Here is a 56,832-nt window from a genome sequence, read left to right on the forward strand (position 1 = left end):
TATACACTGCGGGCGTTCAAGGTGCTGCGTGTACCCCGCCGTCTGCTCACACCTCTTTTCGGACAGGCCGGTGCCTGCTCAATCCTCTTTTCGGACAGGCCGGTGTCTGCTCACACCTGTGTTGGGTGTGGCCGGTTTGGGGGGTGTGTTTATGTTCTTTGGGGTGTGTGGTGGTGGTTGCGTCGGGGTTTTTGGTTTGGGTCGATGTGGGGTGGGGGGATGAACCAGGGGACGCCGGTTTTCATGTCGATGCGCCATTGTTCTTTGTGGATGAGGTGGTGGTGGTGGCTGCAGAGGAGTGTGCCGTTGTCGGTGCCGGTGGTGCCGCCGTGTGACCAGTAGGTGGTGTGGTGGGCTTCGCACCAGGGTGCGGGCATGGTGCAGTCGGGAAAGGCGCAGCCACCGTCGCGGGCGGTGATGGCTTTGCGGATGTGGGGTGGGAAGATCCGGGTGGTCCGGCCGATGTCCAGGATTCGGGAGTCGCTGCCGAGCAGGACGGGGATGATGTCGGCGTCGCAGGCGATTTTCCGGATGGTGGCCGGGTGGATCGGGCCGGTGAACGTCGCCGACCCAGACCTCGACCTTGTCCCCGCCCCTATCCGAGTCCGGGTCACTGTCCCGGTACCGGTAGCGGCGTTCCCGGCGCCGGCGCCGGGAACGCCGCCACTGCCGTTGCCGTGGTTCGGGCTTGTTCCGGTGCGACTGTGTTGGTTGTGCCGGGTGTTGTCGTTGAGTTGGTTGAGGAGTTCTTGGTAGCCGATGGTGACGGTGAGTTGGGGTCGGAGTCCGCCGTTGGCGGGGAGTTTCCCGGTGGTCATCGCGACACTGCAGGCCCCGAGGAGGCCGTTGAGGTGTTTCTGGGGCCGGGTGCGCAGGTCCAGGACGGGTCCGCCTCCGGTGTCGGCGTCGGACTCGGTGTCGGTGTTGGTGGTGAGTCTGGGGTTGGTGGCGGTGTTCATGACGGTGGTGAGGGTTTCGTATTGTTCGTCGGTGGCGAAGATTTCGATGTGGTGCAGTCCGTAGCGGCGTCGGCGGCGCAGGAATGCTCCTTGGTGCTGGCGGACGGTTTCTTCGGAGGGTTCGGGGCCGTCGTGGTCGATGTGGTCGACCCAGCGTTTGGTCATTTTGGTGAGGAAGTCGGGGTCGGTCTCCACCGCAGTGGTGGTCAGGGCGTGTTCCATCCGGGTGATGGTTTCCTCGTCGGTGAGGTGCCGGACTTTGTCCAGGGCGGTGCTGATGATCGTCGCGGACCGGGAAGGCACCAACGCGGACCCGACAGCGGCGGCGAGGATTTCGCGGCGGGCCGGGATCTGTTGGCCGGTCATTCCGGTTTGGGGGAGGACGTCGGGGGCGAGGGAGAGCCGGCGCCGGGCTTCACCGATGCTGATCCGCAACCGTGCCCGAAGGAACTCCGCAGCACTCCGGTACCCGTCATCCACCACACTGCCCCTGGAGTCGTCACCACCCCTTGACCCGGCACCACCTGCGGATTGTGCCGCGCCACTCACGGAAAGTGCTGCATCAGTGGCGGGCGCCTCCACTACTGAGCCCAGTGCGCTGTTGGTTCCCGGAACTGTTGCGCCCGCGGCTGGTTCGGTCCAGCCCGTCCGCCATTCCGGTGCTGCTGACGAGGACCCCGGACCGGCTAGCTGTGCCTCTCTACGGGTCCGTTCCACAGCCTGGGCCGCGACCACCTGCAAATACTCCACCGACCGGGACATCTCCTCGACCCTGCCCGCGAAATCAGCAGCCTCAACAAACCCCAACAACCGCACCTCATCGGGGACGGACAATCGTGCGGAGTCCAAAAGTGCAGCGGCGTCTTCAAGGAGTTCGCCCAGCTCTAATCCCGAAACCGCAACGGGTTCAGGACGCAGCCCGTGCGGGCGTTGAATCCGTTGAACAGTGGCCTTGGCGCCGGTGGCTTTGGCGCCGGTGGCTTTGGCGCCGGTGGACTCTGCAGCCCGGGCGCCCTTGGCCTGGCCAATGAGCTGCTTTGCACGGTTGAGCGCGCCAGTACTGTTGAGCCGGCCGGTGCCGTCGGGAAGGGTAGTTCCGCTGAGCCGACCAACACCGTCGAGTTGCCCAGCGTCCTTGTGGCGCCTGTCGCCGCCGAACCGGCCAGCACCGTTGACCGGGCCGGTTCCGCTGACCAGTCCGGTGCCGTGGAAATGTTCAATCACGGCGACGGGCGCCGTCGAATCGGTGCGCCCAGCTTTGATCAGGTGAGGCATGCTCGCAACGGGCTGGGAGCGGACCTTGGTCAGCGCAGCGACAGCGGGGGATGCTTCCGCCCCGGATGCCATCGACTGCGCCAGTTTCTCCATGAATAAATCATTTCATTGGGGTCTGACATTTTTAGCGTGCAGCTGGGCAGGGCGTCGGATGACGACGCGAACCACGCGAAACCAAAGCCGAACCCGCGGCCGTCCGACTATCAGGCAGACGTCAGTGCAGCCAGGGCCATCTGCTCCAAGATAGGGCGGGCTGACTTCACGGCGATCTTCCTGCCGTGATGGCGCACTGAGTGGGGAGTGGAGTTAATCAGACCAAAGGCTGCGTGTGCCCGGACGCGCAACCCGGGAACGTCCGCGTCGGCGTGAATCCGTGCCAGAACGTCTACCCACGTTTCCACGTAACTACGCTGCAGGGACCTGACCTCTGTTTGGTCGGCCTCGCTGAGGCTGCCGAAATCCCGGTCCTGGACACGGATGACGTCCGGATTACTGAGGGCGAAGTCAACCTGGAACCGGATCAGCCCTGTGAGTGCGGACAGCGGGTCCGCGGAGTCCGCCACCACCTGCAAACCGCCGTCCAGCAGGTCTCGGCTGACGCTGAGCAGAAGTTCACCTAGGACTGCCTGTTTGCCGGAGAAATGCCGGTAAACGGCCGGCCCGCTGACGCCTGCCGCTGCGCCGAGGTCTTCAAGGGACACCCGGGTGAAGCCGTTCTCGGCAAAGAGTCCGGCCGCGGCGGACAACAGCGCCAGTCTGCGGAGCTCCTTCGCCTGCCCGCGTTGCGTAGCGGCGGTTGCCTGCCCGCGTTGGGCGGCTGCTCGTGTGCCGTTGATGCTTGCTTCCTGACCTCCGGTCACGTCATCCTCCTTGCGCCAGGCCTGGCCCAGCGCTTGTGGTACCACTGTGCTGGACATCACAGTTAATAAAGACTAACCTAAATTTCAGTTACATGGCACTAACCGAAATGGCCTGCGGCCGGGAATGGAACAGGGGTCAATGGAGACAATTTCCAGTCTGACGGGAGCCGCAGCCGGCTCCTTTCAGGCCAACCAGGATGCGCAGCTGGCTTTGGTGGAGGAATTGAGGGAGCGGCTCGCGACGGCGGCCCTTGGCGGACCAGCCAAGTCCCGTGAGCGGCACATTGCCCGGGGCAAGCTTCTGCCGCGGGAACGGATCGAGTACTTGCTCGATGACGGCAGCCCGTTCCTCGAGATCGCGCCCTTGGCAGCCAATGGCATGTACAACGATGATTCGCCGGGGGCCGGAGTGATTGCGGGCATCGGCCTGGTCCATGGCCGCCATGTTCTGGTGATCTCCAACGACGCCACAGTCAAGGGCGGCACCTACTATCCCCTGACCGTGAAGAAGCATCTCCGTGCCCAAGAGATCGCCTTGGAGAACAAGCTTCCCTGCATTTACCTCGTCGATTCGGGCGGAGCATTCCTGCCCAAGCAGGACGAGGTCTTCCCGGACAAGGAACACTTCGGCCGGATCTTTTTCAACCAGGCCAAAATGTCGGCGGCCAAGATCCCGCAGATCGCCTCTGTCATGGGATCGTGCACAGCCGGCGGTGCGTACGTCCCGGCCATGAGCGATGAAACGGTCATCGTCCGGAACCAGGGCACCATCTTCCTGGGCGGCCCACCGTTGGTTAAGGCAGCCATCGGTGAGATCGTCACCGCTGAGGAGCTGGGTGGCGGCGACGTCCATTCAAGGATTTCCGGGGTCACGGATCACCTGGCCGAGAACGACCACCATGCGCTTGAGATTGTGCGGGACATCGTGGCCACCTTGCCGAAGCCGGCGCAGCCGGCATGGGACGTGTCCGACGTCGTCCTGCCGCCCGTCGTCGATCCTTCAGAGATCTACGGGATAGTTCCCACGGACGTCAACGCCCAGTACGACGTCCGCGAAGTCATTGCACGGCTTGTGGACGGTTCCGAATTCCATGAGTTCAAGAAGAACTACGGCACCACACTGGTGACCGGTTTCGCGCACCTGCACGGCCACCCGGTGGGAATCGTGGCCAACAACGGTGTTCTTTTCAGCGAATCGTCCCTCAAGGGGGCCCACTTCATTGAGCTCTGCGATCAGCGCGGGATCCCCCTGATCTTCCTCCAAAACCTGTCCGGCTTCATGGTGGGCAAGGACTACGAGCAGGGCGGCATCGCCAAGAACGGCGCCAAAATGGTCACGGCTGTGGCCACAGCCCGGGTGCCCAAACTGACGGTGGTGATCGGCGGTTCCTTCGGCGCCGGCAACTACTCCATGTGTGGCAGAGCCTATTCGCCGCGGTTCCTGTGGATGTGGCCCGCCGCCCGCATCTCGGTCATGGGCGGAAACCAGGCTTCCAGCGTCCTGGCCACCGTCAAAAGGGATCAGTACGAGGCTGCGGGCCAAGAATGGTCTGCCGAGGACGAGGAAGCTTTCAAAGCTCCCATCAAGCAACAGTATGAGGATCAGGGGAGCCCTTATTACTCCACCGCAAGGCTGTGGGATGACGGCATCATCGATCCCGCTGATACCCGCCGTGTCCTGGGCATGGCCCTGGACGTCGTCTCCCGCCCGCCACTGCCCGAGACCTCCTTTGGTCTCTTGAGGATGTGACCATGACCGCGCCCATCACCATCGCCGCCCAGCCGGAGCACAGGATTCAAGCCCGAACTTTCGGTGCCGTCCTCGTCGCCAACCGCGGGGAGATCGCTTGCCGCGTCATCCGCACGCTCAAGGACATGGGTATCCGCTCCGTGGCCGTCTACTCGGACGCGGATAAGGATGCCAAGCACGTAGCCCTCGCCGATACCGCTGTTGCCATCGGTGGCACAGCACCGGCTGAGAGCTACTTGAAAATCGATGCCATCATCGAAGCATGCCGTCGCAGCGGCGCGGATGCAGTCCACCCGGGCTACGGCTTCCTGTCCGAGAATGTGGAGTTCGCCAAGGCGCTGGAAGCAGCCGGCATCACCTTCATTGGCCCCGGAATTGGTGCCATTGAGGTCATGGGAGACAAGATCCGGTCCAAGAACCACGTGATGGCCTACGGCGTCCCCTGCGTTCCGGGCATTGCACAACCTGGTCTCAGTGATGGGGAACTGATCCAGGCAGCGCCGGACGTCGGCTTTCCTTTGCTGATCAAACCGTCCGCGGGTGGTGGTGGAAAAGGCATGCATGTGGTGGAAAGGCCGGAGGACATGGCTTCCACCCTCGCCACGGCCAGGCGCGTCGCAGCGTCTGCTTTCGGTGACGACACGCTCTTCCTCGAGCGGCTGATCCGCGCTCCGCGCCACATCGAGGTCCAGGTCCTTGCAGACAACCACGGCAACGTGATCCACCTCGGCGAGCGCGAGTGTTCGCTTCAGCGGCGCCATCAGAAAGTCATTGAGGAAGCTCCGTCCGCCCTTTTTGAATCATTGCCCAACGGCGTTGAGGAGCGGGCCCGAATTGGTGAAGCGGCCTGCAATGCCGCCCGTTCGGTGAACTACAGCGGTGCCGGCACGGTGGAGTTCCTCGTTTCCGACGAACATCCCGACGAGTTCTTCTTCATGGAGATGAACACCCGGCTGCAAGTAGAGCACCCCGTCACCGAAATGGTCACAGGCATCGACCTCGTTGAATGGCAGGTGAGGATCGCCGCAGGTGAGGTGCTCACCGTGGCCCAGTCCGACGTCGTACTTAAGGGTCATGCCGTGGAGGCGCGCGTTTACGCCGAAGTGCCTGAGCGGAACTTCATGCCCTCCATGGGTCGGGTTGTGGCACTGGCAGAACAGGGCGCCGCAGATGCAGGGGTTTCGGGGGAGCTGCCGGCAAACGCAAACGTGCGGATCGACTCCGCGATGCGGCAAAACGTTGAGATCACCGGGGATTACGATCCCATGTTGGCCAAGGTCATCGCCTGGGGCGATGACAGGGCGGCGGCGCTGGAAACCCTCGATGCCGCTTTGGGCCGTTATACGTTGCTGGGCGTTGATACCAACGTGGAGTATCTGCGGTTGTTGATCAATGCCCCCGAGGTCCGGGCCGGGCACCTCGATACTGGATTGATCGAGCGCAGGCTGCCGTCCATGGCGTTCCGTCATGTTGGTCCTGCTGAGTTGATCGCTGCTGCCCTGACGCTGTGGCTTGAGCGTACAGGTGCGGCGCTCGCGGGCCACGCGTGGGAGGTTCCGGACGCTTGGCGTGTGGGGGGACGCGGCGCGTGGACAGCCACGTTCGGCGTTCCGGGCGGTGGAACAGCCACGGTGTCACTGACCGAGGTGGCATCAGTCAAGGATCGGCTCGGTACTGTGACGGCAAGCGTCGACGGCGGGGATCCGGTGATCGTCCGGGTGGCGGATCGTGGTGATAACAGGATTGTGGTGGAGTTCGACGACGGTCCGATCACCTTCGCGGTGGGCAGGTCAGAGGACTCCGCGAACAATGGACCTACCAGTGTCCGCGAGCTCTTCCTCGGCAACAATGGTTGGTCCTGCAGGCTTGAGGTCCTGAACCGCGCTGAGCGCCTGCGACGGATGCTCGCCGGGATCCAGCGCGAGGACGGGGCAGCGGACCCGGAGGTTCGTTCGCCGATGCCCGGGACCGTGGTTTCAGTATCGGTGACGGACGGCGACACCGTGGAGGCAGGCCAGGCGCTCCTTGCGGTGGAGGCCATGAAGATGGAGCACCAACTGGTGGCCACCGTGGCCGGAACCGTGCACCTGACCAGCAAACCGGGCGACCTTGTCAAAGCAGACCAGGTACTCGCCACCATTCACGTAGACACAGACAGCACCAGCACAGACGAGGAAGTCCAGCCATGAGCACGTTTGAACTAAATGAGGAGTATCAGGACCTGAGCGACTCCGTCCGCGAGTTCGCCGACGAAGTGGTGGCACCGGTCTCCGCCAAGCACGACGAAGAGCATAGTTTTCCGTACGAGGTTGTGAAGCAGATGGGGGAGATGGGGCTGTTCGGCCTGCCGTTCCCCGAGGAGTTCGGCGGGATGGGCGGGGACTACTTTGCCCTGGCCTTGGCGTTGGAGCAGTTGGGCCGTGTTGATCAGTCGGTGGCCATCACGCTGGAAGCCGGGGTGTCGCTCGGTGCGATGCCTGTGTACCGCTTCGGCACTGAGGAACAGAAACAGGAGTGGCTGCCGCAGTTGGCGTCCGGACGGTCCTTGGCCGGTTTCGGCCTGACGGAGCGCGAGGCAGGTTCGGATGCGGGCGGGACCAAGACCAACGCCCATCTGGACAACGGCGAATGGGTCATCAACGGCAACAAGGAGTTCATCACCAACTCCGGTACGGACATCACTACCTTGGTGACGGTCACGGCGGTGACGGGGCAGAAGGAAAACGCGGACGGCAGCACCAAGAAAGAGATCTCCACCATCCTTGTGCCTACGGACACGCCCGGTTTCACCGCGGAAAAGCCGTACAACAAGGTGGGCTGGAACGCCTCCGACACGCACCCGCTGACCCTGGACAATGTCCGCATTCCCGAGGCGAACCTCCTGGGCGAGCGCGGCCGTGGCTATGCGAACTTCCTGTCCATCCTTGACGAGGGCCGGATCGCGATCGCTGCCCTGGCCACAGGCGCAGCCCAGGGTTGCGTGGACCTCTCGGTGAAGTATGCCAAGGAGCGCAGCGCGTTCGGGCAGAACATCGGCAAGTACCAAGCCATTCAGTTCAAGATCGCCCGGATGCAGGCAAGGGCCCATACCGCACGCCTTGCCTACTACGACGCTGCGTCGAGGATGCTGGCAGGTAAGCCGTTCAAGACCGAAGCGGCCATCGCTAAGATGGTCGCAGGCGAGGCAGCCATGGATAACGCGCGGGACGCCACCCAGGTGTTCGGCGGCTATGGCTTCATCAACGAATTCACGGTGGCACGGCATTATCGCGACTCCAAGATCCTTGAAATCGGGGAGGGCACCACGGAGGTGCAGTTGATGCTGATCGCCCGCGAGCTGGGTCTGTAACCGCAGGGGAAGGATCAAGGATGATTGACAAGGTTGTTGCCAGCGCCGCGGAAGCGGTGAAGGACATCCCGGACGGTGCCTCGTTGGCTGTGGGAGGTTTCGGTTTATGCGGCATCCCCGTTTCCCTGATCGACGCCTTGTACCAGCAGGGAACCACGGATCTTGAGACGGTCAGCAACAACTGCGGTGTGGACGACTGGGGCCTTGGCATTCTCCTGAAGGACGGCCGGATCCGACGGACCATCAGTTCCTACGTCGGCGAGAACAAGGAATTCGCCCGGCAGTACTTGTCGGGGGAGCTGGAGGTAGTCCTCACCCCACAGGGCACCTTGGCCGAGAAGCTCCGTGCTGGAGGTGCCGGCATCCCTGCCTTCTACACCAAAGCCGGTGTGGGTACACAGGTGTCCGAAGGCGGACTTCCGCAAAAGTACGACGCCGACGGAAACGTTGCGATCGCTTCTTCCCCTAAGGAAGTGCGCACTTTCAACGACGCGGACTACGTGCTGGAAGAGTCCCTGACACCTGATTTCGGCTTGGTCCATGCCTGGAAAGGTGACCGCCACGGGAACCTCGTTTTCCACGCGACTGCCATGAACTTCAACCCCCTCTGCGCCATGGCGGCAAGGACCACCATTGCCGAAGTGGAGGAGTTGGTGGAACCCGGCGAGCTGGACCCTGAGCATATCCACACGCCCGGGATCTTCGTTCAGAGGGTGGTGCTGGCAACCTCCAGCGAGAAACGGATAGAAAAGCGGACGGTGGCGCTCAGCTCCACTATGAAAACGGGTCCCACTACGGAAACGGGCTCCACTCTGGAAACGGGTCCCACTACGGCATCAGGCCAGGCAGGAGCGGGACGATGACCGATAACTCGTACCACGACATCCCTCCCCGCCCCGAAGCCGTGCGGCACGAGTACCGTCGCGCCGACGTCGAACATCACGAGGCCAAAGGCTGGACCCGCAACGAACTTGCCGCCCGTGTTGCCCGGGAGCTGGTCAACGGGCAATACGTGAACCTTGGTATCGGCATGCCCACCCTGATCCCCAACTACATACCCGCAGGCGTTGAGGTCATTCTGCATTCCGAGAACGGGATCCTCGGCGTTGGCCCCTACCCGGCGGAGGACAAGGTGGATCCGGACCTCATCAACGCGGGCAAGGAAACAGTCACCACCAACCCCGGGGCTGCGTTCTTTGATTCGGCGGCGTCCTTCGGCATGATCCGCGGTGGGCACGTGGACGTAGCAGTTTTGGGTGCCATGGAGGTGGCCGCCAACGGTGATCTGGCCAACTGGATGATCCCGGGCAAAATGGTCAAGGGCATGGGCGGTGCGATGGACCTGGTGTTCGGTGCCAAGAAAGTCATTGTCATGATGGAACATGTGGACCGCAATGGCCGTCCCAAGATCGTCCAGGACTGCACACTACCTTTGACCGGCAAGGGGTGTGTGGACCGGATCATCACCGACCTCGCAGTGATTGATGTGGTCAAGGATGAAGGTGACCCGCGGCTGGTCCTGCGTGAGCTGGCACCCAACGTCACGCTTGAGGACGTTTTGGCCGCCACCGGTGCCGAGTTGTTCGAGGAAGACCAGGAGCTCACTGTATGACGCGGGTGGTTGAGCAGCGTGGACTCTATTTCGACGAGCTCGAAGAGGACGTGATCTATGCGCACAAACCTGGCCGTACGGTGACCGAGGCGGACAATGTCCTCTTCACCACCATGACCATGAATACCCAAGCGCTGCATTTGGACGCCGCCTGGAGTTCGGGTCAACCGTTCGGGCAACGGCTCATGAACTCAATGTTCACCCTGTCCACCATGGTGGGGCAGTCCGTGACGCAGCTGACGCAGGGGACCATCATCGCGCAGCTGGGGCTGACGGACGTGGCTTTTCCGCACCCGTTGTATCACGGCGATACCCTGTACACGGAAACAGTGATCACAGGAAAACGGTTGTCCTCTTCCCGGCCCGGCCAAGGCGTGGTGACCATGCAGCATACCGGCCGCAACCAGGACGGGGCGGTGGTGGCCCTGGCTACACGGACTTGCCTGATGTGGACCAAGGAAGCGCACGCAGCGACGTCTTGATCCCGGCTAACATCGTCTCCAGTACTTTCAGCCCCCAGCAAGCAAGGATCTCCATGCTCTCCTCCGATGTGCAGCCTTTCACCATGGGTCCGGCACTCCTGTTCTGCCCTGCGGACCGTCCGGAACGTTTCGGAAAGGCGGCTGATCGTGCGGACGCCGTCATTCTTGATCTCGAAGATGCTGTGGCCCCGGCGGCCAAGGCGGCGGCCCGCGCAGCGATTCTGGAGCAATCGGGTACAGATGCATTGGATCCGGACCGGACCATTGTCCGCGTGAATCCTGTGGATACCTCTGATTTCGACTTGGACCTTGAAGCCCTTGCCAAGTCGCCGTATCGCACAGTGATGCTGGCCAAGGCGGAGGGTGCGGAGCAGCTCAAGGCCCTGGAGGGATACCGGGTGATCGCGCTGTGCGAGACGGCCGCGGGAATCGTCAACGCCCCGGCCATTGCTGCGCAGCCCAACGTCGTTGGGTTGATGTGGGGCGCGGAGGACCTGCTGGCTTCCCTTGGCGGCCTTTCCAGCAGGGACGACGACGGCGGGTACCGGGCTGTCGCTCTTCACTCACGCTCTGCTGTGCTGCTCGCCGCCAAAGCCGCGGGCAAAGAAGCTATCGACTCCGTGTATGTGAACATCCCGGATCTTGAGGGGTTGGCGGTTGAGTCGCGGGACGCGGTGTCCAGTGGCTTCGGAGCCAAAGCTTGTATCCATCCCCAGCAGGTGGCAGTGGTGCGGGAAGCCTACGCACCCACTCAGGAAGCGGTGGCCCATGCCACTGAACTCCTGGAAGCCGCAGCATCTGCAGGCACAGGCGTGTTCCAGTTCAACGGCAAGATGATTGACGGCCCCATCCTCAAACACGCCCAATCCACACTTCGCCGGGCAGGGCTCTAAGCAACAATCCGGCCCTCGTTCGCCCCACCCACCGCAGAACGGCGTGCAGAGCAAACGAGGGCCGGATTTGCTGGCTGGCAGAGCCCTAGGTGAGTACCGACGTCGTAATTTCCGTCAGTTCAACCACAGGAGGCCGTGCGGCCGTGCTCTTGATGGCCACGGACTGCCCGCTCCTGGCCGATTCCAGCACTGATTCCATGATGTCCAAGGCGTGGAAGGCCAACTGACCGCCGGCACGTGGTTCCTGTCCGGACGGGGTGTTGGCGAGGTCCGCTATTCCAAAACCGCGGCCCGAGTCCACGTATCCGGCAGAGACGGGGAGCGTTTCCCAATCCTCGGCGCCGAGTGCGAACAGTTGCACATCGCCGTCAAAGTGATTGGGGTCCGGGACCACCAGCGAACCGGTTTCTCCGTGGATCTCAATGTTGGGGCTCTTGGTCCTGACGGCGTCGAAGCTCATGAAGAGCGTCGAGAGCGCTCCCGATGCATGGACCAGGACTCCGGTGACGTGCGAGTCGATGTTCACCGGAACCACTTGCCCTTGACGCGCGCCTGAGCCGATGGTCCGTTCGTTGCGGGTGTGGCTGGCAGCGCCCACCACTGAGACCACAGGTCCCAGCAGGGTTACCAGCGCCGAGACGTAGTACGGGCCCATGTCCAGGAGTGGTCCGCCGCCAGGCTGGTAGTAGAAATCAGGGTTCGGGTGCCAGCGCTCGTGCCCGGGCGTGGCCATAGTGGCGGTGGCCGAAATGGGCGCCCCGATCAGTCCGTCGTCAATGGCCTTGCGGGCTGTCTGGATGCCGGTTCCCAGCACGGTGTCCGGTGCGCAGCCCACAGTGACTCCGGCCGCAGCCGCCGCATCCAGCACCTGCTGAGCCTCGGCCGTGGTGGCGGCCAGGGGTTTTTCGCCGTAGACGGATTTCCCGGCTGCAATGGCCTTCAGCGCAATGTCGGCGTGGGCGGCGGGGATGGTGAGGTTCAGTACGAGGTCCACATCATCGGCGGCCAGGAGCTCGTCCACGCTCAACGCGCGGACGCCGTCGTATGAGTCTGCAACAGCCTGGGCCCTCGCCGGATCAAGGTCCGCCACGGCAACAAGGTTGATCGAATCCAGCTTGCGGAAGTTCGTCAGGTACTGGGCGATGATGGCGCCGCAGCCGATCACTCCCACATTCAGCGGCTTGCCCACAGCATGCCCCTTTCAATGATGGTGCGGACGTTTGGGTCTTGAAGGATTTCCACGCGGTGACCCGGGGTGCAGACAAAGATTTTGCCCTTGCCCCATTGGCGGGTCCATATGGCCGGCGAGGTAACTTCGCGGTTCCATGGATCCCACTGACGCACCTTTTGGGTGGTTGTAGCCAAAACGTCGATGTAGTCATCGGAGAGCACCCAGTACTGTTCGGTGACGAGGTCGAAGTCGCCGATTCCTTCGGTGATGGGGTGTCCGGAGGCAGCGGGCAGCATATTGACGGTGTAAGGGACGTAGTTATCCGACTGCTCACCGGTGCGCTCGTCAGGATGCTTGCCGGGGTGGCAGGCGAACTGGCCGCCGATCAGGTGCAAATAGTCCGAGTTGTTACGGTAGGAATCGGCGATCCCGCCATGCCAACCAGCCAGTCCGGTGCCGTTTTCAACGGCAGCGCGCAGGCCTTCGAACTCGTCCTTCTCAATGGTGGTCATGGTCATGCACTGGACGATCAGGTCCACGGTTGCCATATATTCGGGGTCGGCATAGATCTTGGGGGATTCCTCCACCCGGACCTCGTAACCGTTGTCCTTGAGGTATGGGATGAACAGCTCGGTGGCTTCCACCGGCTGGTGTCCGTCCCAGCCTCCGCGAACCACCAGTGCTGTCTTGTTGTTGCTTGTCATGGTTTCCTTAGTTTCGGGGCGTCAACATGGTCAGTCACACGTGCTGCCAGCGGCTGGCATTCTCTGCGCTCGCCTCTACCGCGGCCAGTACTTTTTGCACCTGCAAAGCGTCAGAGAACGACGGCGTGGGCTGCTCGCCGGCGCCGATTGCAGTGACGAGGTCCACCACCTGGTGGGTGAAGCCGTGCTCATAGCCGAGGCCATGGCCGGTGGGCCACCAGTTACCGGTATAGGGGTGGGAGGGCTCGGTGACCATGATTTTGCGGAAGCCTGCATCAGGTTCCAGCGCAGAATCGTAGAACTGCAGGGAATTCATGTCCTCGAAGTCAAAGGCAAGGGATCCCTTGGTGCCGTTCAGTTCCAGGCGCATGGCGTTCTTGCGTCCCAGGGCGAAACGGGTTGCTTCGAAGATGCCGATCGGCCCGGCATCGGAGCCGCCGCGTGAGCCGGCGTCAGCACCGGCGTCGTGCCCGGATTCGAAACGGGCGGTAAACAGTGCAGCGTCGTCCACAGTGACTGGCCCCCGGGGCCCCTCGGCACCGCCGTGGCCGCCCAGGCCCACAAAATCCCCGCCCACCGGGCGCTCTTTCACAAAGGTCTCCAGCAGCGCAGAAACACCGGTGATGTTCAGTCCCGTGATCCACTGGGCGGCATCGATGCTGTGCGCGCCGATGTCACCGAGCGAACCGGAGCCGGACTTGGCTTTGTCCAGCCGCCACGTCAGCGGAGCGTCTACGTCGCTGAGCCAGTCCTGAAGATACTGGGCGCGGACATGCCGGATCCGGCCCAGGCGGCCGTCCTCCACCATCCGCTTGGCCAATGCCAAAGCGGGAGTGCGCCGGTAACTGAAGCCGCACATGGAGAACACTCCGCGTTCAGCCGCAGCCTGCGCCACCAGCGTCATCTTCTCCGCTTCCTCCACCGAGTTGGCCAGCGGCTTCTCGCACAGGACATGCTTGCCGGCCTCAAGCGCCGCAATGGCTATTTCGGCGTGGGTGTTTCCCGGAGTGCAAATATCAATGAGGTCAATGTCGTCGCGTTCAATAAGGCGGCGCCAATCGGTCTCAATGGACGCCCAACCGTATTTGGCCGCCGCTGCGCGGACACCTTCCTCGCTCCGGCCCGCCACGGCGGTCAGTTCCGGAGCAAGGGGAAGGCCGAAAAAGCGTGGCGCCGTGCGCCAGGCGTGGGAGTGGGCGGCGCCCATGAAGGCATAACCCACCATGCCCACACGCAGGGGTTTGGTCCCTGTCATCGTCAAGTCCTTTCTTGTTGGTAGTGCCGCTACTTGCTGAAACCTGCGGTGAGGCCGCTGAGCAACTGCCGGCGCGCCACGACGTAGATCACCAGCAACGGAAGCGTGGCCAGTACCACTGAGGCCAGCACCGCCGGGATGTTGACGCTGAACTCACCTTGGAAGGTCCACAGGGACAGTGGCAAAACCCTGGTGTCCGGGCTTTGGGTGAGGATCAGCGGGAACAGGAATCCGTTCCATACATGCAGTGCGTTGTAGATGCCTACCGTGATGACAGCAGGCTTGGTCATGGGCAATGCCAGGCGCCACATCATGGCCCAGTCAGAACAGCCGTCCAGTCGCATCGACTCAAAGAGTTCGTTGGGAACATCCCGCATGAAGTTCGAAAGGATGAGCACCGATACCGGGATTGCGAAGGCAATGGAGGGCAGGATCAGCGCCAGCAAGGTGTCGTACATGTGGGCTTTGGTGATCATCCAGTAGATGGGGATGATGGTGGCGTGCAGGGGAATGGCCAGCCCCAGGAGGAAGACGTTGTTGGTCCAGCTGAGGAACCTGCCCTTGCCGCGGACAATGGCGTAGGCAGCCATGAAAGCGACGAAGAGCGCCGGAACCACACTGCCCACGGTGACTATAAGGCTGTTGGTGAAGTACTTGGCGAAGTCGTTCTCCAGGACAAGCTTGTAGTTGTCCAAGGTTGGCTCTGCCGGTGGGAGCATCGGGTTTGAGGTGAAGAAGCCCGCCTGGTTCTTTAGGCTGGTGATCACCACGTAGTACACCGGCACAATGATGATCGCCAGCCAGAGCCAGCCACCCAGGCCGCCCAGGAAGTTTGGCCGCGCACGGCCAAGCTTGGGAGGCCGACGGCGGGTGGTCGCCGCTTGCGGCAGCACTGCCGGTGCTGGGGGGAGTTCAGTGGTGGAAGCCATTACGCACCTTCCAATTGGCTGGCGTTGCGGTTCTTGCCGCCGAGTCGTTGCAGGAACAATGCCAGGGCCAGGCCGATGACAACGAGGATGACGCCCAGGGCGCTCGCCGCTCCCATATCGTTGGCTTTGAAGCCGGTGAGGTACATGTGCAGCGGCAGGAGCCTGGTGGAGTAGCCGGGTCCGCCGGCTGTCAGCACAAAGACCAAGTCGAAGTACGCCAGTGAACCCACCACCATGAGGGTGGAGGAGGTGATCATGGTGTATTTGAGCTGCGGCAAGGTGATGTTGAAGAACTGCTGCACACGGCCGGCGCCGTCAATTTGGGCAGCCTCGTACAGCGAGGCGGGAATCTGCCGTACGCCGCCTTGGTAGATCAGGGTGTGGAAGGGCACAAATTGCCAGGCGATCACGAAGACCACCACAAAAAGCACCAGATCAGAGTTACCCAGCCAGTCCTGCGCCAGGAACGGCAGTCCCAGGCCGGGGCCGAGCCCGAAGTTCGGATCCAGCAGGGCCTTGAAAGCGATGGCCACCGCGGCAGATGAGAGGAGCAGGGGAACGAAGTAGAGGACGGCCAAGGCTGCGCGGTACTTCTGGCTGGCAGCAGTGAAAACGCCCAGCAGGAGGCTGATGGGTGCCTGGACAATGAAGGAGAAGAACATGATCTTTGCCGTCACCAACAAGGCGTTGCCCGTGACCGGATCAGCCAAGACGGTGTTCCAGCTGGACAGGCCGTCCAGTTTGATCTCCCCGAGGCCGTCCCACTTGGTGAAACTCAGGAACAGGACTCCCAGGAGCGGAAGGATGGCGAAGAGCATGAAGAACGCCAGGGCCGGGACGGCCAGCCACCCGGACGGACCCTTTTCCAGGGTCCGCCGGGTGCCCGGAACGCGTCCGGCGCCCAACTCCCTTTGTGGAGTGGTGGTAGTTGCGGACACCGTATTACTTCCCGATCGTCGCGTTCATAGTGGAAGCGAACTGCTCAGGGGTGATCTTCTTCAGGAAGATCTGATCGAGGTTGGCCAGCATGGCGTCTCCTTGGGCCGGGCTCAGGGCCTGGTCCCAGGAAAGTGTGAAGTCCGGGGCGTCCTTGGCCATGCCGTAAACGTAGGTGAGGAAGTCCTTGTCGGGGGAGGCTGCGAGTTTGTCTTCAATGCCGGTGACTACAGGGACTGCTCCGGAGTCGATCAGGCTCTTGACGTTCTCCTCGTTGAACATTCCGTCCTTGACGTAGTCCAGCGCAGTCTTCTTCTGTTCTTCGGTGGCCTTGGAGGATACGGACCAGAAGTTGGAGGGATTTCCTACAACGTTCGCCGGATCACCCTTGCCGCCTTCAACCGTGGGGAAGGGGATGTAGCCGAGCTTGCCGCTTGAAACGAAGTCGGCCGCGTCCTTCTTCATGCCCTGGTAGATCCAGCTGCCCTGCAGGATCATGGCGGCCTTCCCGGTGTACAGCAGGGCCTGGTCTGCGTTGCTGTCAGCGGCAATGGAGGAGAAGCCGTTGATGAAACCGCCGGCATCCACCAGTTCCTGGATTTTGGTCAGCGCCTCCAGCACTGCGGGGTCGGACCAGGCGCCCGGCTTGTTGGCTGCAATGTTTGCGAAGACTTCAGGACCGCCGATCCGGTCCACAAGGTATTCAAGCCACATCAGGTCCGGCCATTTGGACTGGCCGCCCAAGGAGAAAGGTGCCACGCCGGCGTCCTTGAACTTAGGCACCAATGCCATCAACTCGTCCCAGGTTTTGGGCGGCTCTGCACCGATCTTCTCGAACACTTCCTTGTTGTAGTAGAGCACTACGGGCTGCACCTTGTTATTGGGCAGTGCGTAGGTTTTGCCGTCAATCACGCCGCTTTCAAGGATGGAGGGAAGGTAGCGGCTTTGAACGTCAGGGTTTTCTTTGAGGAATCCGGTCAGATCATCCACCTGACCGGCATCAACATAGGACTTCAGCACGCCGCCGCCCCAGCCGTAGACGAGCGTGGGTCCCTGGCCGGCGCCGACGGCGGTGCGCACCTTGGTCTTGTAGGCGTCGTTGGCGAAGAAGTCCAGCTTGATGGCGGAGTCCGGGTGCGACTTGTTCCACGAGTCCACGGATGCTTGGAACACAGGCTGGTCACCGCCGGTCAGTCCCCACATGGTTGCCGAGTCCGCTGAGGCTCCTGTTCCGGCAGGACCCGAGGAACCGCAGGCTACGAGGGAGATCGACAATGCGGCTGCAGAAACGGCCATTCCGGCGGTGCGCAACTTGAGATTATTCATGTGCAGTTTCCATTCGTCCTTCGGGCTCGACGCTGATTGCCCGGTTGTGCGTGTAAAAAGCCGCACTCCGCGGTCTGAGGATCAACTTCGATTCCCAGCCAGCAACTTTTCGAAATATTTCGGAAGTCCTTTCGGAAGTGCCAACCAAACTTAGCGGTGACCTGCGTCACCGTCAAGACTTCTGACGCAAGATATTCGTTGCATTGGCTGCTCGATTGACGCAAGGGCGGATAGACGTGCAGACTGTCAGCAACCGAAACTTTTCGAAAGCGGTAATCGTGAGTCCAGAAGAACGACCCTCCAAAATGACCCTTTCCGCCGTCGCGCGTGAGGTGGGAGTGTCAGTGCCCACCGTCTCCAAAGTGGTCAACGGCCGGGGTGACGTTGCTCAAGGAACCCGCGCCCGTGTTCTGGCGGCCCTCCAGCGAACGGGCTACCAATCACCGCTCCAGCGCAAGGGCAAGCCTGTCCAGCGGACTGTGGAAGCAGTGTTTGACTCCCTGAACTCCGCCTACAACATGGAAGTCCTCAAAGGGATCATGGAGCAGGCCAACGTCACGGACATGGAAGTGATCCTCTCGGTCACCGGCCTGCAGGCGGCGCCGCCGCTCGGCCCGGAAGAACGTGCCCAACGGATGGTCGATGAAGCTCGAAGCGGCATGATCGTGGTCACCTCGGCGTTCGGAGCAGCGCAACTCGAAGCATTCCAGAGGCGACAGATCCCCATTGTGGTAATCGACCCCCTGAACCCGCCTCCCGCTGATCTGTACAGTGTGGGCTCCAGCAACTGGGCCGGCGGCAAGGCTGCGGCCACCCACCTGTTGGAGTTGGGGCATCGACGCATTGCCTACATCGGCGGGCCTGCCACCGCCGAATGCAGCCAGGCCCGGCTCCACGGCTACATGGCCGCCCTGATGGCAGAAGGGATCACCGTGGAACACGAATACGTTTCCGCGGGTCCTTTCCGGCCTGAGACAGGAGCAGCTGCCTTCAAATCCTTGGTTGCCTTGGAAGATCCACCCACCGCAGTGTTCGCCGGAAGTGACAGCATCGCCATGGGCGTCCTTGCCGAGGCCCGCAGGCAGGACATCCGGATCCCCGAGGAAATGAGCCTTGTGGGCTTCGACGGAACATACCAGGCCGAAGAATCCACGCCACCTTTGACATCAGTGAGCCAGCCGCTTCAGGAGATAGGGCGTTCAGCGCTGAACTTCATTCTTCGCCAAATGCAGGGTGAAGAGATCGACTCCCGACGCGTTGAACTTGCCACCCACCTGGTGGTCCGCGAATCCACGGCTCCGCCCCGCGAGCCCGCTTCACCCGGCAAACCAACTTCACCCGGCAAACCCGCTTCACCCGGTAAGGCGGCGTCCCGGCTTTAGCTGCACCGGCGGGACAGCGTCGTACAGCAGCACTCGCACCCAGCGCTCGCCTGTCCTGCGGAACTCATCACGGCTGGCAAAACGGTAAAGGTAGCTGCGCGCCCTCACCCAACGGGGGCGTTCGCCGTCGAACGGGTCCTTGCGAAGCAGCCGCAGCGTAGCTTGATCAGCCTTCAAAAGCTTGTCCAGGAACGCGTAGAACCAGTCCTCATGGACCGTCCGCAGCGGCAGGAACCACATAAGCCAATCCAGGCGCAGATGATACGGCGCCCACTGACGGGGGAGCCGGCGAACATCGCCGGGCTTGCCCTTGAAGCCGTATTCCAACCATCGCTCATCCGGAGCACGTGGATCCTCATCCATGGTGCCCTCAACCACAATCTCAATGCGCTGCTTGGTCACAGTCCCAAAAGCACCGTAGGCGTTCACCAGCCGCCAGCGGTTGAAGCTGGCGTTCATCAACTGCTGCCTGGAAAACAGATTCAGGAGCGGACGGTAGCTGGACACCAGCAACAGCACGGTCACCAGTACGACGACGGCGAGCCACCACACCGGCGTATCGGCACCCTCATGCCAGTTGAGCGGAATAAACGGAAAGACGGCGTGGACCACTGAGTCGCTCACGGCCGCGAAGGCAAGAACAATTGCCGCCCAGTTCAGCCACGCGAAGTTCCCGGTGCCCACCAACCAGAGCTGGGTCACAATGATGATCCCCGCAGCGATGCTGGCCAGAGGTTGAGGGGCGAACAGGAAGAACGGCACCACCAACTGGGCGCCATGATTGCCCACCACCTCCACCTTGTGCAGCGGACGCGGAAGGAGGTGCGCTTGCCTGCTGAGGGGGCCGGGCATCGGCTGGGTCTCATGGTGATAGAACATGGCCGTCAAATCCCGCCACTCATGGCCGCCGCGGATCTTGATCATTCCGGCGCCGAACTCCAGCCGGAACACCAGCCACACAATGAGGATCAGGATGGTGGTGGGCGGAGGAGTCTGGTCCGAACCCAGGAAAGCCACCGTGAATCCGGCCTCCAAGAGAAGGATCTCCCAACCAAAGCCGTAGAACGTCTGGCCCACATTCACGATCGACATATAGAGGAACCACAAGGCAAGGAACGCCAGCATGGGAAGCCAAGGCGGGCCCATCTGGGGAAGGCCAATGACCAACAGCACGGACACTCCGATGCCCGTCCAGCAGACTGCCCTGAGCAGTGAGTCGGAATAGCGCCAGCGGAACAAGGTGGGCCGGCCCATGCGGCGTGCCATCTCCAGGAATGCCGGTACCGGCAACAGCCCGCGCTCGCCGAGGAGCGCCGGGAACTGGTTCACGGTGGAAAGGAAGGCAACCAGGTACAGCGCAGCAGTGCCACGCTGCAGCACCTGCCGGGCAAACTCGTAGTCCCGAGCATCGAACCAGGACAACCACTCCACGATTCCACGGTACGCGGATTTCACGGTACGCGCGCCAAGATGGTGGTCAAGCTGTCCCGGGTTTCCACATACGCCCCGCCCCGTTCGCGGCCTCCGGCGGTGGCAGGGATACTTAAGTAATGCAGCCGCGCAAGATCGTCATCCTCGGGTCCACCGGTTCCATCGGCACACAAGCGATTGACGTGGTCGATGCCGCGCCACACCGTTTCGAAGTGGTTGCCTTGAGCGCAGGCGGAGGAAATCTGGAACTCCTTGCGCAGCAGGCAGTGCACACCAAGGTGCAAGCTGTCGGAATTGCCAAGGGAGATCCCCAGGTCCTCAGGCGCCTGATTGACGCAGCGGCTGCAGAGGCCGGTGTACGTCACTTTGCTCCGGAAATCTTTGCCGGATCCGACGCCTCCACCCGGATAGCGGGGATCGGGTGTGATGTAGTCCTCAACGGCATCACCGGCTCCATTGGGCTGGAACCCACCCTGGCTGCCCTTGGCACCGGAGCCACCCTGGCTCTGGCCAACAAGGAATCGCTGATTGTGGGCGGTGCCTTGGTCAAAGCCGCTGCCTCACCCGGACAGATCGTTCCCGTTGACTCAGAGCACTCTGCCATTGCCCAGTGCCTGCGTTCGGGCACTGATCAAGAGGTGGAAAAGTTGATCCTGACTGCCTCCGGCGGCCCCTTCCGTGGCCGCACGCGGGAGGAGCTTCACAACGTCACGCCCCAGGAGGCACTTGCCCACCCCACCTGGGACATGGGGCTGATGGTCACCACAAACTCAGCCAGTCTCGTCAACAAGGGCCTGGAAGTGATTGAGGCACACCTGTTGTTCGATGTTCCCCTGGACAGGATCGAGGTGGTGGTCCACCCGCAATCTGTGGTGCATTCCATGGTCCAGTTCGTGGATGGTTCCATCATTGCCCAGGCATCGCCGCCGGACATGCGCCTGCCGATCGCCCTCGGACTGGGCTGGCCGGATCGCGTGCCGCGTGCCGCCCAAGCCTGCGACTGGACCCAGGCCACCAGTTGGACGTTCGAGCCCCTGGATACGGTGGCCTTCCCGGCCGTGGACCTTGCCAAGGACGCAGCCAAGCAGGGCAGCACCTTCCCGGCGGTGTTCAACGCAGCCAACGAGGAAGCGGTGGAGGCCTTCCACGCCGGACGCATCCGTTTCACTGACATTGTGGATACTGTTGAATCCGTCCTCAGCGAACATTCAGGTTCCTCGGAGCTAACGGTGGAGTCCGTGCTGGATGCTGAGAGATGGGCACGCGCCCGAACCCTTGATCGTTTAGCCAGCAGCACTCTGTAGCTCACAACCTTTACGGAAGCAGTCCCACCGGCATGAGTCCCGTCCTACTTTTCATCCTCGGAGTCGTCTTCGTCGCAATCGGCGTAGCTGTCTCCATCGCGCTGCACGAGGTGGGCCACCTGGTCCCTGCCAAACTGTTCAAAGTGCGGGTCACCAAATACATGATCGGTTTTGGGCCCACCTTGTGGTCCAGGAAAAAGGGCGAAACAGAATACGGGTTCAAGGCGCTTCCGCTGGGTGGTTACGTCTCCATGATCGGCATGTACCCGCCCAACAAGGAAGACGGCGCCGTTCGTCCCTCCAGCACAGGGATGTTCCAGACGCTCGCCACGGAGGCGCGGTCCATGGCGCACGAGGAAGTGGGGCCCGGTGATGAGAACCGGGTCTTCTACAAGCTTCCCGTCTGGAAGAAGATCGTCGTCATGCTGGGCGGGCCCGCCATGAACATGTTGATCGGGTTGATACTGCTGGCCGTCCTGCTCATGGGCTTCGGCACAGCGCAGGCAACCACCACCATTGCCGACGTTTCCAAATGCCAGGTTGCCGCAGGGGAGACCGTGGACCCCGATTCTGCCGACTGCAAACTGACCCCGGCTGCTGCTGCAGGCCTCCAGCCCAATGACACCATCACTTCTTTCGACGGAAAAGCCGTCACCAGCTGGGACGAGCTCACCAGCTGGATCCGGGCATCCGCCGGAAAAGAAGTTCCCGTCACTGTGACCCGTAACGGATCCGCCATGGAAACCACCGTGACCCCTGTACTGTCTTCGCGGCCGGTGGTTGGCGCCGACGGCAGGCCTGAACAAGACGCCAACGGGGTGCTGAAATACCAGGAGGTCGGATTCCTGGGCATCGGCCCCCAAACTGCTTTGGTTCCCCAGCCGGCGTCGGCCGTCCTGCCCATGGCGGGGGAGAACATCAAGCAGATCTCGGGTGTGATCTTCAACCTGCCGGCCAGGGTTGTGGGCGTGGCGAAAGCAGCCTTCAGCGAAGAACCCCGTGACCCCAACGGGCCCATCAGCGTAGTTGGCGTCGGCCGGGTCGCAGGCGAAGTGGCAGCCATGGAACAGGTGCCCATGCAGGCCCGGATCGGCACCTTGATCGGGTTGCTCGCCGGGTTGAACTTCGCGCTGGCTATCTTCAACCTCATCCCGCTGTTGCCCCTGGATGGCGGCCACGTGGCCGGGGCGCTCTACGAAGGCGCCCGACGCCGGGTGGCCAAGTTGTTCGGCAAACCGGACCCTGGTGCGTTCGACATCGCCAAGCTGTTGCCGGCCACCTACGTCGTGGCGGCGCTGCTGATGGCCATGGGTGCACTCCTGATCTACGCGGACATTGTGAAGCCCGTGAACATTTTTGGCTGAGCGGGGAATAATTTTTGGCAAAGCCCGGGACCGTTCCCGGCAGAGCTGTGAACATTTTTGCGCCGGCAAGAGGGATAGGCTAGCTCCATGACTGTTTTCGCTGTTGAGTACGTATACGTTGCCGACTCCGGCGCCCTCCGTGACGAAGCCCGCCCTGCACACCGTGCGTGGCTCGGTGCGTTGGCCGAGGAAGGCAAACTACTTGCCAGCGGGCCCTACGGTGACGGCGCAGGCGCTCTGCTGATCTTCAAGTCCGCTGACGAGGCTGAACTCAATGACCTCCTCAAGCAGGATCCGTTCGCTGAAGCCGGCGTCATTGCCGGCATCCGCACCACAGAATGGGCCCCCATCATCGGCGTCCTGGCTGCCCACGCGTCCTAGTCCGGACATCCTCCACCACCACCGATCCACCCCAACCCAAGGAGTCCACGTGACCTCGGTCAGCCTGGGAATGCCAGCAGCCCCACCCCCCGTCCTTGCCCCGCGCCGTAAGACGCGTCAGATCAAGGTCGGATCCGTTGGCGTAGGTTCTGACTCGCCCATCAGCGTTCAGTCCATGACCACCACCCCCACCACGGATATCAACGCAACGCTCCAGCAGATTGCTGAGCTGACCGCTTCTGGCTGCGACATCGTTCGTGTTGCCTGCCCGTCTGCCGATGACGCCGAGGCGCTGCCCATCATTGCCCGCAAGTCCCAGATTCCGGTGATCGCGGATATCCACTTCCAGCCGAAGTATGTCTTCGCCGCAATTGAAGCCGGCTGCGCGGCAGTCCGGGTGAACCCGGGCAACATCCGCAAATTCGATGACCAGGTCAAGGAAATCGCTGCGGCTGCCCGGGACCACGGAACCTCCATCCGGATCGGCGTCAACGCCGGCTCCCTTGAGCCCGGCATCATGAAGAAATACGGCAAGGCAACTCCGGAAGCCCTGGTTGAGTCCGCCGTTTGGGAAGCCTCCCTCTTTGAGGAGCACGGATTCCACGACTTCAAGATTTCCGTCAAGCACAACGACCCCGTGATCATGGTGGCCGCTTATGAGATGCTCGCTGAGAAAGGCGACTGGCCCCTGCACCTTGGTGTGACCGAGGCCGGACCGGCATTCCAGGGCACCATCAAGTCGGCCACGGCTTTCGGTGCACTGCTGTCCCGCGGCATTGGCGACACCATCCGCGTTTCCCTTTCTGCTCCTCCCGTGGAGGAAATCAAGGTGGGCAACCAGATCCTGCAGTCCCTGAACCTTCGCCCGCGCAAGCTTGAGATTGTTTCCTGCCCGTCCTGTGGCCGCGCCCAAGTGGACGTGTACACGCTGGCCGAGCAGGTCACCGCGGGGTTGGAAGGCATGGAAATTCCGTTGCGTGTGGCCGTCATGGGTTGCGTCGTCAATGGTCCCGGTGAGGCCCGTGAAGCGGATCTGGGAGTGGCCTCCGGAAACGGTAAAGGCCAGATTTTCGTGAAGGGCGAAGTCATCAAGACTGTGCCTGAGAGCGAAATTGTTGAGACACTGATCGAAGAGGCCATGCGCATCGCCGAAGAGATGGGGGAGGCCGATGGCGAAGATGCTGTCAAGGGTAGCCCCGTGGTTAGCGTCTCGTAACGAGAACGGCTTGGGAGTCAGGGTGCTCGGCAGTGCCGACACCCTGGCTCTTCGCGCGCTTGCAAGCGAGGACGTGGTGGCTAACGTCTTCATCCTGGCCCACCTGGAGAGTACTGGTTCGGCGGCGCCCACCGGCGGCGGCGCCTGTATTTTCGGAGTTTTTGAGGGACAAACGCTCCTGGGCGGGTGCCAACCTGGTCCCGGTGCAGCTCGATCCCGGCCTGGCAGGCTATGTGGCCACAGCCGCCCACGAGACAGGACGCCGTTACGCGTCCATCTTCGGACCGGCCGAAACAGTCATGGCCCTCTATTCGCGCTTCGAACAGCTGGGCCACGCTGCCCATGAAGTCCGTTCCCAGCAACCCCTGCTCACTATTTCCGGTCCACCGGTCATCGGCGGCAATCCGTCCCTGACCTTCGGCACCATGGCCGATTTCGACCGCATCCTGCCAGCCTGCGCGGCCATGTTCGAAGAAGAGGTGGGCTACTCTCCCTTCCTCGGAGGGCAGGAGTTCTACAGCAGGCGCGTGGCAGGGCTCATCCGGGAGGGCCACTCGCTGGTCCACATCGACGCCGACGGCACAGTGGTGTTCAAGGCCGAACTGGGGGCAGTTACACGGGACGTCACCCAGGTCCAAGGCGTATGGATGAATCCCGTGTTGCGAGGCCGCGGCCAAAGCGGAGGCTACATGGCCGCCGTCGTCAATCTCTCCCGTACCTTCGCCCCGGTGACGAGCCTGTACGTCAATGACTACAACACCAAAGCCCGGGCCACCTACGAGCGGGTGGGCTTTGAACAAGTGGGAACCTTCGCCACGGTCCTGTTCTAGCCCCGCTGCCCGCTGCTTGTAGTCTTGTCTCGGTTGGCGCACGCCACCAATCACTCGAACTTCCCTGGGGAACAACAAATGAATAAAAATGCGATGCGTGGTCTTGCTGTGTCAGGACTGTTGGTCATGGGCCTCACCGCATGCGGGGGTGCCGGTACCTCCACGGAAGCTGCATCCGCTCCGGCAAGCGAGACGGCGACGCCCACGCCTACGCCGGCAGCCACGTCGGAAAAGCAGTACACCCTCGCGGAACTGACCACAGTCCTCGGGCAGATCAAGGACAAGCAGGGCACCAAGCTAAGCGTCATGTCCAGTGCGGACATGTCCGGCACAATGGAGCAGACCAAAGCCATCATGGCCCAAACTGAAGTGCAGCCAGCCGCCTGCAGAGACATCGCCATGGGCTCCCTTGCCCAGCCAACAACGGGCGTGGAGGCCACGTTCGGCGTGAGCCAGGACGTTGCCTCCGGAAGCATCAGCTCGATCTCATTGAGCACAGGCTTGGAGAAGGGGGCGTTGGAAAAAGCGCAACAGAGCCTGGACCAAGTGTCCGAGTGCAGCACCATGACTGTGTCGGCCCCTACAGGCTCCAGTACTGTCACCTTGACCGACCTGGCTGGAAAAAAGCCCGCGAACGCGCTGTTTGTTTACCGGGTGGATACGGAGTTGGCGTCCGGGGAGAAAGGGTCGGTTCTCATGTCGCAGGCAGTTAAGCACGACGTGCTTGTTTCAGTCATTGCAACCGGTGGGTCTTCCGAGGACGCTGCCATGGCCAACCTGACCAGCCTTTTGGATCAAGCCGTAGAGCTCATCAAGTAATCCGTTGTGAGTTGTGGCTCCTCCCTGTCTGGGGAAGAGCCACAACTGCCACCTATGTGGGAGTGTCCAGATCCCCCGTGAGGTAACGCTGGATGTTGGGCGCAACCCAACGGACCACGTCGTCCGGATCGGCCGACGCCAACGGCTCCAGCCGGATCACGTAGCGGACCAGCATCAGCCCCACCACCTGTGTTGCCACGAGATTGCCCCGCACACGTACTTCCTCGGACGAACCGGGCAGACCTGCCATGATTTTGGACAGGATGGTGCGGTTGACCATCTCCCTCATGAGCGCCGTCTTGGCCTTGGAGCCTATGGTTCCTCTGACGAAGGCCACCATTCCGTGCTGGGCAGGGCCCTCCCATAGCCGCAGGACGGCCCTGACAATCGCTTGGGCCCTCACGGCAGGGTCCAGGGTTTCGACGCCGGCAAGTACTTCGGCGGGGTCGGCGGGCAACTCCACGCTGGCGGCAAAGAGCTCATCCTTGCCCCGGAAAAAATGGTGCACCATTGCCGGATCCACTGATGACTCGCGAGCCACCTGCCGCAGGCTCGTCCCTTCGAATCCCTGCTCAGCGAAGAGTTTCCGTGCCGTTGCGAGGATGGCCTCGCGTGAATGATCTCCTGCGCTTCGGCGGCCTCGGCGGGTTTGGGGGAGGCTCATCGGGTTTGCCGGCGAAGTGTCAGTGATGCCAGGACCAGAACTCCCACCACGATTCCACCCATGATCAGCGCGTCCTGCCACATCACCGCCGTGGCGTCGGCGTTTCGCGCGATTTCCTGCAGCGCATCCACGGAGAAGGTGAGGGGCAGAACCCCGGAGATGGCGTCCAGGACCTCGTTCATGTCCTCCCGGGCAACGAAGAGGCCGCACAGCAGGATCTGCGGAACAACCACCACGGGCATAAATTGCACCGCCTGGAACTCTGTTCGGGCAAACGCAGAGCACAGAAGTCCCAAAGCGACGCCCAGGACGGCATTGATGACAGCGATCATCACCACGAAGCCGGGGCTTCCCTCAATGTCCAGATCGAAGATCCAGTAGGCCACAGCCGTCGCCACCAAGGACTGCAGGGCGGCCATCAGCGAGAAAGCGAGAGCATAACCGAAGAGCAGGTCAGCCTTGTGGATGGGTGTGGTCAGGAGGCGCTCAAGGGTGCCGGAGGTGCGTTCCCGCAGCATGGTGATGGACGTGACCAGAAACATCACGACGAAGGGAAAGATGGCCAGCATCATCAGCCCGACGCGGTCAAAGGTTCGCGGGAATCCCGGAGGGAGAGTCTCGTTCTCGAAGAGGAAATAGACCGCCGTCAACAGCAGCGCGGGGACCACCAGAATCAGCGCGACACTGCGGTGGTCGTGCCTGAGTTGTCCCAGGACGCGGGCGGTAGTGGCAAGGGTCATGCGCAGGTTCATGATCTCACCTGGCGTTCTTGCCTGCCCTGTCCAGCCCTGTTGATGCCGGGCCCAGGGCCATTGCTGTTGGAGTCAGCGGCTTTGATGATGGTCAGGAATGCCCGCTCCAGGTCCTCGCTCCGGCCGCGTTCGGCAAGTTCGGCAGGCGTGAGTTGTGCAAGCAACCCACCGTCGCGCAGCAGCAACAGCGAGGAACAATGCGATGCTTCCTCCATGACGTGGCTGGAGACCAGCAGGGTGGTTCCGGCCGCTGCCATTGCCGCAAACCGATCCCATAATTCGGCCCTGAGTACCGGGTCCAGCCCAACGGTGGGCTCGTCCAGGACCAGCAGTTTCGGGTGGGCAACCAAGGCGCAGGCCAGGGAGACCCGGCTGAATTGTCCGCCGGACAGGTCGGCTGCTTTTTGTCCGGCGAAGTCTTCAAGTCCGACGGCGGCGATTGCCTCGGTAGCGTCTGCCGCCGTCGCGCCGTGCATGGCACCGAAGTACCGCACGTTCGCCTGCACGCTGAGGTCCGCGTACACGCTGGCTCCCTGGGTGACGTATCCGACGTCGTGCCTGAGCTGTGCGCTGCCTGCGGGCTGGCCGAGGACGGTGAGGCTACCCCGGGTGATTCTTTGAACCCCGACGATTGCCCGCATGAGGGTGGTCTTGCCGCTGCCGGAGGGACCCAGGAGACCTGTGATCCGGTCGGCGTGAACTCTGAAGTCCAGGCCTTTGAGGATTTCGCGGCGGGAGCGGTCCACGCGGAGGCCTGCTGCCTCAATGGCTGTTGGGAAGGGTGTCATTCGGGCCTCCGGGGGGCTCCAGTAATTCACCAGTTGATGAATTAAAGGTAGGGCCGGTGGGCAGGATGGTCAAGGGTCGCCACCCGACGCCGCAGCAATCCTTGAAAATGTGTCTGCGATCACATAGGTTCTTTCCAAGCCGTGTCGTTGGGGTGCGGATGGTTAAGGGGGAATCGTGACAATGACCTTGAAGGGTGCCGTGAGCGCCCGCATCATCCGCGTGTTCGGCAATAAGCAATGCTTCCCAGCCGCAGCAGATCCCGTTCCGCTGGAGGGAACGGGACTCTAGTCCCCGGACAGAGTCTGCGGCCGGCCGGCCGTTGAGCCACGCCATCGCAGGATGACCAGCCGTCAGCGGCCAGGGGCTTCCACCGCGAGGGCGTGGCTCTTCTGTGTCCGGGCTCCGGCGGATGCCGTGCGGGCCAGTTCAAGAGGCTGCGCAGTCAGCCGGTAGATTAGTAGACAGTTGTTTTTGCCACATCTGCCATAGAAACGGATACGTACCCGTGGTCCTTCGCCTTTCCCAGCTGTTCCTGCGCACCCTGCGTGAAGATCCCGTCGACGCCGAGGTAGCCAGCCACAAGCTCCTGGTCCGCGCCGGTTACATTCGCCGCGCCGCGCCCGGCATTTACACGTGGCTGCCGCTGGGGTTGAGTGTCCTGCGGAAGGTGGAGGACATCATTCGCCAGGAGATGTCCGCCATTGGAGCCCAGGAAGTCCACTTCCCGGCGTTGCTTCCCCGCGAACCCTATGAAGCCACCAACCGCTGGACCGAATACGGTGAAGGCCTCTTCCGCCTTCAGGACCGTAAGGGCGCGGACTATCTGCTGGCCCCCACACATGAGGAAATGTTCACGCTCCTGGTCAAGGACCTGTACTCCTCGTACAAGGACCTGCCGCTGAGCCTGTACCAGATCCAGAACAAGTACCGCGATGAAGCCCGTCCGCGGGCAGGGCTCCTCCGTGGCCGCGAGTTCATCATGAAGGACTCCTACTCCTTCGACATCGATGACGCCGGCCTGGATGCAAGCTACGCCGCGCACCGTGCTGCCTACCTGAAGATCTTCGAGCGCCTGGGCCTGGACGTCATCCCCGTAGCAGCCACTGCCGGTGCCATGGGCGGGTCCAAGAGCGAGGAATTCCTGTTCCCCACAGAGATCGGCGAGGATACGTTCGTCCGCTCGGCTGGTGGCTACTATGCCAACGTCGAAGCGGTGACCACCGTGGTTCCGGATGAGATCGACTTCAGCAACGCTCCGGCCGCGCAGGTCCTGGACACCCCGAACACTCCCACCATTGAGACTTTGGTGGACGCCGCCAACCAGCTGGCTCCGCGCAGTGAGTCCGACGGCGGCGCTTGGACTGCCGCGGACACGCTCAAGAACGTTGTCCTTGCCGTGACGCTGCCCACGGGTGAGCGCCAGATCGTGGTGATCGGTGTACCCGGAGACCGCGGCGTGGACCTCAAGCGCGTGGAAGCCAACATCGGTTCCCACCTGCCCATCGCCGGTGAAATCGGCCTTGAAGCTGCCAACGAAGAGGACCTCAAGAAGCTGCCGTGGCTGGTCAAGGGCTACATTGGTCCCGGCTTGTCGCTGGATGAGCCGGTGCTGGGCCTTGAAGGGTCCTCCAAAGTTCTCTTCCTCGTGGATCCCCGTGTTGTCTCGGGTACCAGTTGGGTTACCGGTGCCAATGCTGAGGGCAAGCACGTCTTCGGTTTGGTGGCAGGCCGGGACTTCGGCTGGGATGGCGTCATCGAGAGCACTGACGTCCGTGCCGGAGATCCCGCTCCGGACGGCTCCGGGCCGCTGGAAACTGCACGGGGAATCGAAATGGGCCACATTTTCCAGCTTGGACGCAAGTACGCCGAGGCCTTGGACCTGAAAGTCCTGGACCAGAACGGCAAGCAGCAGGTTGTCACCATGGGCTCTTACGGTGTGGGTGTAACGCGTGCCGTCGCAGCCCTGGCTGAAGCAAACCATGACGACCGCGGCCTCGTGTGGCCGCGCTCCGTAGCCCCGGCAGATGTCCACGTCGTTGCCGTTGGTCGCGGGGATGAGATCTTCGAGGCCGCCGAGAGGCTTTCCACGGAGCTTGAAGCTGCGGGCCTTGCCGTCATTTTCGATGACCGTCCCAAGGTCTCTCCCGGCGTGAAGTTCGGCGACGCCGAACTCGTTGGCGTGCCCACCATCCTGGCTGTTGGCCGGGGCCTGGTGGACGGCGTCGTTGAGATCAAGGACCGCCGCAGCGGTGAAGCCGAGAACGTTTCGGTGGACAAGGCCGTGGATTACGTGGTCAACGCCGTACGAACCCGGTGATTTCCGGCTTCGAATCACTCCAGCTCACCACGATCATCCTGATTGTGGTTGCTGGGTTCGCAGCCGGTTGGGTTGACGCCGTAGTAGGAGGCGGGGGGCTGATCCAGCTCCCCGCCCTGCTGCTGGTCCCGGGCATCACCCCTGTGCAGGCCCTGGCTACGAACAAGATGGGGTCGGTCTTCGGGACAACCACCAGCGCCGTTACCTACTATCGCCGTGTTGGGCCGGACCTGAAGACCGCCATTCCCATGGCGGTCATAGCTTTGGCCGGAAGTTTTGGCGGCGCAATACTTGCCGCGTCACTTCCTGCCAGCGTTTTCAAGCCGATCATTGTGGTGGCACTGATTGCTGTGGCAGTGTTCACGGCCCTTCGCCCCAGCGCCGGTGAATTGACTGCGCTCCGCCACGATGGCCATAAGCATTACGTAGTGGCGTGCCTGATCGGCGCTGTCATTGGCTTCTACGATGGCCTGATTGGCCCCGGCACCGGGTCTTTCCTGGTGATCGCGCTCGTGTCGGCCATGGGCTATGCCTTCCTTGAGGCCAGTGCCAAGGCCAAGATCGTGAACATGGCCACCAACGCCGGAGCTTTGATCTTCTTCCTCCCGCACGGCTCACTGCTGTGGGGCGTGGGGCTGGTCCTTGGGCTGGCAAATATGGCCGGCGGCTACCTTGGGGCCAGAACAGCTGTGGCAAGGGGCAGCAAGTTTGTGCGAATCGTCTTCCTGGTGGTGGTGGCGGCACTGATCATCAAACTTGGCGCCGACGTCTGGAATGAGAACTTTGCAGGGTAGAGCCGCCGCGGAAGACTTCAGATAAAGCTTCCGCTGGCGTTGGCGAGAGTCTTCAAACCGCGGACGACGGCGTGGGGCACCAAGGCGCTGGATGCCGGGTTCCCAGGGGAAGCCTCGTTGCTCACACGGATGTCAAAGGTGCCCAGGGAGGTCTCGGCCCTCACGTGGTGGGACGTTTGCTTGGCTGCCGGATCCGCGATCAGCACCGCTTGCACAACGTCCCAGTTGCCGGCAGCCAGGGCTAATGCGGAGACCACGTTGGTGGATTTGGGAAAGGCTCTGATCAACTCGGACGGACCACCGCGCAGCAGTTCCACGGCATGGGTGGCGCTGAGAAGGTCGGCCCGCGTTTGACCATCCATCCATGGCTGAATCAAAGCAGCAGGAAGTTTTCGCGATTCCACGGTGATCCGGCTAATGGTCCCGCCTGCCCCGGCAGCGGTAATCGCATCCAGTCCGCCCAAAGCCCCCGTTGTGAGGAACGTCCGGCCGGGACCGTCCTCAAGCAATGCCTTGCGCAGGGAAGCATCGCACAGGGCTCCGATGGAGGTGACCAGCAGGTCCTTTCCGGCCGCAATAAGCCGGGGACCGAACTCCTCAACTGCTGCAACGCCGGCGCATTCAACCACCACGTCGGCCAGCTCCAGTGCTGCCTCGAAACTAAAGCCGGTCCTTGTGTCACCGCGGGGAACAACACCGGTAAGTTCTGCGCCTGGGGCGGCACCGGCGTCGAGCAGTTCTGCCACCCGTGATCCAATAGCCCCGGAACCGATCAGCGCAACCTTCAAGACCATGGCCTCAGGCCGCTTCGCCGGGATCGGGGAGATCGTGTGCCCGGGGCAGGGAATCGAGGGTGTTTCCGGCCAGGGTGCTGGCCACCCAGAGGGAACGGGCGAGGTCACCGGCATGCCCGGGCTTCGCTGCGTACCACAGGGCATTCTGAACCTCCCGGGCGATGCTCCACTGCCGGGCGACGTCCGGATCCAATCCGGCGGCACGGCTGAAGTCATGGCAGCGCTCCAGCAGCGCGGCCTCCGGATCCGTCCGCGAAAGATCGTGGATGCGGTTCCACAGGATGGGGGCCACCGCGAACTCAGCCTCGCCGATCTGTGGTTGTGGATCAATTGCCAGATAGTCGCTGCGGAGGGACGGTTTCTTGGCGTCGGGGGTGGCAAGAATGTTCATGAAGTGAAGATCCGTGTGCACCAGAACATCTGTGCCGGAGCGGCGCCCTACGGCCCCACGGGTCTGGCACACCTCCAGGGCCGCTTCCAGCAACCACCGGGGGAACGGGCGGTCCAGGCGGTCCCACTCGGCAGGCAGTTCATCACTCCACCGCTCGGCGGTTGCAGCAACATGGTCAAATAACCGCCACTCTCCCCGGAGGTCCGGCTGGATGGAGAGCTTGCGCATGATGTCCCCCCACGCGTCCCTGGCTTCCTCCAGAGGGGCGTCCTGAAGCCAGCGGGAGGCATCCAGGCGTTCAAGCAGCATGGAGCAACTTGCGTCATCCGAGGCGAGGAGGCGGACCGCGCCGTGACCGTTCCACAGGGCCAGTGCGTAGCGCTCAACCAGGGCTTCTTCGTGGGGGAACGCGATCTTCAGGGCCGCGGGCTTGCCCTGCTGGGAAACGGGCACCACCAAGGCCCCATGGCCGTTCCAGGGCTCTTCCCCCGGCACCAGGTCCACTGTGAGGTCCCAACGGTCCAACGCATCGGAAATGAGCCCCGGGAGGCTGGCCAGCCAATCCCTGCCCGCCGAGTTGCGGTTGTACCGGGCGTGGAGGTCGCCCGGGATGGGAATCATTGCGTGCAGGTTCACGCCATCAGCCTAACTCCGCGTCGCCGCGCGAACCCTAGAAAACGCCGCTGGCCCCCAACAGGGTTCCGATCGTGAATGTGGCCGCCAGTGCCAAAGCCCCGCCGAGCACCACCCTGACCGCGGCACGGATGCGGGAGGCACCGCCGATCCATGCACCCACGGCGCCGGTGATCGCCAGGGCCAGGAGGACAGCAATGAAGGTCAGGGGAACACGAATGCCCGGCGGAGGCAGCAGGATGGCCAGCATGGGAAGGGCGGCCCCCAGCGTAAAGGCGACGGCGGATGCCAGGGCTGCGTTCCACGGACTGACGATGTCATCTTCATCAATGTTCAGCTCGGCCGAGAGGTGGGCGGCCAGGGCATCATGGTCGGTCAGTTCCTCCGCCACAACCCGGGCTGTCTTGGCGCTGAGCCCCTTGGACTCGTAGATGGCGGCCAACTCTTCGAGTTCGTCCTCGGGTTGCTCGGCCAGCTCACGTTTTTCCTTCTCGATCAACGCTTTCTGGGAGTCGCTTTGGCTGCTGACGGATACATATTCGCCCAAAGCCATGGAGATGGCGCCACCTACAAGGCCGGCGGCGCCCGCCGAGAGAATCACTCCGGTGTTGGTGGTGGCACCTGCCACACCCACCACGATCGCAGCGACGGAAACGATGCCGTCATTGGCGCCCAGGACGCCTGCCCGCAACCAGTTCAGCCGGTGAGCCAGATCGTCCCGATGGGGTTCGTTCTCATGCGTAGTGGCAGTTTCTGCAGAAGCCATGCATCAAGCCAAGCACCGGCAAGCTGGTCCTGACCAGCATGGCTAGGCTGTCCTATCCGCCCAGTGGAAGCGTTGAAGCGGTGGCTTTCGAGGAGCCGGGAGTCGGCAGCGGGGGCAGCTGGCCCGCCTCGAGCACAAGTCCCGGCAGGGCCGGCAACGGTGCGTCCCAGGCGAGGGACCTGCGCGCAGCCGCCAGCAGGTTCTCGATCGCCCAACTACGTGTGCTCTCCGTGGACAATGCCACCAGATCGCCGAACCGTGGCAGGGAAGCCAGTTCAACGGTGCCAAGAAAGCCCGCAGGATCCTGGCTGAACTGTGGGGGCAGCCGGTAGCCGGGCACGCTGGCGGGTACATCCGCACAGTTGGCGCTGGTGAAGGATTCGGCCTGTCGGAGCAGTACCTCGTGTCCTTCCAGATGCTTGAAAGCGGCCGCGGACTTCGTCTCATCCAACCTTTTCAGCGCCACCTGGTAGACGTAGATAGCTTCCTGCTGTGTCCGGACCACTGCCGCCAGGGCGGTATCGGTGGTAGCAGAACCAGGCTCCGGGGTGGGGCTGGCTGAGGGGCATGAGGCGGTTGAAGGTGTTGCCGCGGGAGCTTTGGGCCCAACAGCAGTGGCCTTCTCCGGCAGCGGCAGCTGCCACAGGGCAGCGAGCCTTTCGGCCTCAAGTACCTGCGCGGATCCGACGGCGGCCAGAAGACGGGCGATCCCGCCGTCGGCCTCCCGTGCGTCCTCCAAACGCTTCCACCCGCTGCCGGCCAACCCGGCCAGGAAGGTGGCGCGGTTGCCGGGGGTAGCTGAAACAGTGTGCGCAGAACCCGCGGGAGCGGCGCTTGGTGATGAGGTGCCGTCGTTATGAGGGTCCAGCAACGCTTGGGCGTGGGTTGTCAGCAAAGTCACAGTGTTGCCTGGCCCGGCCGTTCCGGCGCCTGGAGCGGCGGACGCAACCAAGGTGGTGGCAGATTCCCGTAGCAGCAGTGCGTCTTCCAATGCCTCCAGACGCGCCGTTTCGGAGAACGAGAGCACCGGGGGAGTGCCGGAATCACGCGGAATCAGGACTATTCCGGTGCCTGCAACAAGCAGTGCCACCACAGCAACCAGCACAACACGGCCCCAAGGCAGTGGTCGTCGTTTTTCACTTGTCTCCCCATTCACAACAGACCATGGTGTCACGTGGAAGAGGAACTCCGTGCACCATGTTCGCGGGAAAATCGTTAGGCTAGTAGTCACAACAACATCTATCGGGAGGCGGCGGGCAACGTGAGTGACTCGGAAGCCACGACTTCAACAGACCGTTCTGAATCGAACTCAACGGCCACCATCCACAACCCGGAAGAGAGCAGGCTCAGGGCGCTGCTTGAACCGGCTGTCCTTGCCAACAGGCTCTACCTCGAGGATGTTTCCATCCACGTTGCCGGTTCACACCGGACGGTCCACGTCGTAGTGGACCTTCCCCAGGAAGAAACCGGAGGCGTCAGCCTTGACGCCATTGCCGAGGTCTCACGCGGACTCTCGGACATCCTGGACAATGATCCCCATGACGACGGCCGTCCCTACGATCTTGAGGTCTCTTCTCCCGGAGTGGGCCGCCCGCTGACTGAACCGCGTCACTGGCACCGTGCCCGCGGCCGAATGGTCAGGGTCAACGTCATCCAGGGCGATAACCTTCTGGGCCGCATTGCCTCCGTGGGGGACGACGCCGTAACGCTCATCCCCGAGCACGAGGTCAAGAAGGGCATGAAGCCCAAGCAAGGCGAACCCATCACTATTCCTTTCGACAGGATCCGCCAAGGAAAAGTCGAGATTGAATTCAGCCACCTCCACGAGGCTGCGCTGGAAGACGAGCACAACGGACCTTCCGAGGAGGCCTAATGGATATTGACATGAGCGCACTGAGACTCCTGGAGCGTGAGCGTGAAATCCCGCTGGATCTCCTGATTCCCACCATCGAGCAAGCATTGCTGGTGGCGTACCACAAGACGCCCGGAGCCTTCGAGAAGGCCCGTGCGGAGTTGGACCGCAAAAGCGGTCACGTAACTATTTGGGCGACGGAAATCGACGACGACGGCGAGCCCATCGGCGAATTCGAGGACACTCCGGCCGGTTTTGGCCGCATCGCTGCCAGCACAGCCCGCCAGATCATTCTCCAGCGCCTTCGCGATGTGGAAGATGACAACGTGTTGGGCGAGTTCAAGGGCCGTGAAGGCGAACTTGTGGCCGGCATGATCCAGCAGGGCAACAACCCGCACATGATCCAGGTCAATCTTGGATCAGTGGAAGCATTGCTGCCCCCGCCTGAGCAGGTTCCGGGCGAGAAGTACCTCCACGGAAGCCGCTTGCGTGCTTTTGTGGTGGATGTGCACCGTGGCGCCAAGGGTCCGTCCATCACCTTGTCCCGTTCGCACCCCGGCCTGGTCCGCAAGCTTTTTGAAATGGAAGTTCCGGAAATCGCGGATCACTCCGTTGAAATTGTGGCACTGGCCCGCGAAGCCGGTCACCGGACCAAGATCGCTGTCAAAGCCAACACTGCCGGCATTAACGCCAAGGGTGCCTGCATCGGCGAAATGGGTTCCCGTGTCCGTGCGGTCATGACCGAGCTCAACGACGAAAAAATCGACATCGTTGACTTCAGTGACGACCCCGCCACGTTCATCGCCAACTCGCTCTCTCCCTCCCGAGTGAATTCGGTCACTATCACGGACGAGGCAACCCGCTCGGCGCGTGTAGTAGTGCCCGACTACCAGCTTTCCCTGGCGATCGGCAAAGAGGGCCAGAATGCCCGGCTCGCAGCAAAGCTGACCGGCTGGCGCATCGATATCGTCTCGGATGCGGCTCCGGCCAAGACCGACTAGCGGTTGAACCGGCGGCCCGGGCCGCCGGTTCAGCGCCGCGCTGGCGGCGTCTTTGGTTTCGGGAGACCGGGGCCGGGGGGCTAGACTAGATGGAACCGGGTTTACCTCCGGTATTCGCGCGCCTTGGCGTGCCTCAGCTGCATGCGCAGGATCGGGGCCCGTCGGGTGCCTGTAGCGTAAGGCAGGTTGGACACGTCGTGGCTGAACTGCTTGAACCTGGCCATGGGCCTGTTCGCACGTGCATCGGATGCCGGAAGCAAGGCTCCCGGTCCGAGCTTGTCCGGCTGGTCGCCCAAGGCAGCGGTTCCTCCGCCGTCCTGGTCGATGTTCGACGCCGGATGGCTGGCAGGGGTGCTTGGCTGCATCCCAGCGAAAAGTGCTTGGCATTGGCAATCAAGCGGCGAGCATTCGGAAGAGCCCTGGCGGGTGCTTCCGATGCAGGCGCCGTGGAACGATATTTGATGCCCGGTACGCCACTTGTGGAGGCGAAGGCCGCCGCAGGAAAACCGTCCAAACCTGAAAGCGGGTCAGAAAACTGATGGAAACCCGATGAGTTCCCAGCGATGAGTGCGTAACGATGACAACTTTGTTGCGCTCTGCAATGGGCCTTTCAATCGCGCAAGCGGCGAAGGCCCGCAGTAAGAAGTAGACGGTTCGTGCCTGGCTCGGTGCGGACCGAGACAGGAGAAATGTGGCCAAGGTCCGCGTACATGAGCTCGCCAAAGAGCTCGGTATTACTTCCAAAGATGCAGTAACCAAACTGCAGGAATTGGGCGAATTCGTTCGCTCCGCCTCTTCAACAATTGAGGCCCCCGTCGTGAAGAAGCTTCGCGACGCCTATCCGGGTGCCGGCGCTGCCAAGGCCGCCGCTCCCGCAGCAGCTCCGGCGGCCAACCGCCCCGCAGCATCCCGTCCGGCCGCCCCGGCACCTGGACCTGCAGCTCCGAAGGCTCCGGCCCCGGCACCTGCAGCCCCCGCTCCGGCAGCACCGGCAGCTACCTTCCAGGCTCCACCGGCAGCACCGTCGGCACCTGCGCCGGCAGCTCCCGCTGCGCCCGCAGCTCCTGCGGCGTCCACCCCGGTTTCTGCCAAGCCCGGCGCCCGTCCTGCCCCCAAGGCAGAGACTCCGGCTCCGGCACGTCAAGGCGGCCAGGCTCCCCGTCCCGGCGGTCCCCGTCCGGGCAATAACCCGTTTGCAACATCCCAGGGCATGCCCCGGGGCCGTGGTGGCGATGGAGATCGTCCGCCGCGTCCGGGTAACAACCCGTTTGCACCGTCCCAGGGCATGCCCCGAGGCGAACGCCGCAACGATGGCGAACGCCCCGGTGGTCCCCGTCCCGCTGCAGGTGCAGGTGGACCTCGTCCTGCAGCTGGTACCGGTGGACCCCGTCCGGGCGCACCGCGTCCCGGCGCACCCCGTCCGGGCGCACCGCGTCCCGCCGGCGGCCCCGGTGCCGGAAACCGTCCTACCCCGGGCATGATGCCCAACCGCACTGAGCGTCCGGCCCCCGGTGGCGCAGGCCGTCCGGGTGGCGCAGGCCGTCCCGGTGGCGGACCCGGTCGTCCCGGTGGCGCACCCGGTGCAGGTACCGGTGGCGGAGCTCCCGCAGGCGGTGGCTTCGGCAAGGGTGGCCGCGGTCGCGGTGGTACCCAGGGTGCCTTCGGCAAGGGCGGCGCCGGTCGTGGCAAGCAGCGCAAGTCGAAGCGTGCAAAGCGCCAGGAACTGGAGCAGATGAGTGCTCCGTCGCTGGGCGGCGTATCGGTACCCCGCGGTGACGGCGAGACCATCATCCGCCTGCGTCGCGGCTCCTCCATCACGGACTTTGCCGAGAAGATCGATGCAAACCCCGCTTCGCTGGTGACCGTGCTGTTCCACCTCGGTGAAATGGCAACGGCTACGCAGTCCCTGGACGAAGACACCTTTGGCCTGCTTGGCGCCGAACTTGGCTACAAGCTCCAGGTTGTTTCCCCTGAGGATGAAGAGCGCGAGCTGCTGGATCAGTTCGACATCAACATCCAGGACGAACTCGACGCCGAAGGTGACGATGTCCTTGAGGCACGCGCACCGGTTGTTACCGTCATGGGTCACGTTGACCACGGTAAGACCCGCCTGTTGGACGCCATTCGCAACTCGAACGTTGTTGCAGGCGAGCACGGTGGCATCACCCAGCACATCGGTGCTTACCAGATCAGCCACGTCCACGAGGGCACGGCCCGCGACATCACCTTCATTGACACCCCCGGTCACGAGGCCTTCACGGCCATGCGTGCACGTGGTGCCAAGGTCACTGACATCGCGATCCTGGTTGTTGCAGCCGATGACGGCGTTATGCCGCAGACGGTGGAAGCACTCAACCACGCCCAGGCAGCCAACGTGCCGATCGTCGTCGCAGTGAACAAGATCGACAAGGAAGGCGCCAACCCTGACAAGGTCAAGGGTCAGCTGACCGAGTACGGACTGGTTCCGGAAGAATACGGTGGCGACACCATGTTCGTTGAGGTCTCTGCCCGCCAGAACCTCAACATCGACGAACTGATCGACGCTGTCCTGCTGACGGCCGATGCCGCGCTGGATCTGCGCGCCAACCCGGACAAGGACGCTCGAGGCATCGCCATCGAAGCGAACCTGGACAAGGGCCGCGGTGCAGTTGCCACCGTCCTGGTCCAGTCCGGAACGTTGGCAGTGGGCGACACGATCGTGGCCGGTACGGCTCACGGCCGCGTCCGCGCCATGTTCGACGAGAACGGTGAGGCACTCGATGTCGCACTGCCGTCCCGCCCGGTTCAGGTTCTCGGCCTGTCCAACGTGCCGCGTGCAGGTGACACCTTCCTGGTGACTCCTGACGAGCGTACGGCCCGCCAGATCGCTGAGAAGCGTGAAGCTGCCGATCGCAACGCCGCACTGGCCAAGCGTCGCAAGCGCATCAGCCTGGAAGACTTCGACCAAGCTGTTGCAGAAGGCAAGATCGACACCCTCAACCTCATCCTCAAGGGTGACGTGTCCGGTGCCGTGGAAGCCCTCGAAGACGCCTTGCTCAAGATCGACGTCGGAGACGACGACGTTCAGCTTCGTGTTATCCACCGCGGTGTGGGTGCCATCACGCAGAACGACGTCAACCTCGCCACGGTGGACAACGCCATCATCATTGGCTTCAACGTCAAGCCGGCAGAGCGTGTTGCCGAACTGGCTGACCGTGAAGGCGTGGACATGCGCTTCTACTCGGTCATCTACGCAGCAATCGATGACATCGAGATGGCTCTCAAGGGCATGCTCAAGCCGGAATACGAAGAAGTCCAGCTCGGTACCGCCGAGGTTCGCGAAGTCTTCCGTTCTTCCAAGTTCGGAAACATCGCCGGCTCGATCGTCCGCACGGGCATCATCCGCCGTAACAGCAAGGCACGTGTCAGCCGCGACGGCAAGGTCATCGGTGACAACCTCACCGTTGAGACGCTCAAGCGCTTCAAGGATGACGCCACCGAAGTCCGCACCGACTTCGAGTGTGGTATCGGTCTTGGTTCCTTCAATGACATCACTGAAGGCGACATCATCGAGACCTTCGAAATGCGCGAAAAGCCGCGCAGCTAGGTTCCGTATGGAACGGGTCCGTCGGGTAACCCCGGCGGACCCGTTCCGTTCCCTTTTCTACTTTCCAGGAGGAAGTCATGGCTGATCCCGCACGCGCTGCCAAGCTGGCACAGCGGATAAAGGTGGTTGTTGCTGAGGCCCTCGGACGTCGGGTCAAGGATCCGCGCGTCGAGTCCATTACGGTCACCGACGCCCGCGTCACCAACGACCTTCAGCACGCCACCATCTACTACACGGTCTTCGGTGACGAGGTGGCCCAGGCGGATGCTGCCAGGGCACTGGAGAAGGCCAAGGGTGTGCTGAGGCAGGAAGTGGGCCGCAACATCACTGTTCGCCTCGCTCCAACTCTCGAGTTCGTGGCTGACCAGATTCCGGTCAATGCCTCCAACCTTGAGGAGTTGCTCCGTGAAGCCAAGCGTCGTGACGCAGAGGTAGCCGCACTGGCTGCCAGTGCCAAGCATGCTGGTGAATCAGACCCCTACAAGGCTGATGCTCCCGAGGACATCGACGAGGACCACAACCGCTGATTCTGACGAGATTTTGTACAGTAAATGCCCCTACGGAGCCTTCTTAGGGGCATTTGCTGTACAAAAACTCGTTAGGATCGGAGCATGTCGCCGCACAGTGCCCAGCAACGTGATGAATACCTGAACCTGGCCATCAAGCTGGCCGTTCGGAACGTTTCCGACGGCGGCGGCCCTTTCGGCGCCGTGGTGGTCACCCCGGACGGTGCCGTGCATGAGGGAGTGAACCGGGTAACGCGTGACCACGATCCTACGGCGCACGCTGAAGTGGTGGCGATCCGCCGGGCCGCAGCAGCCACGCGGAGCTTCGACCTCACAGGTTCGGTTCTCTACGCAAGCTGCGAACCATGCCCGCTCTGTTTGTCTGCCACGCTCTGGGCCAGGATCGGGCGCGTCTACTTCGCGGCAGACCGCCACGGTGCTGCAAGAGCGGGCTTCGATGACGCCGTGTTCTATGAGTATTTTGCCGGCACCCGGCCAGAGCTGCTGCCCGTGGAGCATGCCTCGTTGGCCGCTTCAGATGAACCCTTCGAAGCGTGGCGCAGCCACACCCACCGGACGGCGTACTAGAGTCCCCGAAATCTAGAGCTTGGCTGGCAGGCGCTTGACGCCGTCGAGCAGGTCCTGTTCCGCTCCGCAGAGCGCGATCCTGATCCATCCCTCGCCAATCGACCCAAAGGCCGTACCGGGAGCGAAGGAAACGCCGGACTCCGCCAGGAACGCCCGCACCCACGCCCGGACATCACCACCGCTCACATGGGAAACATCCGCCCACAGGTAGAACGCTCCTTGAGCTCCCAGGAAGGGTATTCCCTTTTCTGTCAGGACCGCTGATGCTGCGTCACGGTTGCTCCGGTAATGATCGCGCGCCTGGGAGACGTAGTCCTGCGGGCCGGTCAGGGCAGCCAGGGCGGCGTACTGCGAAGGAGAGGCCACGCAGGACACTATCGACTCCATCACGTTGTTCATCTTCGGCTCAAGGCCTGGCGGGCAAATCAGTGCCCCGATCCGGAGGCCCGTCAGCCCGTAGGTCTTGGACAGGGTCAACGAGGTGAAAACCCGGGCTTCGCCGGGGACATCGCTGTCAAAACGGGCAGGACTGATGTGGGGGACATCAAAAGTAAAGGCCTCGTAGCACTCGTCCGAGATGATCCAGAGGTCGTGGCGGACGGCCAGCTCCACAAGCTTGCGGGTGGCCTCTTCGCTGATGACCGCGCCCAGGGGATTGGACGGGGAGTTCAGCACAAGCACCCGTGTCCTTGGCGTAATAAGGGCCTCGATGTCCTCAATGTGCGGCTGGAAGTCGTTGTGCGGGTAGAGCGGGTACTGCACGGGCACGGCATGCAGCAGCCGGCTGGTCATGGCAAAGGTGGGGTACCCGGGGTTGGGAATGAGTATCTCGTCGCCCGGGGCCAAAAGGAGGCTCATGGCGAAGTGCAGTCCCTGTTGGGCGCCGTCCACCACGTAAACACGCTCAGCGCCAATATCAACGCTTTGTTGTTCACGGAAGCGGGCGGCGAAGGCTTCGCGGAGGGCAGGAATCCCGGCGTTGGGTGTGTAGTTGGTCTCATCCCGGTCAAGGCAGTCGATGCCGGCATCCAGGACGTGCCGGGGGAGGGCAAAGCCCGGCTCTCCGATGCTGAGGACTATCGCTCCGGGGGTGGACCAGGCAGCTTCGGTGATCTCACGGATCTGGTTCACGGGGACGTCGCGGACGTGCGCAGCAAGCTCAGGCATGGGAGCCATCCTAGCCACCCATATACTGGTAAGCGTGCTTTCTGGACTGGTAATCGTTGACAAACCGCAGGGATGGACCAGCCATGATGTGGTTGGCCGGATGCGGCGGCTGGCCGGCACCCGGAAAGTGGGGCATGCGGGCACCCTTGATCCCATGGCCACGGGTGTCCTGGTATTGGGCATCAACAAGGCAACCCGCCTGCTGACGTACATCGTGGGTACCTCCAAGACCTACACCGCCACCATCCGGTTGGGTGAGACCACCATCACCGACGACGCCGAGGGTGAGGTTACCCAGGCCCGCAACGCAGCGGACGTGACCGAGGACGCCATAGCAGCCGGTGTCGCTGCCCTGACCGGACCCATTGAACAGGTTCCCAGCAGCGTCAGTGCCATCAAAGTCAACGGTGAACGCTCCTACGCCCGGGTCCGCTCCGGTGAAGAGGTCAAGCTCGCTGCCCGCCCGGTCACCATCCACCGCTTTGAGATCCACTCCGTCTCCAGAATCGACGACGGCAGGGTAGTTGACGTCGATGTCACCGTGGAATGTTCTTCCGGGACCTACATCAGGGCGTTGGCGCGTGACCTCGGCAACGCCTTGGAGGTGGGAGGCCACCTGACAGCCTTGCGCAGGACCCAGGTCGGCCCGTACTCCCTTGATCAGGCCCGCACCTTGGAGGAACTGGCAGAAGAACTGGAAGTTCTGGACATGTCCCTCGCCGCCCGCGCTCTGATGCCCAACCGGGAACTGAGCGAGGAAGAAACCACAGAGATCTCCTTCGGCCGCCGGATAGCTGCCGGACCGGGAGCAGGAACACCTGATGCAGCTACGGCAGAGAAGCCTGCCGCAGCGTTCGCGCCGTCGGGAGAGCTGGTGGCGCTGCTGGCAGACACCGGCAACTTTGCCAAACCAGTGCTGGTCTTTGCCCCTGGAAACGGGACCGGTGCTGGCGCTGGTGCCGAGGCAGGGCAGGCCAAGTAGCCATGGACGGATATTTTTACGCCATCCTGATCGTCGGATTGGTGTCCACCATCATGTGCATCGTGGCCGGCCTGATGAAGAAACCCCCTAACGATCCCACCATTTTCTCCGTCCTCGCCGTTGAGCTGGTACTGGTGGTGTATCTGGTGGGCTCCATCGTCCGTGTGGCCATGGGCGAGCAGATGGCCGGCGAAGCATGGGAGTTCTGGGGCTACCTTATTGTTGCCATGATGATTCCGTTGGGGGCCGTTTATTGGGCCATCCTTGAAAGAACCCGCTGGAGTAATTTCGTCCTGGCAGCAGTGGGCGTTACGGCGCTGGTGATGGCCGCCCGCATGAATCAGATCTGGTACTGACCTTGAAGGAAGAACACACCGTGACTGGAACCGAGACCAACCCGGCGAACCGGCAGCCTCAGAAGAAGGACACCCGGAACACGGGGCCCGGACGCTTGCTGATTGCGGTCTACGCCATTTTCGCGTTGTCCGCCACGGCACGTGCCGGTTACCAGATCGCCACCAAGTTTGCAGAAGCGCCCTTGGCGCACATCCTGTCGGCTTTCGCGGCCGTGGTCTACATTGTGGCCACCGTTTCCCTGGCGAAGCCCGGCCGGACCTGGTTCAAGGTTTCTGTGGCCGCTGTTCTCACCGAGCTTATTGGTGTGCTGGTGGTGGGAGCCATCAGCCTCTTTGATCCGGTTGCTTTCCCTCACGACACCGTGTGGTCCTTGTTCGGACGTGGCTACGGCTTCGTCCCCCTGGTCCTGCCGGTCCTGGGCCTTCTGTGGCTCAACAAGCGCCGGCCGTCCTGAGACAAACACCCCAGCGGGTAACCTTAGAATGTTTCCGGCGCCGGGAGGTTGCCGGACCGAACGAACATCTGCAGTAAAAAGGCGAGGTTGATGGTCCACATCTGGAACGATCCCACCGAGGTCCCCAAGGACTTCGGACCTACTGTCGTCACCATCGGCAACTTTGATGGTGTTCACCGGGGCCATCAGCACGTTCTGGCGCAACTGACCACCACGGCCAAGCGGCACAACATCCCCTCGGTCGCTGTGACATTTGATCCGCATCCCGCCCAGGTCCACCGTCCGGATTCTGCTCCGGAGCTGATCATGGGGCTCCAGGACAAACTGGACGCGCTGGGTCACACGGGGGTGGATGCCGTCCTGGTGATGAAGTACACCCTTGACCTCGCCGCGATGACACCGCTGGAGTTTGTCCGCGGCATCATCCTTGACGGACTCCATGCCGCCCACCTCGTTGTTGGACACGACCTCCGTTTTGGGGCCGGCAATTCAGGCGACGTCGTCACGATGCAGGAACTGGGCGATCAACTCGGCTTCGGGGTGACGGTGGTCAATGAATACGGCGCCGGGGGCTTCCCGGTCCACCACGACGGCGACTCGGACCGCCGCTGTTCTTCCACCTGGGTTCGGGAAGCTTTGAGCGAAGGCGACGTAGCTACCGCAGCTGCGGTTCTGGGCCGTCCCCACCGCATGCGTGGTGAAGTGGTCCATGGTGCTGCCCGTGGACGCGACCTGGGCTTCCCCACGGCAAATCTTTCCCATGATTCCACCGGCTATGTTCCGGCAGACGGCATCTACGCGGGGTGGCTGATCGATCAGGCCGGCACGCGCTGGCCCGCCGCGATTTCCGTTGGTTCCAATCCCACCTTTGATGGCGTCAGCCGGCAGGTGGAGGCTCACGTGATAGATCGTCCTGAAGAGAACGTTGAGGACTTCGACCTCTACGGGCAACACGTGGTGATCGAATTTACCCAGCGCCTGCGTGGCATGGTGGCCTACCGGGGGCCGGAAGCTTTGGTGGAACAAATGTGCTTGGACGTAGCTCAGGCCCACGAGTTGTTGACCCGGCGCCAGGGGCATTTCGACAACACTGCTGACGTGCCGGTAAACTGATAACTGGATCCGGCTGCAGTCCGTGGCGGCTGGACCTGTTTTTGTGTGCGGCAACGTACCAAAGGCAACCCGTCAGCGAGGCGCTGCACCGGGAGGCACGGCACAACTCTAGGAGTTCACGTGGCACTTGACGCCGCTGTAAAGCAGTCCATCATCAAGGAATACGCAACCTCTGAAGGCGACACCGGTTCGCCCGAGGTTCAGGTTGCAGTCCTGACCCAGCGGATCAAGGATCTGACTGAGCACATGAAGGAGCACAAGCACGACTTCCACACCCAGCGCGGTCTGCTGGCCATGGTTGGTCGTCGCAAGCGCATGCTTTCCTACCTGAAGAACACTGACATCGCCCGCTACCGTGCGCTCATCGAGCGTCTCGGCCTGCGCCGCTAGTCTGCCTTTAGGGGCGGCCCGCTCCTTGCCGGAACGGGCCGCCTTCTTCACCAACAACTAAAAACAGGAATCAACCGCATCGCGCATTCGCGGTCCTCGGTAGTGATTCCCGGGAGCGAAATCGGTGACGATTTGCCCGTGGATCTCGATCGATGACCGGGTGTAGTACAGGCCAGGAAAAAAGAAGAGGCCTGGGTTGATGCGGCGGACTTCCGCTAACAGAAACGGAGGTGACTCTCTATGGAGGGTCCCGAAATCCAGTTCTCCGAAGCCATTATTGATAACGGTCGTTTCGGCAAGCGAGTCATTCGCTTCGAAACCGGCCGCCTTGCCAAGCAGGCAGCCGGCGCTTCGATGGTTTACATCGACGAAGACACCGCCCTGCTCTCGGCAACCACCGCAGGCAAGCAGCCGCGCGAAGGTTTTGACTTCTTCCCGCTGACGGTTGACGTCGAAGAGCGTATGTACGCTGCGGGTCGCATCCCGGGTTCGTTCTTCCGCCGCGAAGGCCGTCCTTCCACGGAAGCCATTCTGGCTTGCCGCCTCATGGACCGCCCGCTGCGCCCTGCCTTCGTCAAGGGCCTGCGCAACGAGGTCCAGATCGTGGTTACCGTTCTGGCCATCAACCCGGACGAGCTTTACGACGTCGTGGCCATCAACGCGTCCTCCATGTCCACGCAGCTCTCCGGCCTGCCGTTCTCCGGTCCGATCGGTGGCGTCCGCGTTGCCCTCATCGCCGACGAACAGGGTTCGCAGTGGGTAGCATTCCCCAAGCACTCCCAGCTCGAGAACGCCGTGTTCAACATGGTTGTGGCCGGCCGCATCGCCGGTGACGACGTCGCCATCATGATGGTTGAAGCCGAAGCCACGGACAACTCCTGGAACCTCATCAAGGAACAGGGCGCAACCGCTCCTACCGAAGAGGTTGTTTCCGAAGGCCTCGAGGCTGCAAAGCCCTTCATCAAAGCCCTCTGTGAAGCACAGGCGGACCTCGCAGCCCGCGCAGCGAAGCCCACGGTTGAGTTCCCGGTGTTCCTGGACTACCAGGATGACGTTTACGCCGCTGTCGAAGCCGCTGCTGCTGAGAAGCTGGCCGCTGTTTTCCAGATCGCTGACAAGCAGGACCGCGACAACGCCTCTGACGAACTCAAGGACGAGGTCCTTGGTGCCCTTGCCGGTCAGTTCGAAGGCCGCGAGAAGGAACTGTCCGCAGCATTCCGCTCCGTCACCAAGCACGTTGTTCGCCAGCGCATCCTCAAGGACCAGGTCCGCATTGACGGCCGTGGCCTGACGGACATCCGCCAGCTGACCGCCGAGGTAGAGGTTCTGCCCCGCGTTCACGGTTCGGCAATCTTCGAGCGCGGCGAAACCCAGATCATGGGTGTCACCACGCTGAACATGCTCAAGATGGAGCAGCAGATCGACTCGTTGTCGCCGGTGACGCGCAAGCGCTACATGCACAACTACAACTTCCCGCCGTACTCCACCGGTGAGACCGGCCGCGTCGGTTCCCCGAAGCGCCGCGAAATCGGCCACGGTGCACTCGCTGAGCGCGCACTGGTTCCGGTTCTGCCCACCCGTGAAGAGTTCCCGTACGCCATCCGCCAGGTATCCGAGGCCCTCGGTTCCAACGGTTCGACGTCCATGGGCTCGGTGTGTGCTTCCACCCTGTCCATGCTCAACGCAGGTGTGCCGCTGAAGGCAGCTGTCGCCGGTATCGCCATGGGCTTGGTTTCCGACCAGGTTGACGGCCAGACCCGCTACGCAGCTTTGACCGACATCCTCGGTGCCGAAGATGCTTTCGGTGACATGGACTTCAAGGTTGCCGGTACGTCCGAGTTCGTCACGGCCATCCAGTTGGACACCAAGCTTGACGGTATCCCCGCCTCCGTGCTGGCAGCAGCGCTGAAGCAGGCCCGCGAAGCCCGCCTCCACATCCTCGAGGTCATCAACGCAGCGATCGACACCCCGGACGAGCTCTCCGAGTTCGCACCGCGTGTTATCGCCGTCAAGATCCCCGTGGACAAGATCGGCGAGGTCATTGGCCCCAAGGGCAAGATGATCAACCAGATCCAGGAAGACACCGGCGCGGACATCTCCATTGAAGATGACGGCACTGTGTACATTGGCGCCACCAACGGTCCGTCTGCCGATGCAGCACGTTCGGCCATCAACGCCATCGCCAACCCGCAGGTACCGGAAATCGGTGAGCGTTACCTGGGTACGGTCGTCAAGACCACCACCTTCGGTGCTTTCGTTTCCCTCACCCCGGGCAAGGACGGCCTGCTGCACATCTCCGAGCTCCGCAAGCTGGCCAACGGCAAGCGCGTGGACAACGTGGATGACGTCGTCTCCGTGGGCCAGAAGGTCCAGGTGGAAATCACCAAGATCGATGACCGCGGAAAGCTTTCCCTCTCCCCGGTTGTTGCCGAGGAAGAAGGAGCAGCCTCTGAGGACGCTCCGGCCGAGGCCGCTGAAGAGTCCGCAGAGTAGTCTGTAAGCAGTACACCCGGCAGGGCCGGTGGGCTTGAAAAAGCTCCACCGGCCCTTCCGGCCTTAACCCGAAAGGCCTTAATGACTGTTGTACCCTTGCCGCTGGAACAGACCCTTCCCGGTGGCGAATTGATCCATGGTGCTGAGGGCGGTTCTGTTGTTCGGCGCTCCGTCCTTCCCGGCGGCGTGCGCGTCCTGACCGAGGCGATGCCCGGCCAGCGTTCGGCCACCATAGGGTTCTGGGTGGCAGTGGGTTCGCGTGATGAAGCGGACGGCCAGCATGGTTCCACACACTTTCTTGAGCACCTGCTGTTCAAGGGCACCAAACGGCGCACGGCCCTGGAGATTGCCTCCGCCTTCGATGAAGTGGGTGGCGAATCAAATGCGGCCACAGCCAAGGAGAGCACCTGTTACTTTGCCCGTGTCCTGGACACGGATCTGCCCATGGCGATCGATGTCATCGCTGACATGATCACCGGCGCGGTCCTTGATCCAGCTGAATTGGAGCAGGAACGCGACGTTATCCTTGAGGAAATCGCCATGGACAGCGATGATCCCACTGATGTGGCCCACGAGAAATTCGTGGCTGCCGTCCTGGGCAACCACCCCTTGGCGCGCCCCATTGGGGGAACACCTGATGCCATCAAGGCTGTGGCCCGGGACTCGGTGTGGGCGCACTATCAGCGCTACTACCGTCCGGAGGAACTGGTCATCACCGCTGCTGGCGGTTTGGATCACGACGTCGTCTGCCAGCTTGTCCTGGATGCCTTGAAGGCCGCCGGGTGGCAGCTGGATGCGGACGCCGCACCAGTAGAACGTCGTGGCACCGATCGTGCCGTCATCACAGGTACATCAGGACTGCACGTGGTTAAGCGTCCCGTGGAGCAGGCCAACATCATCATGGGTTGCCCAACAATAGTGGCCACCGATGACCGCCGCTTTGTCATGAGCGTGCTCAATGCCGTGCTGGGTGGTGGCATGTCCTCGCGGCTGTTCCAGGAAATTCGCGAGAAGCGCGGCCTGGTGTACTCCACCTACTCGTTCACGGCAGCGTACGCCGATGCTGGGTACTTCGGCATGTACGCGGGCTGCACCCCGTCCAAGGTCCGTCAGGTGTTGGAACTCCTTGGCTTGGAGCTGGATAAGCTGGCCAAGGAAGGCATCACCGAGGAGGAGCTTCGGAAGGCTGTAGGCCAGCTGAGCGGCGGGATTGTCCTTGCCCTTGAAGACACAGGCTCGCGAATGTCTCGGCTTGGCCGGGCGGAATTGGTGTCCGGGGAGTTCCAGGACATCGACGAGACCCTGGCCCGCATCAAAGCCGTCACGGTGGAGGATGTTCAGGACCTCGCGCGTGAACTCGCCGCGGCGCCCCGCACCATCACCGTTGTTGGACCGTTCGAGGAAACCGAAACTTTCGGCCTCTAGGCCCGACTCCGCCATTCTCCGGACTCCCGCAGTGTAAGTCTCTGGACTCGCGCACTGTAAACAGGGCAGCATGATCACACGATCATGCTGCCCTGCCTACTTTGGAGAACTGATGGAATTGCCCTCCAGCGGCCATGCTGCGGAATTGTTGCGCGATTTCATCGGGCATTGGAAAGGCATCACGGAGATCGCTGCCTCTCCTTGGGGAACTGCCAGGACAGCTGAGGCGGAAGCGGCTTTTACCAGTGCGGCGGGTGGATATGCCGTGGTTCAGAGCTACAGGCATCGCGAAGCGGACGGTACGCACTTTGAAGGTCATGGGATGTTCACCCTGGACCGCGATCACGGAGACACTTTGTGGTACTACGTGGACAGTATGGGGCGTCCGCCGTCCATCCCGGTCCGTGGGACATGGCATGAGGGCACGTTGACCCTGGACCGGAGGACTCCGGAGGGGGTTGCCCGTCATACGTTCCGGGTTGAGGATGGTGTGCTGGTACACACAGCGGACCTGAAGCTTGAGGGATCCGCCGGGTACAGTCCGCTGTTGAAAAGCGTCTTTCGCAGGGCCTGAGTCTTAGCCCCCGGCGAAGGGCGGCAGGACATCAATCACGTCATCGTCTCCGAGGGGAACCGAGCGGTCCCGCACGGCCACTTCGTTGCGGAGGAAACTGCTGCGTGCCATGATCCTCGCGAGCGTCGGCGTGCCTTCGGGAGGCATGGGACGCTCGACGGCGAGGGCAGCTTCCAGCAGTCCCTCAAGGCTGGTGCCTCCCGGGAGGAGATGATGTTCTTCTTCGACTCCAGCGGCTGCGCGCGCGGCAGCGAAGTAACGGACGAGCAAGGGTTCAGCCTCCGATTGCGCTCATGCTGCGGTCCGGCTGGACGAAGTCCGCTGCGCCGAGACCGGTGTGATCCATGCCGTGGGCCTTGGGCTTGACCCACATGGCATCTTGCCATCTTGATGCCAGTTCCTCGTCAGTTGCTCCTTCGCGAAGGAGGCCCAGAAGATCAAACTCTTCACGCGAGAAAAGGCAACTCATGATCTTGCCCTCTGCCGTGATGCGTGTACGGCGACAATCTGAGCAGAACGGTTCGGTCACAGAGGCAATGATGCCCACTGTACCGAGGACCGGGCCAGTGGCAGCCCCGGTTGCCGGGTCCCGGCGTCGTACTTCAAACCGTTCGGCCGGTGCGCCGTCCCGCTCGCGGGGGTCAGCGCCCAGCACGAAGTCGCGGGAAAGGAGTTCCCGGATCTCGGCTGCGGTGATCATGTTCCGCCGGGTCCAACCGTGGTCCGCGTCCAGCGGCATTTGCTCAATGAAACGGAGCTCGTAGCCGCGGCCCAGGGCCCACGCCAGGAGATCCGGTGACTCTGCGTCATTGATGCCGCGCATCAGTACAGCGTTCAGTTTCACCGGGCCCAGTCCGGCAGCCCAGGCGGCATCCACACCGGCCAGGACGCGGTCCAGGAAGGGTCGCCGGGTGAGTTGGGTGAAGGTCTCCTCGTGGAGGGAGTCGAGCGAAACGTTGATCCGGGTGAGCCCCGCGGCTTTCAACGCCGCTGCCTTCTTGTCCAGTCCCACGCCGTTGGTGGTCATGGAGATGGGGAGATCCGGGTGGTCAGCGCGGATACCTGCAATGATGTCCACCAGATCGGCGCGGACCAATGGCTCGCCGCCGGTGAGCCGGAGCTCCCGTACGCCCAGGGCGGTAACGCCGATGCGGACGATCCGGACTATCTCGTCCTTGGTCATGACAGCCTGCTTGGAGAGCCACTCCAGTCCCTCAGCGGGCATGCAATAGGTGCAGCGCAGGTTGCATTTGTCCGTCAGTGACAGACGCATATCCGTTGCGCGCCTGCCATAGCGGTCCCACAGCCCCGAGGGCGTGCCGGCTGGACGAGGGGGCGGAACGGCCATACCGCTTTCCGTGCTGCCCGCGGCGTTGCCTGAAGGGGGCAGCGGCATGCCTAGCTGAACACTCATAAATTCAGGCTACGCCACCGCGGCAGGATCAGTGACACCCATTACAGTCATCAGTTCTTACGGATTCCATACACTTGTGCTGCGGAAGGCGGGATCGGGTGCTGAGCACCGCCTGCAAACCTATGCTGAAAGCGTGACCACAAATACGGCAGCACCAGCGGAACCAGGAAATCGCCGCATCCTCCTGGTGGAGGATGAGAAGACCATTGCCGGCGTCGTCCGTGACTACCTCCTCAAGGCCGGGTTCCAGGTGGACACGGCCGAAGATGGCTTCACCGCCCTTGAGCTGGCAGCTTCGCGGCAACCCGACCTCGTGATCCTGGACCGCATGCTGCCCGGGCTGGACGGTGTGGAAGTATGCCGCAGGCTGCGTCAAAGCATGAGTGTGCCGGTCATCATGGTCACGGCATTGGGAACCGAGGACGACCGGATTCTGGGTTTGGAAATGGGCGCGGACGATTACGTCACCAAGCCTTTCTCCCCACGGGAGCTGGTGCTCCGCGTGAAGTCCGTGCTGCGCAGGAGTATCAAGGAATTCACCCCGGAGCCACCTGTGGAAGTTGCCGGACTCGAACTTGATCCGGCCTCACGGACAGTGACCCACCGCGGGGTTCCTTTGGCGTTGACAGTGCGTGAATTCGATCTCCTGGCCTTCCTCATGCGAAGGCCCAACCAGGTCTTCAGCCGGGAAGAACTCATCAAAGCCGTGTGGGGCTGGGACTTCGGAGACTTGTCCACTGTTACGGTCCACGTCCGGCGCCTGCGGGAAAAGATCGAAGCCAACCCCACCAAACCCGAGCTGCTGAAGACCGTGTGGGGCGTTGGCTACCGCTTCGATACCAAGGAAGCTGCTTCGGCCTCAGCCGGCCCGGAAGCTGTATACGCGGAAACAGAGGGTGACCATGGAAGGCAGTGAGCTGTGGACCATCCTGGCGTGGGTTCTTTTCTGGGCCGTGCTTATAGGCGCTGCAACGTGGATGCTCCTGAGGCTGCTTCGCCGGGCCTCGGTACTGGCCCAGATCTGCCTGGTGGTGGTGGCCACAGTGGCGGTGCTGGTGGCGGGAATGGTCAGTGCCTTCAACGCCATGTTCATTTCCGCGAGGGACCTGGAAGTCATGTGGTACATCCTGGCCACCGCCTCGGCTGTTGCCGTTGCGCTGTCCCTCATGCTCGGCGCCGGGGTCTCCCGGAACGCCGCCCACCTGGTTGACGCTGCCCGACGACTTGGGCGCGGGGAAACCCTGGAGCACACCGTCGGAGAGGGCCGGGGGAGCGCCCCGGCCATGACGTCCGAACTTGCTGAACTGGCCCAGGAACTTGAGGCGAGCAGCCGCAGCCTTGCCGAGTCGCGGCGTCGGGAAGCAGCAATCGAAACTGCACGGCGGGAACTGGTGTCCTGGATTTCCCATGACCTCCGGACGCCCCTGGCCAGCATGCGTGCCATGACCGAAGCCCTGGAGGACGGCATGGCCTCGGATGTCCAGGGCTATTACCGCAAGATCATTGGCCAAACGGAGCAGATGACAGCTATGGTCAACGACCTTCTGGAGCTGTCCAAGATTCAGGCCGGCACGCTCCGCCTGCGGGCGGAACCGCTGGACCTCTACGATCTCGTCAGTGACGCCATCTCAGACCTCGCGCCGCTGGCGGCCCAACGGGGCATCAGGCTCGACGGCGGCGGGGACCGGGAGTGCATGGCCGTGGCAGACGGGCCCAGCCTCGCCCGCGCCGTGCGGAACATAGTGCTCAACGCCATTCTCTACAGCGCTCCGGACAGCGAGGTTCACATCAGTGTTGGACGGGGAATCGAAGGAAACGCCGTGATCGCTGTGGAGGATCACTGCGGCGGGTTACCGGAAGAAGACCTCCCCTACTTGTTTGAAACCGGATGGCAGAAAGATCCCGCCCGCCGCACCACCGAAGCACTGCACGGCAGCTACAGCGGCGCCGGCATCGGGCTGAGCATGGTGGCCGGCATCGTCAAAGCACATGGGGGATCAGTCACCGTGCACAACATCGACGGCGGGTGCCGCTTCGCGTTGTCACTCCCGGCCGGTGAGGCCCCGCCGGAGCAGCTGACGGCAGGAACGCCTTCAACGGCGCACGCTGAACAAACCCTTACCAGTGATCACCGCCTTGGAGGCACCTCATGAGTACGCTCGCACCCGCCAACACCCCGCAGCGGCGCGCCACCGGCAAGCCAGCGTTGTGGGCTGCAGCCGCAGGTGTTGCAGCCGGGGCTGCCGGGATCGCTGCAGGTGAACTGACTGCTGGCCTCCTGAGCCCCCTGGTCTCTCCCGTTACTGCCCTTGGCGGCGCGGTGATCGATGCCATACCCCCGGGAGTGAAGGATCTGGCAGTCCAGCTGTTCGGCACCTCTGACAAGATCGTGCTGGTGGCCTGCATCGTGGTGGTGGCAGGACTCCTGGCGGCGCTCGCCGGCTTCCTGGAACGTCGCCGCCCCGGATGGGGACTGGCACTGGCTGGACTGGCGGGCGCAGCAGGACTGACCGCCGTCGTGACCCGGGCGCAATCGAGCCCCCAAGCAGCACTTGCACCGATCATCGCCGCAGTTCTTACCATGATGCTGCTGCGGATGCTCGTGAGGCGGCTCGCAACCTGGGCGCCGTCTGAAGGGACCCCCGGGCGGGGTGAGGCGCCGCTGGCCCGGCGAAGCTTCCTGAACGCTTTGGCAGGGACTTCCCTTGCCGCCGTCGTGGCCGGAACGGTGACCACCGTCCTGACCAGGGCCACAGCAGTGGCCTCCGGGTTCCGCAGCTCCATGACGCTCCCGGAATCCGTCACACCCGCACAAAACATTCCACCGGGGGCATCCCTGCCGGTGGATGGCATCAGCCCCCTGGTCACCCCCAACGCGGACTTTTACAGGATAGACACCGCTTTGACGGTGCCGGCCATCGATCCTCCTGCGTGGAAACTGAAGGTCACCGGAATGGTGGAACGCGAGGTGGAAATCGATTTTGCCACCCTCCTGGCCAAACCCATGACCGAGCGCCACATCACCATCGCCTGCGTGTCCAATAACGTAGGTGGCGATCTCATTGGCAACGCCCTCTGGCTGGGCTGGCCGGTCCGGGAATTGCTGGCCATGGCAGGACCCAAAGCCGGTGCGGACATGGTCCTGTCCACCAGCAACGACGGCTGGACAGCCAGCACCCCCTTGGAAGCCCTGACCGATGACCGGGACGCTCTTCTGGCCGTGGGCATGAACAGTGAGCCGCTCCCGCTCGAACACGGATTCCCTGTGCGGATGATCGTGCCGGGACTCTACGGATTCGTCTCCGCCACCAAATGGCTGACGGAACTGAAAGTCACCCGCTTCGCCGATGACACCGCGTACTGGACGCCTCGTGGATGGAGCGATCACGGACCCATCAAGACCCAGTCAAGGATCGATGTGCCCCGCAGCGGCCGCAGCGTCCAGGCCGGCAAAGTGCAGTTCGGCGGGGTGGCCTGGGCCCAGCACAGGGGCATCACCGGCGTGGAACTTCGCCTCAATCGCGGACCATGGCAGCAGGCTACGCTGGCCAGTGCAATCTCCACCGATACCTGGTACCAGTGGCAGTTGGGCATCGATCTGAGCCCGGGCGACTACGAGGTGCAGGTCAGGGCCACCGATTCCACGGGCGTTCCACAAACCGAAGACAAGGCTCCTGTAGCCCCGGACGGCGCCACCGGGTATCACACCATCAACGTCAAAGTGGGCTGAGGCCCTACTCTGGGTACCACCGGCCAAATCACCGGAAGCCAGCGTGCCCACACAGGAGGATGTCCGTGCCCAGATCTGTTGCAGCCCACCATCAGGCGGTGGTGGAACTGCTGACCGGCGTCCCTGCGAACAAGGGCCACCTCACCCTGCCCCTGCTCGAAGCACTGGGTAAAGTGCTCGCCGTTGACCTCTACGCCCCGCTTTCCCTGCCCCCTTTCGCCAACTCCCAAATGGACGGTTTTGCGGTCCGCTCAGCAGACATCCCCGACGGCGGTGCGGAGCTCCGGGTAGCGGAGCCGGTTCCGGCAGGTGCCGCGGCGCCGGCACTGAAGCCCGGCTTTGCCGCCCCGATCATGACAGGGGCCATGATCCCGGAGGGGGCCGACGCCGTCGTGCCCATTGAAAAGGCGATTCCAAACACTTTCCCGGACCCTGCCGTAAAAGACGCCGTGGTGGAACTGCCGCCGGCGGCTCCCGGCACCTACATACGGGAGCGCGGCAGCGACATTGGGAAGGGGACCTTGGCGCTGGCCGCAGGTACCCTGATGGGGCCTGCTCAGTTGGGCTTGATGGCAGCCCTGGGACTGACAACCGTTGATATCCGGCAGCCGTGCCGTGTCCTCCTGGTTACCACCGGAGACGAAGTGGTGGAGCCGGGGCAGGACCTGACGTCCGGCAAGATTTTCGACTCCAACGGAACGTTGCTTGAAGCCTCCATGCGGCAAGCCGGCCTGGAGGTGGTCCGCGCCGGAATTTCAGATGACCGCCCTGCCGCGCTGCTGGCGGTCCTCCGGCGCCACACCGGGACTGGCGCGGACCGGGTAGATCTGATCGTCACCACCGGGGGAGTGAGCAAGGGTGCCTACGAAGTTGTCAAGCAAGCCATGGCGGACCAGCCGGTGGAGTTCCTGCCGGTGGCCATGCAGCCCGGTGGTCCCCAAGGTCTGGGCACCTTCGATGGCGTTCCTTTCCTCGGTTTTCCGGGAAATCCGGTCAGTTGCCTGATTTCCTTCGAGATGTTCCTCAGGCCTGCCCTGACGCAGGTTCTGGGAACCCCTGCGCCGAGGCCGGT

53 protein-coding genes and 1 pseudogene (1 of these 54 cut by a window edge) are annotated in these 56,832 nt (G+C 62.7%); 34 read left to right on the plus strand and 20 right to left on the minus strand.

From position 1 onward, the window contains the following. Window positions 1–149: 149 nt before the first annotated feature. Both ABI796_RS07150 and ABI796_RS07155 read right to left on the minus strand, forming a co-directional pair. Window positions 150–2,327, minus strand: a complete 2,178-nt coding sequence (locus tag ABI796_RS07150; protein WP_344762635.1) for a DUF222 domain-containing protein — start codon at window positions 2,325–2,327, stop codon at window positions 150–152. A gap of 110 nt (window positions 2,328–2,437) precedes the next feature. Further along, a complete protein-coding gene (locus tag ABI796_RS07155) occupies window positions 2,438–3,094 on the minus strand; it encodes a TetR/AcrR family transcriptional regulator (protein WP_246095817.1) in 657 nt (218 codons plus the stop codon). 139 nt (window positions 3,095–3,233) lie between these two features. Between ABI796_RS07155 and ABI796_RS07160 the strand changes: the two genes are divergently transcribed. Genes ABI796_RS07160 through ABI796_RS07190 form a run of 7 tightly spaced genes read left to right on the plus strand, consistent with a single transcriptional unit; the run spans window position 3,234 to window position 11,180 of the window. After that, window positions 3,234–4,844, plus strand: coding sequence for a carboxyl transferase domain-containing protein (locus tag ABI796_RS07160; RefSeq protein ID WP_141284005.1), 1,611 nt, complete (start codon window positions 3,234–3,236; stop codon window positions 4,842–4,844). Between the two features lie 2 nt (window positions 4,845–4,846). Next, window positions 4,847–7,033: a biotin carboxylase N-terminal domain-containing protein gene (locus ABI796_RS07165; protein ID WP_141284004.1), complete on the plus strand. Its 2,187-nt coding sequence runs from the start codon at window positions 4,847–4,849 to the stop codon at window positions 7,031–7,033. Further along, window positions 7,030–8,193, plus strand: a complete 1,164-nt coding sequence (locus tag ABI796_RS07170; RefSeq protein WP_141284002.1) for an acyl-CoA dehydrogenase family protein — start codon at window positions 7,030–7,032, stop codon at window positions 8,191–8,193. Before ABI796_RS07165 ends, ABI796_RS07170 begins: the two co-directional genes overlap by 4 nt. Window positions 8,194–8,213: 20 nt before the next feature. Next, window positions 8,214–9,056: a CoA transferase subunit A gene (locus ABI796_RS07175; RefSeq protein ID WP_246095816.1), complete on the plus strand. Its 843-nt coding sequence runs from the start codon at window positions 8,214–8,216 to the stop codon at window positions 9,054–9,056. Next, the gene (locus tag ABI796_RS07180; protein ID WP_141284000.1) at window positions 9,053–9,805 is read left to right on the plus strand and encodes a CoA transferase subunit B; all 753 of its coding nucleotides are present in this window, start codon (window positions 9,053–9,055) and stop codon (window positions 9,803–9,805) included. The genes ABI796_RS07175 and ABI796_RS07180 overlap by 4 nt, the downstream gene beginning before the upstream one ends. Further along, the gene (locus tag ABI796_RS07185) at window positions 9,802–10,287 is read left to right on the plus strand and encodes a MaoC family dehydratase (protein WP_141283998.1); all 486 of its coding nucleotides are present in this window, start codon (window positions 9,802–9,804) and stop codon (window positions 10,285–10,287) included. The genes ABI796_RS07180 and ABI796_RS07185 overlap by 4 nt, the downstream gene beginning before the upstream one ends. Window positions 10,288–10,340: 53 nt before the next feature. Continuing rightward, window positions 10,341–11,180, plus strand: coding sequence for a CoA ester lyase (locus ABI796_RS07190; protein ID WP_141283996.1), 840 nt, complete (start codon window positions 10,341–10,343; stop codon window positions 11,178–11,180). A gap of 85 nt (window positions 11,181–11,265) precedes the next feature. Here ABI796_RS07190 and ABI796_RS07195 read toward each other — a convergent pair whose 3' ends face one another. Genes ABI796_RS07195 through ABI796_RS07220 form a run of 6 tightly spaced genes read right to left on the minus strand, consistent with a single transcriptional unit; the run spans window position 11,266 to window position 17,501 of the window. Beyond that, window positions 11,266–12,369, minus strand: coding sequence for a Gfo/Idh/MocA family protein (locus ABI796_RS07195; RefSeq protein ID WP_141283994.1), 1,104 nt, complete (start codon window positions 12,367–12,369; stop codon window positions 11,266–11,268). Next, window positions 12,354–13,055 carry a ThuA domain-containing protein gene (locus ABI796_RS07200; RefSeq protein ID WP_141283992.1) on the minus strand — a complete coding sequence of 234 codons (702 nt, stop codon included), beginning with the start codon at window positions 13,053–13,055 and terminating at the stop codon, window positions 12,354–12,356. The genes ABI796_RS07195 and ABI796_RS07200 overlap by 16 nt, the downstream gene beginning before the upstream one ends. A 34-nt stretch (window positions 13,056–13,089) precedes the next feature. Further along, window positions 13,090–14,310 (minus strand): Gfo/Idh/MocA family protein, encoded by a 1,221-nt coding sequence (locus ABI796_RS07205; RefSeq protein ID WP_141283990.1) that lies wholly within the window; start codon window positions 14,308–14,310, stop codon window positions 13,090–13,092. A 29-nt stretch (window positions 14,311–14,339) separates the two neighbouring features. Next, the gene (locus ABI796_RS07210) at window positions 14,340–15,239 is read right to left on the minus strand and encodes a carbohydrate ABC transporter permease (RefSeq protein ID WP_141283988.1); all 900 of its coding nucleotides are present in this window, start codon (window positions 15,237–15,239) and stop codon (window positions 14,340–14,342) included. Next, on the minus strand, window positions 15,239–16,177 hold the full coding sequence (locus ABI796_RS07215; RefSeq protein WP_141283986.1) for a carbohydrate ABC transporter permease: 939 nt from the start codon (window positions 16,175–16,177) through the stop codon (window positions 15,239–15,241). The genes ABI796_RS07210 and ABI796_RS07215 overlap by 1 nt, the downstream gene beginning before the upstream one ends. Window positions 16,178–16,181: 4 nt before the next feature. Beyond that, complete coding sequence (locus ABI796_RS07220; protein ID WP_141283984.1) at window positions 16,182–17,501, minus strand: extracellular solute-binding protein; 1,320 nt, start codon at window positions 17,499–17,501, stop codon at window positions 16,182–16,184. 305 nt (window positions 17,502–17,806) lie between these two features. Between ABI796_RS07220 and ABI796_RS07225 the strand changes: the two genes are divergently transcribed. Beyond that, a complete protein-coding gene (locus ABI796_RS07225; protein WP_246095815.1) occupies window positions 17,807–18,883 on the plus strand; it encodes a LacI family DNA-binding transcriptional regulator in 1,077 nt (358 codons plus the stop codon). Here the strand turns inward: ABI796_RS07225 and ABI796_RS07230 are convergent. Further along, window positions 18,854–20,314: a lipase maturation factor family protein gene (locus ABI796_RS07230; protein ID WP_141284023.1), complete on the minus strand. Its 1,461-nt coding sequence runs from the start codon at window positions 20,312–20,314 to the stop codon at window positions 18,854–18,856. The two genes, ABI796_RS07225 and ABI796_RS07230, sit on opposite strands and share 30 nt — an antisense overlap. Before the next feature lie 119 nt (window positions 20,315–20,433). Here ABI796_RS07230 and dxr point away from each other — a divergent pair, with 119 nt between their 5' ends. The 6 genes and pseudogenes from dxr (at window position 20,434) to ABI796_RS07260 (ending at window position 26,228) form a co-directional block, all read left to right on the plus strand. Further along, the gene (gene dxr / locus ABI796_RS07235; RefSeq protein ID WP_141283980.1) at window positions 20,434–21,618 is read left to right on the plus strand and encodes a 1-deoxy-D-xylulose-5-phosphate reductoisomerase; all 1,185 of its coding nucleotides are present in this window, start codon (window positions 20,434–20,436) and stop codon (window positions 21,616–21,618) included. A 32-nt stretch (window positions 21,619–21,650) separates the two neighbouring features. Further along, window positions 21,651–22,982: an RIP metalloprotease gene (locus ABI796_RS07240; RefSeq protein WP_141283979.1), complete on the plus strand. Its 1,332-nt coding sequence runs from the start codon at window positions 21,651–21,653 to the stop codon at window positions 22,980–22,982. Between the two features lie 87 nt (window positions 22,983–23,069). Next, a complete protein-coding gene (locus ABI796_RS07245) occupies window positions 23,070–23,363 on the plus strand; it encodes a YciI family protein (RefSeq protein WP_141283977.1) in 294 nt (97 codons plus the stop codon). A 49-nt stretch (window positions 23,364–23,412) separates the two neighbouring features. After that, window positions 23,413–24,579, plus strand: a complete 1,167-nt coding sequence (gene ispG / locus ABI796_RS07250; protein ID WP_011774258.1) for a flavodoxin-dependent (E)-4-hydroxy-3-methylbut-2-enyl-diphosphate synthase — start codon at window positions 23,413–23,415, stop codon at window positions 24,577–24,579. Beyond that, window positions 24,542–25,409: pseudogene (locus ABI796_RS07255) on the plus strand (DUF4081 domain-containing protein). Before ispG ends, ABI796_RS07255 begins: the two are co-directional and overlap by 38 nt. 78 nt (window positions 25,410–25,487) lie before the next feature. Beyond that, window positions 25,488–26,228, plus strand: a complete 741-nt coding sequence (locus ABI796_RS07260) for a hypothetical protein (RefSeq protein WP_141283975.1) — start codon at window positions 25,488–25,490, stop codon at window positions 26,226–26,228. Window positions 26,229–26,280: 52 nt separating this feature from the next. Here ABI796_RS07260 and ABI796_RS07265 read toward each other — a convergent pair whose 3' ends face one another. The 3 genes from ABI796_RS07265 to ABI796_RS07275 are packed head-to-tail and all read right to left on the minus strand — an operon-like array spanning window position 26,281 to window position 28,432. Then, window positions 26,281–26,892, minus strand: a complete 612-nt coding sequence (locus ABI796_RS07265) for a TetR/AcrR family transcriptional regulator (RefSeq protein WP_141283973.1) — start codon at window positions 26,890–26,892, stop codon at window positions 26,281–26,283. Then, window positions 26,889–27,632, minus strand: a complete 744-nt coding sequence (locus tag ABI796_RS07270) for an ABC transporter permease (protein ID WP_141284021.1) — start codon at window positions 27,630–27,632, stop codon at window positions 26,889–26,891. The genes ABI796_RS07265 and ABI796_RS07270 overlap by 4 nt, the downstream gene beginning before the upstream one ends. 8 nt (window positions 27,633–27,640) lie before the next feature. Further along, window positions 27,641–28,432 (minus strand): ABC transporter ATP-binding protein, encoded by a 792-nt coding sequence (locus ABI796_RS07275; protein ID WP_141283971.1) that lies wholly within the window; start codon window positions 28,430–28,432, stop codon window positions 27,641–27,643. A gap of 506 nt (window positions 28,433–28,938) precedes the next feature. Here ABI796_RS07275 and ABI796_RS07280 point away from each other — a divergent pair. After that, window positions 28,939–30,750 carry a proline--tRNA ligase gene (locus tag ABI796_RS07280; protein WP_141283969.1) on the plus strand — a complete coding sequence of 604 codons (1,812 nt, stop codon included), beginning with the start codon at window positions 28,939–28,941 and terminating at the stop codon, window positions 30,748–30,750. Then, window positions 30,747–31,544: a TSUP family transporter gene (locus tag ABI796_RS07285; protein ID WP_141283967.1), complete on the plus strand. Its 798-nt coding sequence runs from the start codon at window positions 30,747–30,749 to the stop codon at window positions 31,542–31,544. Before ABI796_RS07280 ends, ABI796_RS07285 begins: the two co-directional genes overlap by 4 nt. A 17-nt stretch (window positions 31,545–31,561) precedes the next feature. Here ABI796_RS07285 and ABI796_RS07290 read toward each other — a convergent pair whose 3' ends face one another. From ABI796_RS07290 to ABI796_RS07305, 4 genes are read right to left on the minus strand one after another with little or no spacing between them, the layout of a single operon-like run. Beyond that, window positions 31,562–32,338 (minus strand): aspartate dehydrogenase domain-containing protein, encoded by a 777-nt coding sequence (locus ABI796_RS07290; RefSeq protein WP_170224932.1) that lies wholly within the window; start codon window positions 32,336–32,338, stop codon window positions 31,562–31,564. A 4-nt stretch (window positions 32,339–32,342) separates the two neighbouring features. After that, a complete protein-coding gene (locus ABI796_RS07295; protein WP_246095814.1) occupies window positions 32,343–33,365 on the minus strand; it encodes an aminoglycoside phosphotransferase family protein in 1,023 nt (340 codons plus the stop codon). Between the two features lie 34 nt (window positions 33,366–33,399). Continuing rightward, window positions 33,400–34,128: a VIT family protein gene (locus ABI796_RS07300; protein WP_141283963.1), complete on the minus strand. Its 729-nt coding sequence runs from the start codon at window positions 34,126–34,128 to the stop codon at window positions 33,400–33,402. 52 nt (window positions 34,129–34,180) lie between these two features. Then, a complete protein-coding gene (locus ABI796_RS07305; protein ID WP_246095813.1) occupies window positions 34,181–35,233 on the minus strand; it encodes a DUF4439 domain-containing protein in 1,053 nt (350 codons plus the stop codon). 156 nt (window positions 35,234–35,389) lie between these two features. On the opposite strand from ABI796_RS07305, the gene rimP reads away from it, so the two are divergent. Both rimP and nusA read left to right on the plus strand, forming a co-directional pair. Continuing rightward, window positions 35,390–36,001: a ribosome maturation factor RimP gene (gene rimP, locus ABI796_RS07310; RefSeq protein WP_141283959.1), complete on the plus strand. Its 612-nt coding sequence runs from the start codon at window positions 35,390–35,392 to the stop codon at window positions 35,999–36,001. Then, window positions 36,001–36,981, plus strand: a complete 981-nt coding sequence (nusA, locus tag ABI796_RS07315; RefSeq protein WP_141283957.1) for a transcription termination factor NusA — start codon at window positions 36,001–36,003, stop codon at window positions 36,979–36,981. The genes rimP and nusA overlap by 1 nt, the downstream gene beginning before the upstream one ends. A 101-nt stretch (window positions 36,982–37,082) precedes the next feature. On the opposite strand, the gene ABI796_RS07320 is transcribed toward nusA, so the two are convergent. Next, a complete protein-coding gene (locus ABI796_RS07320) occupies window positions 37,083–37,346 on the minus strand; it encodes a hypothetical protein (RefSeq protein ID WP_246095820.1) in 264 nt (87 codons plus the stop codon). Between ABI796_RS07320 and ABI796_RS07325 the strand changes: the two genes are divergently transcribed. From ABI796_RS07325 to ABI796_RS07340, 4 genes are all read left to right on the plus strand, one after another. Beyond that, entirely contained in the window at window positions 37,266–37,520 is a 255-nt protein-coding gene (locus tag ABI796_RS07325) for a YlxR family protein (RefSeq protein WP_246095819.1), read from the plus strand. The genes ABI796_RS07320 and ABI796_RS07325 overlap by 81 nt on opposite strands. 152 nt (window positions 37,521–37,672) lie before the next feature. Continuing rightward, the gene (infB, locus tag ABI796_RS07330) at window positions 37,673–40,567 is read left to right on the plus strand and encodes a translation initiation factor IF-2 (protein WP_141283954.1); all 2,895 of its coding nucleotides are present in this window, start codon (window positions 37,673–37,675) and stop codon (window positions 40,565–40,567) included. A gap of 77 nt (window positions 40,568–40,644) precedes the next feature. Continuing rightward, window positions 40,645–41,094 carry a 30S ribosome-binding factor RbfA gene (rbfA, locus tag ABI796_RS07335; protein WP_141283952.1) on the plus strand — a complete coding sequence of 150 codons (450 nt, stop codon included), beginning with the start codon at window positions 40,645–40,647 and terminating at the stop codon, window positions 41,092–41,094. An 84-nt stretch (window positions 41,095–41,178) separates the two neighbouring features. After that, window positions 41,179–41,661, plus strand: coding sequence for a nucleoside deaminase (locus tag ABI796_RS07340; protein ID WP_141283950.1), 483 nt, complete (start codon window positions 41,179–41,181; stop codon window positions 41,659–41,661). Between the two features lie 12 nt (window positions 41,662–41,673). Here the strand turns inward: ABI796_RS07340 and ABI796_RS07345 are convergent, their stop codons facing one another. Beyond that, window positions 41,674–42,828, minus strand: a complete 1,155-nt coding sequence (locus ABI796_RS07345; protein ID WP_174754559.1) for a pyridoxal phosphate-dependent aminotransferase — start codon at window positions 42,826–42,828, stop codon at window positions 41,674–41,676. 34 nt (window positions 42,829–42,862) lie between these two features. Here ABI796_RS07345 and truB point away from each other — a divergent pair, with 34 nt between their 5' ends. From truB to ABI796_RS07385, 8 genes are all read left to right on the plus strand, one after another. After that, window positions 42,863–43,810, plus strand: a complete 948-nt coding sequence (truB, locus tag ABI796_RS07350) for a tRNA pseudouridine(55) synthase TruB (RefSeq protein WP_218028014.1) — start codon at window positions 42,863–42,865, stop codon at window positions 43,808–43,810. 2 nt (window positions 43,811–43,812) lie between these two features. Next, window positions 43,813–44,166: a hypothetical protein gene (locus tag ABI796_RS07355; RefSeq protein WP_141283944.1), complete on the plus strand. Its 354-nt coding sequence runs from the start codon at window positions 43,813–43,815 to the stop codon at window positions 44,164–44,166. 20 nt (window positions 44,167–44,186) lie between these two features. Next, entirely contained in the window at window positions 44,187–44,621 is a 435-nt protein-coding gene (locus ABI796_RS07360; RefSeq protein ID WP_246095812.1) for a hypothetical protein, read from the plus strand. A gap of 90 nt (window positions 44,622–44,711) precedes the next feature. Continuing rightward, entirely contained in the window at window positions 44,712–45,734 is a 1,023-nt protein-coding gene (locus ABI796_RS07365) for a bifunctional riboflavin kinase/FAD synthetase (protein ID WP_141283940.1), read from the plus strand. Window positions 45,735–45,854: 120 nt separating this feature from the next. Then, entirely contained in the window at window positions 45,855–46,124 is a 270-nt protein-coding gene (gene rpsO / locus ABI796_RS07370) for a 30S ribosomal protein S15 (protein ID WP_017198030.1), read from the plus strand. Between the two features lie 240 nt (window positions 46,125–46,364). Continuing rightward, the gene (locus tag ABI796_RS07375; protein ID WP_141283938.1) at window positions 46,365–48,617 is read left to right on the plus strand and encodes a polyribonucleotide nucleotidyltransferase; all 2,253 of its coding nucleotides are present in this window, start codon (window positions 46,365–46,367) and stop codon (window positions 48,615–48,617) included. A gap of 81 nt (window positions 48,618–48,698) precedes the next feature. Then, window positions 48,699–50,042: a M16 family metallopeptidase gene (locus ABI796_RS07380; protein WP_141283937.1), complete on the plus strand. Its 1,344-nt coding sequence runs from the start codon at window positions 48,699–48,701 to the stop codon at window positions 50,040–50,042. Between the two features lie 70 nt (window positions 50,043–50,112). Then, window positions 50,113–50,616 (plus strand): DUF1579 family protein, encoded by a 504-nt coding sequence (locus ABI796_RS07385; protein WP_246095811.1) that lies wholly within the window; start codon window positions 50,113–50,115, stop codon window positions 50,614–50,616. A gap of 3 nt (window positions 50,617–50,619) precedes the next feature. Here the strand turns inward: ABI796_RS07385 and ABI796_RS07390 are convergent, their stop codons facing one another. Next, complete coding sequence (locus tag ABI796_RS07390) at window positions 50,620–50,886, minus strand: MoaD/ThiS family protein (protein WP_141283936.1); 267 nt, start codon at window positions 50,884–50,886, stop codon at window positions 50,620–50,622. 4 nt (window positions 50,887–50,890) lie between these two features. Further along, a complete protein-coding gene (moaA, locus tag ABI796_RS07395) occupies window positions 50,891–52,030 on the minus strand; it encodes a GTP 3',8-cyclase MoaA (RefSeq protein WP_174754558.1) in 1,140 nt (379 codons plus the stop codon). Between the two features lie 133 nt (window positions 52,031–52,163). Between moaA and ABI796_RS07400 the strand changes: the two genes are divergently transcribed. The 4 genes in view from ABI796_RS07400 to glp are tightly spaced (at most 59 nt apart) and all read left to right on the plus strand, a layout consistent with a single transcriptional unit that may run on beyond the window. Next, complete coding sequence (locus tag ABI796_RS07400) at window positions 52,164–52,946, plus strand: response regulator transcription factor (protein WP_141283935.1); 783 nt, start codon at window positions 52,164–52,166, stop codon at window positions 52,944–52,946. Beyond that, complete coding sequence (locus ABI796_RS07405) at window positions 52,933–54,183, plus strand: sensor histidine kinase KdpD (protein ID WP_141283934.1); 1,251 nt, start codon at window positions 52,933–52,935, stop codon at window positions 54,181–54,183. Before ABI796_RS07400 ends, ABI796_RS07405 begins: the two co-directional genes overlap by 14 nt. Then, entirely contained in the window at window positions 54,180–55,760 is a 1,581-nt protein-coding gene (locus tag ABI796_RS07410) for a molybdopterin-dependent oxidoreductase (protein ID WP_141283933.1), read from the plus strand. Before ABI796_RS07405 ends, ABI796_RS07410 begins: the two co-directional genes overlap by 4 nt. 59 nt (window positions 55,761–55,819) lie before the next feature. Then, window positions 55,820–56,832, plus strand: partial view of a gephyrin-like molybdotransferase Glp gene (glp, locus tag ABI796_RS07415; protein WP_141283932.1) — the 5' portion only. 214 nt of this gene lie beyond the right edge of the window; only the first 1,013 of its 1,227 coding nucleotides appear in the window; the start codon lies at window positions 55,820–55,822; the stop codon falls past the right edge of the window.

Source organism: Paenarthrobacter aurescens (genome assembly GCF_041549525.1).
GTDB classification, from domain to species: Bacteria; Actinomycetota; Actinomycetes; order Actinomycetales; family Micrococcaceae; genus Arthrobacter; species Arthrobacter aurescens.

Excerpts from the sequence above, each read along its gene's own strand:
- ABI796_RS07150 (WP_344762635.1), bottom strand. The coding sequence starts at position 2,327 with ATGGAGAAACTGGCGCAGTCGATGGCATCCGGGGCGGAAGCATCCCCC.
- ABI796_RS07160 (WP_141284005.1), top strand. The coding sequence starts at position 3,234 with ATGGAGACAATTTCCAGTCTGACGGGAGCCGCAGCCGGCTCCTTTCAG.
- ABI796_RS07165 (WP_141284004.1), top strand. The coding sequence starts at position 4,847 with ATGACCGCGCCCATCACCATCGCCGCCCAGCCGGAGCACAGGATTCAA.
- ABI796_RS07170 (WP_141284002.1), top strand. The coding sequence starts at position 7,030 with ATGAGCACGTTTGAACTAAATGAGGAGTATCAGGACCTGAGCGACTCC.
- ABI796_RS07175 (WP_246095816.1), top strand. The coding sequence starts at position 8,214 with ATGATTGACAAGGTTGTTGCCAGCGCCGCGGAAGCGGTGAAGGACATC.
- ABI796_RS07180 (WP_141284000.1), top strand. The coding sequence starts at position 9,053 with ATGACCGATAACTCGTACCACGACATCCCTCCCCGCCCCGAAGCCGTG.
- ABI796_RS07185 (WP_141283998.1), top strand. The coding sequence starts at position 9,802 with ATGACGCGGGTGGTTGAGCAGCGTGGACTCTATTTCGACGAGCTCGAA.
- ABI796_RS07190 (WP_141283996.1), top strand. The coding sequence starts at position 10,341 with ATGCTCTCCTCCGATGTGCAGCCTTTCACCATGGGTCCGGCACTCCTG.
- ABI796_RS07200 (WP_141283992.1), bottom strand. The coding sequence starts at position 13,055 with ATGACAAGCAACAACAAGACAGCACTGGTGGTTCGCGGAGGCTGGGAC.
- ABI796_RS07205 (WP_141283990.1), bottom strand. The coding sequence starts at position 14,310 with ATGACAGGGACCAAACCCCTGCGTGTGGGCATGGTGGGTTATGCCTTC.
- ABI796_RS07210 (WP_141283988.1), bottom strand. The coding sequence starts at position 15,239 with ATGGCTTCCACCACTGAACTCCCCCCAGCACCGGCAGTGCTGCCGCAA.
- ABI796_RS07220 (WP_141283984.1), bottom strand. The coding sequence starts at position 17,501 with ATGAATAATCTCAAGTTGCGCACCGCCGGAATGGCCGTTTCTGCAGCC.
- ABI796_RS07225 (WP_246095815.1), top strand. The coding sequence starts at position 17,807 with ATGACCCTTTCCGCCGTCGCGCGTGAGGTGGGAGTGTCAGTGCCCACC.
- dxr (WP_141283980.1), top strand. The coding sequence starts at position 20,434 with ATGCAGCCGCGCAAGATCGTCATCCTCGGGTCCACCGGTTCCATCGGC.
- ABI796_RS07240 (WP_141283979.1), top strand. The coding sequence starts at position 21,651 with ATGAGTCCCGTCCTACTTTTCATCCTCGGAGTCGTCTTCGTCGCAATC.
- ABI796_RS07245 (WP_141283977.1), top strand. The coding sequence starts at position 23,070 with ATGACTGTTTTCGCTGTTGAGTACGTATACGTTGCCGACTCCGGCGCC.
- ABI796_RS07260 (WP_141283975.1), top strand. The coding sequence starts at position 25,488 with ATGAATAAAAATGCGATGCGTGGTCTTGCTGTGTCAGGACTGTTGGTC.
- ABI796_RS07265 (WP_141283973.1), bottom strand. The coding sequence starts at position 26,892 with ATGAGCCTCCCCCAAACCCGCCGAGGCCGCCGAAGCGCAGGAGATCAT.
- ABI796_RS07270 (WP_141284021.1), bottom strand. The coding sequence starts at position 27,632 with ATGACCCTTGCCACTACCGCCCGCGTCCTGGGACAACTCAGGCACGAC.
- ABI796_RS07275 (WP_141283971.1), bottom strand. The coding sequence starts at position 28,432 with ATGACACCCTTCCCAACAGCCATTGAGGCAGCAGGCCTCCGCGTGGAC.
- ABI796_RS07290 (WP_170224932.1), bottom strand. The coding sequence starts at position 32,338 with ATGGTCTTGAAGGTTGCGCTGATCGGTTCCGGGGCTATTGGATCACGG.
- ABI796_RS07300 (WP_141283963.1), bottom strand. The coding sequence starts at position 34,128 with ATGGCTTCTGCAGAAACTGCCACTACGCATGAGAACGAACCCCATCGG.
- nusA (WP_141283957.1), top strand. The coding sequence starts at position 36,001 with ATGGATATTGACATGAGCGCACTGAGACTCCTGGAGCGTGAGCGTGAA.
- ABI796_RS07320 (WP_246095820.1), bottom strand. The coding sequence starts at position 37,346 with ATGCAGCCAAGCACCCCTGCCAGCCATCCGGCGTCGAACATCGACCAG.
- rbfA (WP_141283952.1), top strand. The coding sequence starts at position 40,645 with ATGGCTGATCCCGCACGCGCTGCCAAGCTGGCACAGCGGATAAAGGTG.
- ABI796_RS07340 (WP_141283950.1), top strand. The coding sequence starts at position 41,179 with ATGTCGCCGCACAGTGCCCAGCAACGTGATGAATACCTGAACCTGGCC.
- ABI796_RS07345 (WP_174754559.1), bottom strand. The coding sequence starts at position 42,828 with ATGCCTGAGCTTGCTGCGCACGTCCGCGACGTCCCCGTGAACCAGATC.
- ABI796_RS07355 (WP_141283944.1), top strand. The coding sequence starts at position 43,813 with ATGGACGGATATTTTTACGCCATCCTGATCGTCGGATTGGTGTCCACC.
- ABI796_RS07365 (WP_141283940.1), top strand. The coding sequence starts at position 44,712 with ATGGTCCACATCTGGAACGATCCCACCGAGGTCCCCAAGGACTTCGGA.
- ABI796_RS07375 (WP_141283938.1), top strand. The coding sequence starts at position 46,365 with ATGGAGGGTCCCGAAATCCAGTTCTCCGAAGCCATTATTGATAACGGT.
- ABI796_RS07380 (WP_141283937.1), top strand. The coding sequence starts at position 48,699 with ATGACTGTTGTACCCTTGCCGCTGGAACAGACCCTTCCCGGTGGCGAA.
- ABI796_RS07385 (WP_246095811.1), top strand. The coding sequence starts at position 50,113 with ATGATCACACGATCATGCTGCCCTGCCTACTTTGGAGAACTGATGGAA.
- moaA (WP_174754558.1), bottom strand. The coding sequence starts at position 52,030 with ATGAGTGTTCAGCTAGGCATGCCGCTGCCCCCTTCAGGCAACGCCGCG.
- ABI796_RS07405 (WP_141283934.1), top strand. The coding sequence starts at position 52,933 with ATGGAAGGCAGTGAGCTGTGGACCATCCTGGCGTGGGTTCTTTTCTGG.
- ABI796_RS07410 (WP_141283933.1), top strand. The coding sequence starts at position 54,180 with ATGAGTACGCTCGCACCCGCCAACACCCCGCAGCGGCGCGCCACCGGC.